The organism is Psychrobacter sp. Ps2, assembly GCF_022129405.1.
GTDB lineage: Bacteria > Pseudomonadota > Gammaproteobacteria > Pseudomonadales > Moraxellaceae > Psychrobacter.
In genome coordinates this window covers 1-57,671 of sequence record NZ_JADQAM010000040.1, presented here as the reverse complement: position 1 = coordinate 57,671, position 57,671 = coordinate 1, and the positions used below count along the sequence as shown (strand labels likewise).

Genomic DNA, 57,671 nt, shown 5'->3' with positions numbered 1-57,671 from the left:
ATTGGCCATGCTCAATGAAATCTATACGCAAGGCTATGCAAAGCTCGATACTAGAGTGGCTGCCTTGGCACCAGAGATCGATCGACTTGCTTTGTTTGCTGAACAATATACGCCTGAGTCAGTGGCAGATATCACGGGTATTACCGCAGCCGAAATCAAACGTATCGTCAAAGAGTTTTGTGAAGCGGAAAGCTCTGTTTGTTATGGCCGTATGGGCATCTCAGTGCAAGAGTTTGGCTTGCTGAGCCAATATCTATCTATGGTCATTAATATCGTCACGGGTCGTTTAGATGAGGTGGGCGGACTCATGTTCCCGAATCCTGCCGTCGATGTTGTGAATAGCTCTGGCCCAGGCTATCTAGGTAAACGCCATAGCCGCGTCAGCAACTTGCCAGATTTTAATGGTGAGTATCCAGTGGTTGCGATGGCAGATGAGATGTTAGTCGAAGGGGAAGGCCAGTTAAAGGGATTCGTCACTGTCGCTGGCAACCCTGTTTTGAGTACCCCGAATGGTGAAAAGTTAGACGAAGCATTATCACAATTAGAGTTTATGGTTTCGCTTGATTACTTTGTGACTGAGACCAGTCGCCATGCCAATATTATTCTGCCGCCTGTATCGCCATTAGAGCGCGACCATTATGACATTACTTTTAATGGTTTTGCCGTGCACAATGTCGCCAAATATTCGCCTGCTTTGTTTGAGAAAACTGACGATACCAAGCATGACTGGGAGATTTATTTAGGACTGGCAGATCGCTTAGACAAAGATGCGCCAGAAGCAACGCAAAAAGAACGTGCCGCGACAAAAGCATTTGGTCCTAAGTTCTTGTTAGAGCAAGGTCTTAAGTATGGACCTCATAAAGACGTGACATTCGAAGCCTTAGTCGAAAATCCACATGGTATTGATTTGGGTCCGTTGCATCGTATGTTGCCAGAGGCCATCAAACATGCCGACAAACAAATTCATCTTCATGTCGATTTTTATCAGTCAGATTTGGCCCGTGTTAAAGAAATGGTGCAAGAGTATGACAGTAGCCAGACGCTGCTAATCGGTCGTCGTCATGTACGTAGCAACAATTCATGGTTGCACAATAGCCATCGATTGGTAAAGGGTAAATCTCGCTGTACATTGATGTTGCATCCGCAAACGGCAGCGCAACATGGCATTGCAGACGGCCAAGATGTCAGAGTAACTTCTCGAGTAGGTAGCGTGGTCATTGCAGCAGAAGTGACGGATGAGCTGATGCCAGGAGTGGTCAGCATCCCGCATGGCTTTGGTCACGGCCGCAAAGGGGTTAAGCAAAAGATCGCGCAAGCGCACGCAGGTGTCAGTGTTAATGATTTGACTGACGAAACCTTAATCGATCAGTTGAGTGGTAATGCCGCAGTCAATGGTGTGCCTGTACAATTAGAAGCATTGGATATGGATGCAGATAGTTTATCTACTGCTACAGAGACTGTAGCAGAAGGCGCATTAGCATAAAGTTAGTCGCAAGTTCATAGACATACAAAAAAGGCGTGCACGTAAAGTGAGCGCCTTTTTTGTTTGTAAATTGAATATATCGCTTATCTTATTAAGCATTTATACCAATAAAGTCAAAATCAACGCTAGGGGTTTCGCCTTGGATTAGCAAACTAAGGGCTTTTGCAGAGCCGCAAGAGTGTGTCCACCCTAATGTACCATGTCCTGTATTGAGCCATAAATTGTCAAAAGTCGCTGAAGCATTATGACTACCATGTTTGACTTGACCACAGTGTGCGCGACCAATAAGGGGCACGTTCGATGGGGTCATCGGGCGCAGTCCTGTCCAATATTGTACCGAGTTTGCGATGATACCTTTCGGGAATAACTGCTGCACACGCCGAGTGATGGCTTCACAGCGCGTGGCATTTAAATCTAGGTTATAGCCATTAAATTCAGCGGTACCAGCGACTCGCAATTTGTCACCCAGTCGTGAGGTGACCAGCTTAAATTCATCATCAATCAAACTGACAAAAGGTGCTAAGTGGGGTGCGCGCGGATTCACCGTATACGTAGCCGAATATCCCTTTGCTGGAAAAATAGGCACATGAATATCTAGTGGTTTTAAGAGAGGAACGCTATAGCTGCCAAGCGCGACCACATGACTATCAGCCGTAAAAGTCTGCGCATTTTCGCCTTTTGGACGGATAGTAATACTGTGTACATGCGGACGGGCAGAGTCGGTATCGGTATTGAGCGCTAAAATTTCGGTATCATATAAAAACTGTACGCCAGCATCGATACAACGCTGCGCCAAGCGCTGGGTAAACAGGTGAGCATTGCCAGACTCATCACGACTGGTATAAGTCGCTCCAGTGAGCTTATGCGCAATTGGGTAAAGCGCTGGCTCTAAATTGACAGCATTGTTAATATCAATCACATGGCGCTCACAACCAAGCGCCTGCATGCGTTCAGTTGGTTCGATAGCCGCATCAAACTCTGCCTGATTGGTATAAAAATGCATGATACCGCGTGTTTGCTGCTCATAGTCGATACCAATATCCGCGCGCAGCTGTTGTAAGGTATCTCTTGAATATAGACCTAAGCGCACCATTTGCACAAGATTAGCATCGGCTCTATCGGCGCGGCACTCTTGCAAAAACTGCATGGCCCATTTGAGCTGCGCTTTATCCGCACGCAAACGATAGAGTAGTGGAGCATCCTCTTTAAACAGCCACTTGAGCGCTTTCATCGGGGTCGCAGGATTGGCCCAAGGCGTGGCATGTGAGACCGATATTTGACCGCCGTTGGCAAATGACGTCTGCATGCCTGCTGCTGATTCGCGCTCAATCACAGTCACATCATAGCCTGCCTGACGTAGATACCATGCGGTGGTCACGCCCACCACACCTGCTCCGAGTACCGCAATATGTGTCATAGGATTCTCTATGCTCATGTTAGTCATGACGGTCGTGCTGTATTAAACGACCATCACCTTAGCTGCGTCGTTTGCCTGATTCGATGTGCTTTTATTTTGGGCGTGCGACATCTACTTGTAGTGCAGCTGGCAAGTCCAATATGCTCAAATCGCTTTCTGCCAATTGTTCAGGACGCGCTACGACCAAAGCGGTAAAGCCATCGTCATTTTTCATCGCATTGACCACTTGGATTTTATCGATTTTGTCACCTGCGTTTGGTGTCTCACCGGTGCCTTGTACATAGTGTAAAAATGCTTTGGGTGCAGATTTAAAGTAGATGCGAGCGATGACTTCTTGGCCTAAGTAGCAGCCTTTATCATAGTCCATGCCGCCGCGTTGATGTAGACGCAGCTCTTGTGGTTGGAACTCACCTTGAGTCGCGGCCACAATCCAATAATTACCAGTAGCTAGGCTGCATGCCATCCAAGCCTGCGTATCGTCAGTAGTATTATGGTCATCTTTGTGGCTAAAAGTTGGCTCATCTGCTAGCACGCAAGGATAGATCGCTGCTGGTGCACTGGTTTTAAATTTAGAAAACGCCCCGTACTTATTAAGATGCGCCTGCAAAGACTCAGCACAGTCGCTACTTATGACCAAATCATAATGTTTCTCTGCTTGTTTTTTGATCCAGATACCGAACTCAATACGACCTTTTAGGTTACCGATGGCGGCTGCCTGATAGCTAAGCCCGAGCTTGGTAACATCACAAGTTAATTGCCCTTGCAAGAATTTTTCGGAGTCCTCGCCTTGGATAGTTAACTGCGAAAACTGCGGTACAGCTGCTAGATTGGAAGACTGAGTCATTGTTATTATCCTTCTGGTGAGAGCTTTTATTAATAATATAGAGGGTAAATCGAAGTGATAAAAATTATATGGGCGCTTTTATCATTGACAGTATTTGTGCACATAAATCTAAATGAGGCTAAGAAGAGTACCACAAAAAACCCTGTCATAAAAAACGTCATCAATAAGCGATGAGTTAAGTGTTAAATTGGGCATAGAGTTTGATTTTCAAGCGTACAAATTGGTTAAAGATGGTGAGTTACGGTACAATATCAGCTCTACAATTAACCTAATGTACGATGGCTGCCGAGGAAATAATGAGCTTACCAAATTGCCCTAAATGTGATGCTGAATATACGTATGAAGATGGTGCGTTACTGGTATGTCCTATGTGTGCTCATGAATGGACGGCGGCTGAGACTGATGCAGCGCAAGCTGAAGACCAAGACGCGGTTATACGTGATGCTGTTGGCAATGAGCTACAGGACGGCGATGCGGTGACGGTTATTAAAGACCTAAAAGTCAAAGGCTCTTCAATTGTGATTAAAGTAGGGACGAAAGCGAAAAGCATACGTCTGTTGCCAGATGCTACTGACGGTCATGATATCGACTGCAAACTTGATGGCTACGGACCAATGAAGCTTAAGTCTTCTGTGGTCAAAAAAGCTTAAATTGTAAAAACTTCTTGAAAGATTCAATAATAAACAAATATAAAATAGACGCTCAATCACAAAACATTGTCGTTATAAATGTCGCTATAAGTAGAGAATAATTATGAGTACTAAAAACGAACAGCTCTTTGCACAAGCACGTAAACATATCCCAGGTGGTGTTAACTCGCCAGTTCGCGCCTTTGCAGGAGTTGGTGGTACGCCAATCTTTATGCATCGTGCCAATGGCAGCAAAATTTATGATACCGAAGACAATGCTTATATTGATTATGTTGGCTCGTGGGGTCCAATGATTTTGGGTCATGCGCACCCAAAAGTCATCGATGCGGTGAAAAAAGCGGCTGATGACGGTTTGAGCTTTGGTACACCAACGCCGTTTGAAACCACCGTTGCTGACAAAATTTGTGACATCGTACCGAGTGTTGAAATGATTCGTATGACCAGCTCTGGTACCGAAGCAACCATGAGTGCGATTCGTCTAGCACGTGGTTATACCCAGCGTGACAAAATCGTGAAGTTTGAAGGCTGCTATCATGGTCATTCAGACAGTCTGTTAGTAAAAGCAGGTTCAGGCATGCTTGATATCGGTGAACCAACCTCAAAAGGCGTACCAGCAGATTTTGCCAAGCATACGATTACGATTCCTTATAATGATCCGCAAGCGATTAAAGATTGTTTTGAGAAATGGGGCAAAGAAGTTGCTTGCGTTATCTTGGAGCCAATCGCTGGCAACATGAACATGGTTATTCCAACACAAGAGTTCCATGATACGTTGCGCGCAGAATGTACGGCTAATGGCGCAGTATTAATCTTTGACGAAGTCATGACGGGCTTTCGCGTTGGCCTTGGTGGTGCACAGGCACACTTCGGCATCGATCCTGATTTAACCTGCTTTGGCAAAATCATCGGTGCAGGTCTACCTGTTGGCGCTTTCGGCGGTAAAAAAGAAGTCATGTCTTGCATCGCGCCACTTGGCGGTGTCTATCAAGCTGGCACGTTATCAGGCAATCCACTAGCGATGCGCGCTGGTATCGCTATGTTTGAGGACTTAACCGCAGAGGGTTTCTATGACGAGTTAGCAGCGAAAGTTGCTCGCCTAGTAGACGGTTTCCAAGCAGCAGCTGACAAACATGGTATTCATTTACGTACCAATAAGCTTGGCGGTATGTTTGGCATGTTCTTTGTTAAAGACAGCGCAACCGAAACACCAAAGAACTTCGATGACGTGACAGAGTGCGATATGGACGTATTCAATACTTTCTTCCACGGTATGCTAGATCGCGGTATTTACTTGGCACCCTCAGCTTATGAAGCAGGCTTTATGTCTATCAAACATAGTGATGAAGATATTGATGCATCAATCAAAGCGGCTGATGAGATATTTGCAGAAATGGCAAAGGCATAGTTTAGCCATGTAAGCTATTAGCTCGTTAAAAAGTTGCAGTTTAAAAAACCAGCAAGATCGTCCTGTGATCTCTGCTGGTTTTTTTGTTTATCGATATCTTATTTATAATCGTATTGGGAAGAATATAAAGTTTGTCATTTAATTTATACGACGACTAAACGTTATCGTACTTTATCAAACTTGCGATCTCTCAAGCTTAGATTGCCTCGTAGCACATCGCTATACATACGAAAATCGCTGACAAAGCTTTTCAATGGAAACTTAAAAGAAGCGGGTTTGTTCTTTTCAAAGAAAAAGTGTCCAACCCATGCACAGGCATATCCGGCGGCAATGCCCTTTACCAAAGGTTTGGCTGAGCCAGTTTTGACAGACTTTGCCAGTCCTAATAAGCCAAAGCTACTACCCGCAAAATGTAGGCGGCGACAAGCTATGTTTTGATGCTCATCTAAGTAAAAATCATAAAATGCCTGTTTGGGCGAACTTTCAGTTTTTACCATGTCTTTTTTAGAGCTACTGATAGGGGTCTCAGTATTTTGGGTCGCGTCTTTTGTGATGGTCTGATTCATGTGACTAGCTTCCTTGCTGGTGAGGTTGATAATTACTAATTGCGGATGATTTTTAACCGACTAACTGGTGACTTTTGAAGTAAGTTGTACGGCTAAAAGAGCTGTAAATAACGGTTTTTTATCATGATATTGATAGCTTTCAATGTAGCAAACCGATATGAGTAACACAAGCGCTAGATACTGAGCCGATACCTGTCAGCTTATAGAGTGGTCTTCGATGTTACCGCTACAGTTTTGCATCGCTTGCGAGTGTTTGGCATAAATGCTTTAATGATAAAATTGCCCTGATTTTTGTGGTTACTACTTTTTTCTATACATGTGATTTTATAACTATATAGCACGTGATTTTGGTAAACTATCCACTCTCTCTAACACGGTGACGACTTGTCCTATGCCTATTGACTACCTTACGAATCCGCCAATTGGCGATGATGAAATGATGGCAGCCATCGATATTGGTTCCAACAGTTTCCATTTAGCTATTGCTCGTCTTGACCATGGGGAAGTGCGAAAAGTAGTCTCGATGTCTGAAAAGGTACAGCTCGCCGCCGGTCTGGACGAAAATAATATTCTAAGCGCAGCTGCTGAGCAGCGCGGTCTTGATTGTTTAAGCCGCTTTGTGGCGCGCTTGGATTCAGTACCGCCAGAGCGTATTCGTGTGGTCGCGACCAATGCGTTGCGTCAAGCCAAAAACGCCAACGACTTTATCTCCCGTGCCAATAAAATCCTGCCAAAACCGATTGAGATTATCGCGGGCCGCGAAGAGGCGCGATTGATTTATTTGGGCGTCTCGCATACTAACGAGAGTAGTGATAAACGCTTGGTTATGGATATTGGCGGCGGTTCGACAGAGTTCATTATTGGTCAAAATTTCGATCCATTATTGACTGAAAGCTTACAAATGGGCTGTGTTTCTTTTACCCAAAAATTCTTCGCTGACGGCCTGATTACCAAAGAAGCTTTTAATAGTGCAATTTCAGGTGCACGTAAAGAAGTCTTAGCGATTAACGGTCGTTATCAAAAGACAGGCTGGAGTAGCGTAGTCGGCTCAAGCGGTACAATCAAAGCGGTGCGTAATGTTTTAGTATCAAAAGGTTGGGCCGATGAGCAAGAACGAATTACCTATAAAGGTGTCAAAAAATTAGAGAAATTGCTGATTAAGATTGGCAATATTGATGATATCGAGTTAGAAGGCGTCAAAGAACATCGTAAAGCCGTATTTCCTGCTGGCGTGGCAGTATTGCGCGCGGTGATGAAAGTGCTGGGCGTTGAGACCATTACCTACTCAGACGGTGCGTTACGCGAAGGCGTTATGTACGATATGCTTGGTCGTTTTGCTAGTGAAGATGTGCGTGACCGCAGTGTATTGGCATTAATTAAGCGTTATTCAGGGGACAAAAAGCAAGCCAAGCAAGTGGTAAAAACCAGCCGTCATTTATTTGAGCAAGTAAAAGACAAGCTTGCGCTGTCCAATGATGATTGCGACTTGCTCAGACGTGCTGCTTTCTTGCATGAGATAGGACTGGCAATCAGTCACAGTAGCTATCACAAGCATAGCGCATATTTGCTTGAATACTCTGATATTCCAGGGTTTTCGCAAGTCGATCAGAAGCGCATGGCGCAGCTGATGCTCAATCATCGCCGCAAGCTCAAAGCCGATATGCTAGAGCAGACTTGTCAGATCGGTGGTGATCAGCTGGTTTATCTCTGCTTACTGTTGCGCCTTGCCGTACTGGCGCATCATAGCCGCAGTGATTATGCGCTACCAGAGTTAGAATTAAAGGTAGTCGCTGAAAACAGCTGGCAAATCACCTTGGCGGATAGCAGTGAGCATTATGCGTTCTTGCTGGCAGATTTGCGTACTGAAATTGACCAGTTTGCTAAGTGGGGCGTACAGCTTAGTGTGATTGAAGCCCAAGAAGTCGAGACTCCAGAGGTTGAGCAGTTACCATTGTAAGTATTGAGTTAAAGATTAACGTAACAAAAGCGGCGTTGTCGATAATGTCATGCTATTTAAGATGTGCTACTATAGCTCCTATTGAGTTTACAACTGTACTTTCATTATCTGAACACGGATAACGATATTATTCTTAAACATAAATACATTAAGTATAATTATTAAAGGGAAGCGTCTATGAGCACTGTCTGGGATAGTGTGCAGCTTGCACGACACGCCAAGCGTCCATTATTTATGGACTATGTTAATCAGCTTTTTACCGAATTTGACGAGTTGCATGGCGACCGTGCTTTTGCCGATGACAAAGCCATTTTGGGTGGTCTTGCACGTTTTAATGGTCAGCCTGTAATGGTGATCGGTCAGCATCGTGGCCGCAGCACCCGTGAGCGTATTGCTCATAACTTTGGTATGGCCAATCCTGAAGGCTATCGCAAAGTGATTCGTTTGGTCAAAATGGCTGAGCGCTTTAACATTCCTGTGATGACCTTTGTGGATACCCAAGGTGCTTACCCTGGTATTGGTGCAGAAGAGCGCGGACAAGCGCAAGCGATTGCAGAAAGCATTGCTGTGTTCTCTAGTCTGAAAGTGCCTGTGATTGTGACTATCATTGGTGAAGGCGGCTCAGGTGGGGCATTGGCGATCGGTGTTGGTGATAAGGTAAATATGCTACAAAACAGCATCTATTCGGTCATCTCTCCAGAGGGCTGTGCTTCTATCCTCTGGAAAACCGCTGAAAAAGCACAAGATGCTAGTGAAGCGCTAAAACTAAACGCCATTAATCTTTATCAAATGGGTTTGATTGACGCTGTCATAGAAGAGGGCGAGGGCGCACATGTACAGCCACAACCTGTGATGAATGCCTTAAAAGCATTGATTACTGAGCAGCTTGATGAGATTAAAGATTTAGATCCTCAAGAGCGTTGTGAGCTACGTTATGAAAAGTTAAAGTCTTTTAACTCAGAAGTGATGTTGCCTGCTTAATTAGTTGTTATGGCGCCTTTATTGTTAAGTCGCTATTATTCAATAATGGACTTTTCATATTAGAGTCTGAGTCTTAATGCTAAAATAAAAACGTGTCATTTAATGGCGCGTTTTTTTATGGCTGTTATCATATGAAGCATCTAAAATAACGAAAAATAAGGCTGACTATGACCAGCAGCGCAATCATCTCACATCCCATTAAATCGATTGCCGATTTGCCAGTTGATAAGACACTAGCAACCGCATTATTGAGCAGTATGTCTGAGTATAATGATCAGCTGCATGGTCGTCGCCTTTGGCTGGCATGTAGTGGTGGGCGTGATTCATTAGCTCTTGCGGCGCTGTGTGTGCAGCTCTATCGACAAGGTAAGTTGCCATGTTTGCCGCAGCTTTTACATGTCGATCATGGCTTACAATCGGATAGTCGGCATTGGGCTAAGCATGTTGCCAATTGGGCAGCGGCTCAAAAAATACCTTGTCGCATTTTACAGGCACAAGTGAATAGACATGATGAGCAGGCCGCTCGGCAAGCACGCTATAATGTTATGCGCGCTCATATCAACCAAGACGATGTATTACTATTAGCACATCATGCGGATGACCAAGCTGAAACGGTATTAATGCGATTGATTCAAGGAGCAGGAGTCAATGGTCTGTCTGGTATGCAGCCATGGCGAGTGCAAACACAGGGCGTACAGTACAATATCCTGTGGCGACCTTGGCTCACGATACGACGAGCCAATATTAGCGCCTACGCCAAGCGCCTAGAGTTGCCTTATATAGATGATCCTACGAATGACAGCGGCGACAACGTACGTAGTGGGCTACGCCGCGACATCATGCCAATACTGGCTACATACAATCCTAATGTTATTGATAATATTGCTCGCAGCGCTCAGCTGTTAAGTGATGCACAGGAAACAGTCAATGCTCAAGCTATGCAGGATATGCAGCAGACAGAACATACAGACCTGCAACTTTTACCTGCACAGCGCGTGTTAAATGTCGATGCGTTGCAACAGCTACCCATGTATCGTCAGCGGCAACTACTGCACTATTGGCTGGGTCAAGATGAGCCACTACCGCCTGCTAAGCAACTCGTCGATGATGTGCTAACGCTAAGCCAACGTGATGACCAAGATCATCAAACAGAACTATTTTGGCAAGGTCGTAAGGCATCTTATACCATTCGGCGCTATCGTCAGCAGCTCTATCGTATGAGCAGCGGGTGGCTGACTTGGCTGAAGCTACCATTGATCGAGCATGACGTAACACTACCTAGAATAACTTTATCTAGTAACTCATCTAATCGTTCAGTTAATAATTTAACATCACTCAACATACGTAGCAGTGATCGTTATATTTGGCAGTTGCAAGTGAAAGTAGATGCCCTGTTACGATTGTTAGAAAATAGTGCGGACGGCATAGCAAAACAGGCAGTGTTAAAAGTAGCACCGTTAGAACGTAAGCAACGGCTAAAGACCGAGATGGCTGCGCGGCCACAAGCAGGCAAAAAACTGTATCAGACGCTTGGGATTCCACTATGGCTACGAGACAGCTTAATGGTAGTCAGCATTACCCTTACAAAAAAATCTGAAGATGGAAGCGACATACAAACTGATATTCCTCTGTTAATAGCATCACCATTTGAGAGTTGGCTTTTGAGTTCTGAGCAGACGGATAGCGATGCTAAAAGCAATCAATTGGCTGAGTACATCAGAAGTGAGCTTAGTCTAAAATAAAAAGTGTCAAAAGTTTAATATCTGTTGGCTGACTCGTTGATTTTTATCAGGTTGATGTCAGGCGCGACATTTTGAATTTATCAAACGGCGATAGTGGCAGTATGATAAACTGAGTGTCGTTTTACATATCAGTATGTTAAGTTGAATACCTTTTGAATTTTGTGACTAGGAGACAAGTATGTCGGTATTAGATAATAAAAAAATCAGTTTTATTGGTGGCGGAAACATGGCACAAGCGCTCATTAGCGGGCTTGTGGGTTGCGGCATCAAACCAAATCTCATCACGGTCGCCGATCCTAGCAGCGATGCACGTGAGCAATTAGCCGCCAAAGGTCTAAATACTGTTGATCCAATGGCTGATCCTAAATCTGCTGTGATCGGTGCGGATATCGTAGTGCTAGCAGTCAAACCACAAATGATGAAAGTAGTGGTAAGTGCTTTTGCTGACGTATTAGACACTCAACTGGTCATTTCAGTGGCGGCAGGCTTGTCGACTGATCTTTTATCAAACATGTTGGGCGGCTATAGCAATATCGTCCGTGCAATGCCAAACACGCCTTCTATGATTCAGATGGGCGCGACTGGCCTCTACGGTACAGACAATATCTCAGCGGAACAGAAGCAGCTAGCAACAGCCGTTATGGAAGCATCAGGTTTGGTCATGTGGGTCGATGACGAAGAGCATATGCATGCCGTTACAGCCGTATCAGGTTCAGCGCCAGCGTATATGTTTTACTTCATCGAATCGATGGTCGATGGGGCAGTTGCATTAGGACTGGATAAAGAACAAGCCTCAGCGCTTGCTATGCAGACCATGTTAGGTGCTGCAAAAATGGCGATGAATAGTGATGATGCACCAGCTGAGTTACGCCGTAAAGTCACTTCACCGAACGGTACTACTCAAGCAGCAGTTGAGTCAATGCAAGCCAATGAGATTGGTCGTCAAATCGGCGAGGCCATGCAAGCTTGCTATGATCGTAGCCAAGCGTTAAGTGAAGAAATGAGCAAGTAAACACTGACAAGGTGTGTTGTGAGTCACCACTGACGACACACCTTATGTAATCATCAGCATCTGATAATGACATTTGTCATCCTAGAATCTGTTAATAATGTCACATTGAGTAGCACTTCATGAACAACATGTTATTTCAAATTTTTGATTTGGTCACCACATTCGCTATGATGCTGGTGTTTATTCGTTTTATGTTGCAGTTTGCAGGAATGGATGCGAGCAATCCGATGATTGCACCTGCTTATAAAGCAACGCATATCGTCGATGTATTTGGGCGCATTTTCCCGACTGTCGCACAGGGTCGTATTAGCATTGCCGCTATCGTGTTGATGTTTTTGATTCGTCTAATCGATATCTCTGGAAAGGCCGCACTGACGCATAAAGGTATTGCCCCTGTACCGCTATTCTTCACGGGTACGACTAGCTTATTGTTAGACTTTTTACGCATGTGTCGCTACTTGGTGATTGGTTCTATCATCGTTAGCTGGATTGTGGTGTTTACCAGATCTGAGCATCCGATTATTGGCATTATCATTAATTTGGCTGAGCCTATTTTGGCTCCGTTTCGTCGTATCACGCCGAATTTAGGTATGCTCGATTTATCGCCAATGGTTGCTTTCTTAGCATTTTATTTGCTGGAGATATTCATCGGTGGTTTGGCCGCGAGTGTGTTGCCAACGTTGGGTTAATCCTAATAGAATTAAATCTGAAAACTGTCATAAAAAAGGCGTTCTATAAAAGTATAGAGCGCCTTTTTTGCGTCTGCTACTTGGGTAAGCTATGGCTTGTTAGATATGCTAAAAACGAACAAAGCGATTTGGTATGAGCTGAGCTTGAATATCATCAGGATGCGGTGCATCAGCTGCCCGCAATGTCTGGGTAATCCAACTATCTGCCGCTTGCACAGCATCAATGAGAGCATCGCCCATTGCCAAGCGTCCAGCGATAAAGCTGGCAAGTGAACATCCTGAGCCATGGAACTCACCGTCTAAGCGCGGCAAGGTGCTTTTATGGACCATTTCCCCCTGTATATATAAGTACTGCTCGATATCACCACTATCAAAATCATGTGAAGTTTTTACGAGTACAGCATGAGCGCCTTGAGCACATAGCTTTTTCGCACCAATATGCAAGTCTTGCTCACCGCTAAGCGCACGTAGCTCATGAGTATTTGGGGTAATTAAAGTAGCATAGGGCAGTAATTGTCTAAAGGCGCTAACCAGTGTTTTCTCATCGCCCAAGCTACCACCGCTATTTGCGACTAGTACAGGGTCTAAGACAAATGGCGTATCATTATCGATAACTTGATCAGCAAATAGTTCGGTCAACATTGCAATGTTATCAGTGGTGCCGAGCATACCTGATTTGATAGCACTAACAGGTAAGTCATCAAGCACCGCAGTAGCTTGAGCTTTTACCAATGATGCCGCACAAGCCTCAAAGCCAAATACCTGCTGCGAGCTTTGGATAGTGACTGCCGTACAAGCGATGGCTGCATGTGCCCCTGACTGTCCGATGGCCTCGATATCCGCTTGTAATCCAGCACCGCCTGAGGGATCTAATCCTGAAAAACACAGTACGACAGGTCGCATAACAGCTCCTTTTGAGATATTTTGAAATAAATGACAAATACTATAGCCACCTACTACTAAAAAATCTATCATAGTCTTATGCTTGTGGGTGAGGTATAAGACGGTAGAGTGAGTAGACCTAATATTAATAAGCAATTCAATAGTCATATCTAGCGGTAATATGCCATAATTTTCCGTATAAAAATGCAAGATAAGTACTTATATCTATAATTTTGATAAAAGCCGCATTAAATCTGTAGACAACGCTTGCAATTCGTTTTGGCTTTGTTATAATACTCGCCCACGACATGAGACGTATTGTTAGCATCAATACTATGTTTATAGATTTTTTATAAATGTCTTGAATCGTTAGGTGAAGTGGGTGAGTGGCTGAAACCAGTTCCCTGCTAAGGAACCATACGTGTAAGCGTATCGAGGGTTCGAATCCCTCCTTCACCGCCATTTATTCAGTTGTTATTAGAGTAATAACGCAATATACTGCGTTAAACATTTTAATAATTAATTCAAAAAATAATTTGTTTTAATTAAAAAATATGTTGACACAAGCGATATTATCTATATAATGACCAACCTAATTTACTGCAAAAGATATCATCTGCGCAGTGGATAAAGTGCAAAATACGCGCCTGTAGCTCAGTTGGATAGAGCACTTGGCTACGAACTAAGGGGTCGGGAGTTCGAATCTCTCCAGGCGCACCATTTGCATAATAGCTTGATTTAAGCTGATAAAATATTAAAATAATCGCCTGTCTTATGACAATTGGCGGTTTTTTTATGTCTGCGATTTATATATTTTATAACAATATGGTCGTCTAGGTTAATGTCCGCTAAATGGTTAATTTACGGTACAATAAAGGATTACTATCCACCTACTATGGGCTTATGAAATGCGGAAAAGTAAGTTGAAAGTCAATGTCAAAATAAAAGTTGATGTTGAGTCAAGTTCTGACAACAAAAGCTCTTTTGTTAGTGGGAAAAAATCCACAAGTATTACTACTACGTCAACAGCTCAAAGTGCAAGTAATGTTGGTTCAGAAAAAAGCTTAATTGAAGAGCCGACGATTGCCAAAGCTGGTATCCGTATGGCAGCGATTCTTTATGATGGTATGTTGATTTTGGCACTGTTATTTTTGGTAGGAACTATTCTGACCGTGATTGGCACACTGCTGACCATGAATACAGGTACAGACTCTTCTCAAGCCCAGTCGTTACCAACTTGGTATCAAAACGTCATTATGACGCCGTCTTTTATATTGACGTTGGTGGGATTTTACGGGATATTTTGGCGCCGTGGCGGGCAGACATTGGGTATGCAGACTTGGCGCTTAAAGACAGTCAATAATAATGGTCATTTGCTGACGTGGGGACAGTCATTTAAACGTATTCTGGCTGCTAGTATCATGCCAGTTGTATTTGCTGTGATTGGTAGTGTCATCGATGGCTCGCGTGCTGTTTTGCTAACCAGTGCTTTTTTAGGCTTCATTTTTAATTATGCGTTTTGCCTCTTTAACCCTCGTGGTCTCGCAGTACAGGATATGCTATCGAATACCATCACATTAAAGATGCCAAAAACAGAGAATGAAGGACTATGGCGGGTGATTAGAAACCGCAAGCAAGGAAAATAAACCGCATTATCATCGCCATACCCTTTAGACACATTTTCTTTTGATACTCTTTTATCGTTACATACTAACGCTTTGAATCAGCCATGCAGTATAGCCCACAAAGAACAGTACCAATGTGGCACCTGACGTACGACCGAATTGGCGCTTTGTTTTAAAGGCAAACACGCATAGTGTCACTAGCAATATCGTCAATAGTCCCATTGCCATTACATCACGCGATAGAATCACTGGGTCGGCGGCAATAGGAGCGATGACCGTTGCCAAGCCGACAACTGCCAAAGTATTGAAAATATTAGAGCCGATGATATTGCCAAGTGCCATATCATGCTCGCCTTTACGGGCAGCTGACAAGCTCGATACCAGCTCAGGCAATGAGGTCCCAACGGCGACAATCGTTAGACCAATGATGAGCTCACTAAGACCCCATAGCGTTGCTAACTCGACAGCACCCCAAACGATAGCGCGTGAGCTGGCTACGAGCATCAGCATACCGATAATTAAACTGACAAGACCACGCGTTACACTTGGTTCTAGCTTTTCTAAGCTCTCTGAGTTATTTAAGTGCTCTAAGTTATTTGAGTGCGCTGAGTCAGCACTAGCCACGACTACATCGTCTTCGTGCTCATCATAGCCCTCGCGTATACTCATTATGATCTGTAGTCCTAAGACGGCGACCAACAAAATTAACAATACGATACCATCAACTTGGCTCAGTGTTCCATCACGTAGCTGCCAAGCGGCGATGACAGTAATTAGCAGCAGTAAGGGCAAGTCGCGCTTTACGATGCCTCTACGGATGATAATAGGGCTAATCAATACGGTTGCACCGAGTACCAATGCGATGTTGATGATATTTGAGCCATAAGCGTTACCTAGAGCCAGCTCAGGGCTGCCTTCTATCGCTGCTAGTACTGATACCACCATCTCAGGCGCTGACGTGCCTATACCCAATATTAAGACACCAATTAAGAAGCTAGGTACACTAAACTTCTTTGCCAGTGCTGTCGCCCCATCAATAAAGACATCGGCACTCCAAACCAAAATTGCTAACCCAATCAGTATTGCAAGCGCGGCCAACCACATCAGTATGTTTCCTTGTATATGATAAAAAATGTGAATTTGATAAATAAAAGTGGTATAAAAAAAGCCGAATCTTGATTTAGATTCAGCTTTCCTTTTAGCATCGAGATTTTTAGTAATAATAGCAGCTAATTCAAAGATGTAACTTTGTGTTTATCTTAAATTTACCAAAACCTCACCATCCTGTCATATTAAGCAACTTGTACAGGAATGATATTTGCAGTGTCTTTTACAGTGTTGTCTTCGTTGCAATAGACCAGTTTTGGCTGATACGTTGACGCTTCAACTTCATCAAAATGCGCGTAAGCACAAATGATAACGATATCGCCCAAATCTGCCATATGAGCCGCAGCACCATTTAATGAGATAATACCAGAGCCCGCCTCAGCACGGATAGCATAGGTGCGAAAGCGCTTACCGTTGGTCACGTTATAGATATCAATAGATTCGTTTTCGCGTAGACCAGCAAGATCTAATAGATCGCCGTCGATACCGCAAGAGCCTTCATAATGAAGTTCAGCGTGGGTAACACGGGCACGGTGTAATTTGCATTTAAGCATATTAAGTAGCATAGGTTGGTTCCTTGGCGTAACTGATATTAATTAACTAAATCAAAAGGTTAATGGGGATAAAACTGCCAAAATAAAAGGTCATTATCATTGAATGACTATATTATTCTGGTAATTTAAAGCCATTAATTTGTGAACGTGCTTTTTCGACATCACCATCTAACAATAATGGGAGCGCCTCAAAAGCAGCTGTCAGCGCGCTATCAATCGCAATCTGCTCATCGGGAGATGCTTTAGAGAGAACGTGTCCACTAACTTTAGACTTGTGTCCAGGATGGCCGATACCCACACGCAGGCGATGAAAATCATTGCCAATATGCGGCGTGATATCACGTAGGCCGTTGTGACCACCATGTCCACCGTCTGTTTTGAGTTTGATACTACCAGCTGGAATATCGAGCTCATCATGAGCAATCAACAATTCATCATTTTTGATGCCATAGAAATTTACCATAGGCACCACTGACTGACCAGATTTATTCATAAACGTCAGCGGCATAAGTAAACGCACATCAGATCCATGAATCTGCCCACGCCCTGTCACTCCATGAAATTTCTTATCAGGGGAGAGCGTGATATTAAACTGCTGAGCCAAATGATGGACAAACCAAAATCCTGCATTATGACGCGTAAACATATACTGCTGACCAGGATTACCAAGACCGACAATAAGCTTTATGGCCATAAAAACACCCTGCTTGAATTTGATAAATAGGGGTAAGGATTGAAGTACTGATAGACAGTTTATTTTCAAACCTTACTTACAAAAACAGCAGGAGATTTTAATCACCTGCTGTCTTATTGACTAAACGAATGTATCACTAACCAGCACAAAATAATGCACTAGTTAGAAATAGTATATTACTCGCTGTCTTTGTTTTCGTCAGTACCGTCGTTTTGCTCAGTTGCTGGTACTTCATCAGCATCAACGTCAGCATCAGCATCAACTTCTTCTACTGTTGGTGGCTGCATGTTAACGATAGTACGGTCATGACCGTCTTCTAGCTCAAGCTCATGGATAACAACGCCTTCAGGAAGTTTGATGTCTGATAGACGGAACAAATCACCGATTTCCATGCCAGACACATCTACTTCTAGGTATTCAGGAAGTTGTGATGGTAAGCAGATAACTTCGATATCAGATACTAGAGTAGATAGTACACCAGCAGCAGCAGTACCAGGCGCATCTTCACGACCAGTGAAATGAACAGGAACGTTCATGTGAATTTTCTGACCTTTTACAATGCGCTGGAAATCAGCATGCATTGGGAAGCCTTTAGCTGGATGGCGCTGCAAGTCTTTGATAACAGCTTGATGCTCTTCACCGTCAACGTTGATAGTCAAGATGTGTGAGAAAAACGCTTCGAATTCTAGTGATTTTACTAGTTCGTTAAGCTTGATAGAGATAGCTGTTGGCTCTTCGTTACCACCATAGATGATAGCAGGAACTAGGTTCTGCTTACGTAGGCGGCGGCTCGCACCTTTACCTTGTAGTTCAGCAGCACGATCAACGGCGTTTAGTTCAAAATGATTAATGCTCATGGATATAATCCTATAAAAAAAATGATGAAGTGTCTGGTCATAAAAAAGTGGATTTGCGACCAATCCACTAATACGTGATGATAGCTAATATTATCGTTACGAAGAAAACTCGCAATGTCTAAGCTTAGCCATTTGCTTATAGCAGCGCTCGCTACGATAATTACCATAACGATGGTTGCTGTTAAGCATGATCAGCACTTTTGATAGTGCTAGCCTAATAAAAACAACGAAAAGGTCAGCACAGGCGCGCATTATACGTGATTCTGTAGCAATAATAAAGACCTACGCAAAACGCCTACACAAAACAGAGCGCCAAGTAATGATACTTGACGCTCTGTTTTTTAACTATTCAAGATGTCTTATGACAGTCATTGCTACTAAAAATTACTGCAATAGCTGTTTTAAAAATAACTGTATCAGTTTAAGCGTCAAACATCGCGCTAATAGATTCTTCGTTATTGATACGGCGTAAGCTTTCAGCCAGCATCGGTGCAATACTTACCTGACGGATTTTGCTACAGGCTTTGGCTTCAGCAGATAGTGGAATTGTATCGGTCACAACCACTTCATCTAATGCAGATTCGCTGATGTTTTTCAGTGCGTTACCTGATAGGACAGGGTGCGTGATGTAAGCCAAGACGCGACGTGCACCATTTTCTTTCAATGCTTCAGCTGCTTTACACAATGTACCTGCAGTATCGACCATATCATCAACGATAACGCAATCACGGTCACGAACATCACCAATGATATGCATTACTTGTGACTCATTGGCACGAGCACGGCGCTTATCAATAATTGCCATGTCGGTATCGCCTAACTGCTTGGCCATCGCACGTGCACGAACCACGCCGCCTACGTCAGGTGAAACAACCATGATATTGTCATAGTCTTGCTTTTGTAGGTCGTTTAGCAATACAGGTGTGCCGTAGATGTTGTCTACAGGGATATCAAAGAAACCCTGAATCTGATCTGAGTGCAAATCAACAGTCATTACGCGATCGATACTGACGATGTTTAACATGTCAGCGACTACTTTAGCCGAGATAGGTACACGAGCTGAGCGTGGACGACGATCCTGACGAGCATAACCAAAATACGGCATTACAGCTGTAATACGGCCAGCACTAGAGCGACGCAAAGCGTCAGCCATCATCATGATTTCCATCAAGTTGTCGTTGGTCGGTGCACAAGTAGGCTGCATGATAAACACATCTTTACCACGTACGTGTTCTTTGATTTCCACGGCAATTTCGCCATCAGAAAAACGCGTGATGTCAGCTTTACCAAGAGGTATGTGAAGATGATCGGCTACGGTTTTTGCTAATTCTGGGTGGGCATTACCCGTAAAAATCGCCAAATAAGGCATGACAGAAGTCCTATTGATTGACTCAAGCAGCGACCGCTAAGCAGTGTCAAACTGCTCAAATTAAGAAAAGAGTGGTGAAGGTGTTGAAGTATACTATTACAGTAAAAAATGGCAGGGGTAGCTGGACTCGAACCAACGGATGTCAGGATCAAAACCTGATGCCTTACCAACTTGGCTATACCCCTGTAATGTCTAGGCTATGAACAACCGATATTTAATAGCGACTAAGTAGTCGTTCTTAATATAGTGTCATGACCTGTCAGTTATCTAAAAAACGGATAAACCGTTTAAAACATAACTTTTCCCTAGCGGTGTCCATTGCGAACTATACCGAAACTGGGATAACGTTGTCAATGACAATAAGATAAGTGGCTGTCTATAAACCGCTTATACTCGATGTATCTCTAACGCTTCGTACTAAAAAATGGCAGGGGTAGCTGGACTCGAACCAACGGATGTCAGGATCAAAACCTGATGCCTTACCAACTTGGCTATACCCCTATTGTGGCGACCTATTATAAGTAAATTTTCAGATTTTGCAAGTCATTTTGCGCTTTTTTATAGGATTTATTGATGATGTACTGATGTTGATAAAAAATATCGACTCGCAATCAAAGTCATGATTGAGGTCAGTTGTTATTATCGTTCTATTAAATTAGAAAGTTTTTTATCTGACATATCAACTAAAGTAATGAGTTCATTGCTCTTAAGGTAGAGATCACAAGATTGTGAAACTTTGTGATAATTTAAGCGCCTAATGCTATATTTCATTAAAAATATGCTCTATGCTTTATTAATTCTAGATGAGCTTTCTAACAAACTATTTATGGAAAAGTAATATGACAACAGAGTATGACAAAGGACAACAACTACTAAGGTTTCATTTATACCTAGCTTATCCACATACTCCTGAGGATTATGAAGAATTTGATGCACAATACATTGCTAATGATTCGCATATGGATGAACACGCTATATTTTTTGATGAAGATACTATATTTGAAAGAATAGTTAGGCATGAAGGCTTAGAAGAGTTAGCTAATCTGATTCACCATGTGCGAGAGAATTATAGTGATAATCCTTACATATTTAATGACCAAAAAAGTGCTCGAAATTTTGTTGATACTCTCAAAATGATAGACTTGCAAAGTTTTTGCGTTCATAAATATGAATTGGAGAGCTTTGTTAGTTTAATAAGTTTATATAGCGATATTGCAAACGAGTCGTGTGCTGGAATGTCAATAATAGGATATGCACCTTAACAAAGTTTGAGTAGAGTGCGCCTAGAACACATAGATAATGTGAACTTTTCAAAAAGGGAGCGTTAAACACACCTTAATTCTTAAATAGTATCCTACAAACTCCCAACCATAAACGCTTCACAAGGCGCACCTTCAACCCACTTTGCCAATAGCTTTTTATCACTGGCAATACTCGCATCTAACGGCAAGAATACCGCGCTACCAGAGCCAGTCATTCGTGCTGTGCTCAGTGTTTGCGCTTCTAACCCCTGTAGATAACTTAAGGCATCTGCAACAGCAGGAGCGAGGCTCGTGACCACTGGGGTAAAGACATTATGATAAGGCGTAGTGAGCGTTTGTACATAGTCAGCGTATTGGTTTTGGATAGTTGTAACTGATAAGGGCGCGATATCTCGCTGTAGTTTAGGGTGTGCAAATAGGGTAGCGGTATTGACATGAGCGTTAGGCGTCAGTACTAAATAGTGCTGGTCAGGTAAGTCAATGGCAGTTAACTCTTCACCAATACCCATGGCAATAGCGTCTTGACCAAATATAAATATTGGTACATCCGCACCCACAGTTGCGCCAATCTTTATAAGCTCATCACAAGTAAAATTAAGCTGCCAAACCTCATTGAGCACTAGCATAGTCGTTGCTGCATTAGATGAGCCACCGCCTAGACCCGCGCCCATTGGCAAATGCTTATCTAAAGTGATATGCACTTTTGCTAACTGCTCAGGTAAAGTGTTTGACTGTATGGCAGATGCTAGCAATGCGCGTGCCGCTTTGAAAATTAAATTGTCTTCTATACTAATAGTGATAGCCTCTGCACCATCTAATATCAGTAGCTGATGACAGAGTTGATTAGCGCTTAATTCACTAGCTATAGTAGAAATTACGACATCGTTGCTAACCGAAAAATGCAAATAATCGCCCCAGTCAAGTAGGCGAAATACCGTTTGCAAATTATGATAGCCATCGGCTCGTTTACCAGTGATGTGCAAAAATAGATTGAGTTTTGCAGGTGATAAACGAGTAATCATAGAAACAGATAGTTCGGCTATATTTTCAGTCATATTTTTTTATCATACGGTGCAGTTATAAACAGCTATCTTAATTAGCAATGATGGTTTTTAGCGTAGTTCATATCATTAATCAATGATGGATTAATGGTTAATCGTCATTACAACTTTGTTGCCTTGTGGTTGTACTGCGCTAATTTTACTAGGTAGCTTATCTGTACCTTTATAAGTAAAGCTGGCTGTCCACTCACCATTGACTGAGCTAACTAAACGATTCTGCTCATCCATTTGTGGCGCACTATCTGAAGGTGCTGGGCGACCAGAAATCCAATAAGGCATTTGTGAAATTGGTGCTTGCCAACCAGTGGCTTTCTTTAGCAAGGTTTCAGGATCGTCAGCGGTCAAGGTACCTGTCTTTTCGCTAACTAGAGTAGCGGTCTGACCATTGTATTCAATGTTGGTTTTACCAATACCAAGTGCGCCAATCAGCTCAATGGCAAATCGGTCGTTTTGCTGACCCCATGCATAAAATGCACTACCACCTTGAGTACCTGTCGAATCATTCGCAGGCGTCGTCACCCCAATTTTACCGGTGATATTAAAGCTCTCTAGCTTTTTTGGTTGATCAGCGTTTTGACCTTGTACCGTCGTTGTCGGTTGGTTGGTCGCGTTGGCTGTTTTTAATGACTGACAACCAGAGGTAATGACCATTGCTGCAGTTATAGCAGTAAACAGAGCCAATTTATTTGGTTTATAAGAAGTGATTAATGCTGACATAATAGTTTCTCAAAATGGAAAGATGAACAAGGATATTAGCTTAAGCGTTATTTGTTGCTCGGTTATGCATGGCTGTTAGCTTCTTATAACGACCTTGTAATTTATAAATGCTTCGTTATTTATAAAAACCTTATCAGCTATCATATCTCTGTGACTACAAAACTCGAATAACATATCCAAAATCAGCGCTATTAATACAGCTGTATGCGGTCATTGATATTATGCTGTCCAAATGAGAAGCGCTGCTGCAAGTCGGCGAGTAATGCCTCAACTTTGTCATTGTTACCTAAGCCTTGGTAGGCGCGCAATAACAGCGTGCCTGAACGCAAGGTCGGTAGCACATCATAAGGTGTCTGTAGGTAGTCGATGACCTGCTGATAGTTCTCTTTGGCTAATGCATTGCCTGCCAAGACATTTAAGGCTTGCAGATGTAGGTCGTTATCATAACGTGGATCATCATAGCGAATCTGAATAATCGCTGTCGCTAGTGCCAGTCCTTGCTCTGAGCTGCGCTCATTTGCCAGTAGTAACTGTGCATAGCTCAACTGATAGGATAAGTTGCTAGGATCTAATGCTTGCAAATGGTTAAGCAGGGTACGCTTAACGACATAGTCTTCTTTATCATCTAGCAGCTGAGCCCGTGCAAAGAGTAGCATCTCATTGTCAGGATATTTACGAGCGGCACGAGTTAGTAGACGCAGTGCTTCATCAGATTCGTTTTGTTGCCACAAGATATCGGCTTGCATGACAAAAGTGTCAGGCGCGAATACTGTGAAGTCTTTGCGCAGCTTCTCTAACGTCGCGATTGCCCCATCGACGTCGTTATCGAGTAATTCAAACGCCACTACTTTTCTACGAGCTTCTAATACCAAATCCTCTTGCATGACACCATTGAGATAGTATTTGGCTTGATCGAACAACTGCTGACGCTCAGCACTGATACCTAGATAATAGTAGGCTTGATCAAGATAAGCTGGACTCTTAGCAAGCATATTGAGTAGCTCATCGGCGCTAGTATACTCTTCAATATCTAGGCTTACTAAAGCTGCGAGCAGCGTAATCTCAGAATCATCATTGAAACGGCTATGCGCTTCAAGTAGTAACTTCCAAGCTTGTTCGCTTTGCTTTAAATCTAATAGATAGCGAATCTCATATAAATATAAGCTTTTGCTATCAGGGTTGCGTAGACGAGCTTGACTGACATAATTGATGACAGTCTCTGCGGTGACAATTTTACGCAATATATCCGCTTTTAACGTGATAAAAGGCACGTAGTCTGGCTGACGCTCTAGCGCTCGATTAATATGAACAATAGCGACTTCAGGTTCGTTAAACTGATAGAGTAAACCTGCTTTTAACACTGACAATGAGGCATTTTGCTCGCTATCTAGTGGCTGCAACGCGGCAAGAAGCTCACGTTTGTCATCATCATTATTTGGGTAAATGCCTATAAGGATTTCGCTTAAGTCTGCGCGTGGGTCATAGCGCAAGATGCGGTTTAAAGTCTCGCCTGCTAATATATAGTCATGGGCACGTAAGGCCAAATGCGCGACATAAAACCACGCAGGCACATGGTCAGGGTTTTGGTCCTGCCATGTCTTGGCAAACTGTAATGAGTCTTCAACCCTTTCGTTACGCAACGACAGGCTAAGCGCTCTCTCAAACACGGCTGTGGCATCTTCTTTAAAAGACTGTTGCTTATAAACGGCAACTGCACGTCGTTTGTCGTCGCGATCAGCAGCAAACTCGGCATCCAGTAGAGCGTACAAGCTTGGTTCACTAAGCTCAGGCTGCCATAAGCTGGCTGGCGCTAGGCCATTAATGTTTTTTACGTTTTCTATGGTGAGCGTATCTTCATTATAAGGTGTATCAATCGCAGCACTACTATCATTTACTTTATTGCCATTTGGCTTATTGGCAGTTACCTTATTGTTAGCTGCCTTATTATCGGTAGCAACGGATACTTTAGGAATTTTTGTTTCTAGCAATACATCGGGATGGCTAGCATGAACAGGGGCTGCCAAACACAGGCACACAGCTAGAGACAACGCTAGCTTATACCGTTGACACAGGCGCTCAATAGCGACATGCAATAAAGCACGGAAGCTAGAGTATTCGCTATAGGGATGTGGTGACCGAAGTAATGACCCAAAAAAAATCATAGATAGCCGTATTCGCCCATGGTTTACCTACACAAATGAGGCAAGTTTGTTTTAATCATTTTAAGTTAAATATTGGCAATATGTACCCATGACGAACATTATAAGAGTAGACCGATGAGATAAACAATAGCATCCGTGTTACTCAGATATTGGCATGTCTGACTATATGAATGTGCTACTAGTAGCGAGTACGTTACCAAAGAATGATGCTGAAGATGATTAAATATAGATATGTTTGTCGAACTGAATATTATAGAAATATAACAAGTTAAGATAGAGTAAGCGAATGATTTAACATTATATTATTGACCATAAGTCAAAACCCAGCTATTGATTTTATAAATCGTATAAGTAGTTGATTTGTTACATTTGCGACCAGATACAGAGATATGGTTATCATAGATGGGTGAGTGTTAATTAAAGCCCGCAATAATGATATAATAGGCGGTTTTTAGGGTCTTCCTTTTTAGCGCTGTCGTCAAAAACTGTCTTTTAAAAATAATAAGATAGCGTAAGGGGCAACTGAGCGTCATGTTTATGGTCTATCGATAATGAGATTAGTGGTCATTGGGGTCAATCACAAAACTGCACCAGTCGCTCTGCGAGAGCGCTTGGCGCTTGTGGGTGACGATGTAAATGTCGCACTCAAACAAATAGAAGCCTTTACTGATGGTAGCGTGATCGTCTCTACTTGTAACCGCACCGAAATCTATGCGCTAGTGCCGCACACTTCAACGTCGCATCATGCTAATAGCCAATTGTCTGACTCACAATCATCCGATATACAGGATGTCAAAGCTGCTGGCCAGTCATCATCTAATAATGCTTTTAGTAGTAGCATGAATATCTCGTCTGCTGCGATTAGTGCGCATATTACCAAAATCAAAACGTGGTTGGCTGACTTCAAGCAACTACCACTCGTTGATATTGATCCTTATCTCTATGTACATCGTGATACTCATGCATTGACTCATTGGTTGAGAGTAGCGGCTGGTCTCGACTCTATGATATTGGGTGAGCCGCAGATTCTCGGTCAAATCAAAAACTCTGTGCATCTGGCTCAAGACCAAAAAGTACTCAGTAATCAGCTCGGCTGGATTATCGATCAAGTGTTCGCTGCCGCCAAACGAGTGCGTAATGAGACGCAGGTTGGCGCACAGGCCGTATCGCTTAGCTTTGCTGCTGCCAAATTGGTCACACAGATATTTGATGATTTACCCAGTCGTACTCTACTGGTCGTTGCAGCAGGCGAGATGAATCGCTTGGTGGCCACCCATATCGCAGGGCTAGGGGTCGGACGAGTCATTATCTGTAACCGTAATCCCGAACGTGCCGAAGCATTAGCGGCTGAGCTACGTGGCCCTAATCGCCGCGTAGACGTTAGACCCTTACAAGAGTTACCGCAAGTATTGGCGGAAGCCGATATCGTTAGTAGTTGTAGTGGCAGTATGGATTTGTTGATTGATAAGACAATGACCATACAAGCGCTCAAGCGTCGCCGTTATCAGCCAATGCTTATGATAGATCTGGCCGTACCGCGCGATATCGATTCGACCATTAGCCGCATTGATGATGTTTATCTGTACTCTGTCGATGATTTGCAGCATGTGATTGCAGGTAATATCGAGCAGCGTCGCCAAGCCGCAGTGGATGCTGAGCTGCTAGTGAGTCAATTGGTGGTTGAAATAGATCGCCGCTTTCAGGTTCGCCAAGTTGGTAAAGATATTCAGCAGTACCGCGCGTGTACTCAAGGTCAGGTGGATAAGCTGCTGCATGAGTCTATTGCTAAGCTGCAACAGGACGATGTTAGTCCAGAAGATATCATCACTGAGCTGTCACGACGTCTGACTCAAACATTGACCCATGCACCATCGAAACTGATGCGTAAAGCTGCCCGCGAAGGCGATAGTGAGTTGCTAGACTTCGTGGTGTCAGGACTACAAGATGCTCATCGAGGGCATTGATGTTTTTATCGTGGCTTTATAAATCAAAACTTATCAACCAATACCTACCAATAAATGATCGATAGCGCAAGTCATATCGTTGCCTGAGCGTATCGTTGTCAACCTTCAGTATCAGTGCTAATATCAAGCTCTCATGGATGGCTTAGGTCAAGATATGTGCTGGTGTTTGCTCGTAATATGACTATAAATATATTAGCTTCACGTTAGTAGACCTCATCAGTGTTCGTTGTTTTTTATTTGTTTAGAAACAATGCATCTCTAGACAGCGCAAGACCTCACCATCAAATAATAGTACTTGATTATAGTGCTATCTGATCCATGTCGCATATTATCTAACCATACACTAGGAGTGTTCAATGCCTGCATTACGTCAAGATATCGATCCAAACGGCTTATTAGAGTATTCAGTGGTTTACACCGATCGTGCGCTGAACCATATGTCAAAAGCCTTTCAGCAAGTGATGAATGACCTATCTAGTGACCTAAAATCTGTGTATAACGCTGACGCCGTGGTGATCGTTCCTGGTTCTGGTACTTATGGTATGGAAGCAGTCGCTCGCCAGTTGGCAAATGATGAAGACTGTCTAATCATTCGTAATGGCTGGTTCAGCTATCGTTGGACGCAAATCCTAGAAAAAGGCAAAATCGCCAAATCATCTACAGTCCTTACGGCCAATCGTGCCGATGATAGTGAGTCGCCAAAACCGTTTGCTCCAGTCGATATCGACGTTGCCGCAGCCAAAATCAAAGAAGAAAAGCCAGCAGTGGTATTTGCGCCGCATGTCGAAACCTCATCGGGTATCATCTTGTCAGATGACTATATCAAAGCGTTGAGCGAGGCTGTGCATAGCGTTGGCGGATTGTTAGTCATTGATTGCATCGCCTCAGGCTGCGTATGGTTAGATATGAAAGCATTGGGTATCGATGTACTGATTAGCGCACCGCAAAAAGGTTGGAGCAGTACGCCGGGCGCTGGTTTGGTCATGCTAAGCGATACTGCTGTCAAAAAAGTAGACAGTACTGAATCTGATAGCTTTAGTATCGACTTAAAGCAATGGTTGAACATCATGCGTGCTTACGAAAATGGCGGTCATGCGTACCATGCGACTATGCCGACAGACAGCTTACGTCAGTTCCGTGATGCTGTGAATGAAGCCAAAGCAATCGGTTTTGATAAATTGTGTGACGCACAGTGGATACTTGGCAGACGTATCCGTGAAGTATTAGAAGCCAAAGGTGTTGAGAGCGTCGCTGCTGAAGGTTTTAAAGCACCTGGCGTTGTCGTCTCTTATACTGATCGTGATGACATGCATAAGGGTAGCGCCTTCGCTGAAATCGGGGTACAAATCGCGGCTGGCGTACCATTGAAAGTGGGCGAGCCTGATAACTTCAAAACTTTCCGATTGGGCCTGTTTGGCTTGGATAAATTGACTGATATCGATAGCACAGTAGCGCGTTTTGAAACGGCACTTGATAAAGTGCTGAGCCAGTAAAGATAACAATTAAGAGGGCTGATAAAGATAGTAATATGATAGCTTATTAAGTTTTTTCACCGCCTTTTTTAAAGCCTTTACAGTACAGTCTTTACAGTTATAAAAAATACTGAACCATTAGTGTCATGCTAGGTTCAGTATTTTTTTACCTTTTTATTATATTTTATAATATAATGTATTTTTATAAATTAATACTCAAGTACGTATTTAATAAACTTAATCAGGTAGTCCGTTATGAGCATACAAATAGACTGGCAAGCATTTACGCCGATCTCCTTAGTTGGGGGTCTAATGCTAGGTGTAGCGACGGTTATCTTACTGCTAGGTATCGGTCGTATAGCAGGTATCAGTGGTATTTTTTCAAGCCTACTAAAGCCCAAGCGTGTAGAGATGTGGCAGGTGCTGTTTATACTGGGTCTGGTCATCTCACCACTGCTATATCAGTTGGCAAGACCGCTACCTGAGGTAGCTATCAGTACTTCCGTGCCATTATTGATTGGTGCAGGGTTATTGGTCGGCTTCGGCACGCGTTTAGGTTCAGGATGCACGAGTGGGCATGGTATCTGTGGTAACGCACGGCTGTCTCCACGGTCATTGGCAGCGACTGTCACCTTTATGCTGTTTGGGATTGTGACCGTTTATATCGGTCGTCACGTACTAGGCCTACTATAGTCAGTTCAATATAAAAGAGGTACGTTTAAAATAGTGTTCTGCTAGTATAAACTTTCCTCGCTTGCTGTGTGCTTCGCACTCCAGAGGCTTCGAAAAATTTATCCTAGAAGCACTGTATTCTTTTTAAATTGAATCGACTATATAGCGAACTCATGGCAGATTGCCAGATGAAGACTGATGGTCGGACTCATACGCGAACGACATATGATGGTTAATAAAAGATAATAATAGCGAGATACGACGATGCTAAAAAATATAATCGGATTGCTAGCAGGACTGCTGTTTGGACTGGGACTACTGGTGTCAGGTATGACTGATCCTATAAAGGTACAAGGGTTTTTGGACGTATTTGGTGCATGGGATATCTCCCTTGCTCTTGTGATGGGCGGTGGTCTGATTGTCGCTTTCTTCGGTGTACGATTAGCAAAGCGTCAACAAAGCAGCTGGATTGGTACACCGATTGATATGCCAAGCAAAACTGTCATTAATAAAAAATTACTTATCGGTGCGATGTTGTTCGGTATCGGCTGGGGGCTAGTTGGTATCTGCCCGGGACCTGGAATTGTATTGCTCGGTACTGGTCAATGGCAAGCCTATGTGTTTATTCCTGCCATGATTATAGGAATGCTGGTTTATAAATGGCTTGAGCCTAAGCTTGGTTAACATAACTAGTTCTCTATAAATAGACGAGCGCTCAAAAAAAGGTCAGCTATATGTAGCTGACCTTTTTGATGAATGTTAATTGACGATATGATTTAATAAATAACAGTTTTATTTAGCACTGGCGGTTACTTTTGGCGTTTCGTGTGCCAATGATTTAGCCGCTTGGCGTAGCTCAAACTTTTGAACTTTACCGGTACTGGTCTTAGGTATTTCTGCAAAGACAATATATTTCGGCACTTTAAAACCTGCTAGGTGCTGACTACAATGCTCCATCACCGTATCACGTTGCAGCGTGCTACCGGCGTGAATCTCGATAAAGGCGACGGGCACTTCGCCCCATTTATCATTTGGTGCGGCGACGACGGCACAGCTCTCAATCGTAGGTAGTTTATACAAGATGTTTTCTACCTCGATACTAGAGATATTCTCACCGCCTGAAATGATGATATCTTTTAGTCTGTCCATAATTTTGATATAGCCATCAGGATATTTAACACCCAGATCACCCGTGCGGAACCAGCCATCAGCGAATGCCTCTTCGGTAGCTTTGCGGCTTTTTAGATAGCCTTTCATCACCATATTGCCACGTAACGCCAGCTCACCCATCTCTTCTCCGTCAGCGGCGACTGGCTCGGTAGTACCTTGTTTAAATACCTCAAACCCTGCCATCAGATGTGATGTCATGCCTTGGCGTGATTTCTTTTGGGCGCGTGTGGCTACATCTAGCTCATTCCATTCTTCTTGCTCAGCGCAGACCGTCACTGGCCCATATACTTCAGTGAGACCATAAACGTGAGAGATATGAAAGCCCATCGCTTCCATTGCAGCCAGCATGGTTTCGGATGGCGGTGCACCCGCGACCCAACCTTTGACCGTATGGGTGATAGCTTCTTTATACTCTGGTTTGCCACCCGCAATCATATTGTGCACGACCGGTGCAGAGCAATAATGGCTAACTTGATACTTGGCAATCAGCTGCAATATCAAGTCAGCATCAATTTTTCTCAAGCATACATTGACCCCAGCACGCTCGGCGATGGTCCATGGAAAGCACCAACCGTTACAGTGAAACAGCGGTAGCGTCCATAGATACATGGGGTGTTTGGGCATGTCCCAATCTAAAATATTAGAGACAGCATTGAGAGTTGCGCCGCGATGGTGATAGACCACACCTTTGGGCTTGCCTGTCGTCCCAGAGGTATAATTCAGCGCAATAGCGTCCCACTCATCCGTCGGCATCTCCCAATTATCCAAGCTGTCTGAACTGGCTACCAATGCTTCATAACTCATGAGCCCAAAACGCTCGACATCGACAGCTTTGTCCGTTGAATGAATGACGATTAAGTCTGGAAAAGTCTCATCAATAATCTCAGCATGCTCAGCAAACTCGCTGTCTAAGATTAAGACCTTGGCTTCGGAATGCTGCAAACAAAAGGTAAGTGCATTAATATCAAGGCGGGTGTTTAAGGTGCAGAGTACGCCGCCTGACATAGGCACACCAAAGGCGCATTCGACCATCGCTGGCGTGTTCGGTAGCATCACGGCGACCGTATCATTTTTATCGATACCCAATTTGCGCAGGCCATCAGCCAGTTGGCGGCAGCGGGTATAGGTCTGTTGCCATGTCTGAGTGAGGTTATTGTGTTCTAGGTCGTCATAAATGATGGCAGTCTTATTAGGATAAACTTGCGCGCTGCGAATGATGAAATCAATAGGGGTAAGTGGTTGATGGTTGGCGGCATTTTTGCCAAGACCTGTATGGAAATCTGTCATGATGATAGTCCTTTATCGTATTTCTATAATGCGTCAGTACATTAACGTCAGTACATTAACGTCAGTATATTATTTAGTACAGTAATCTAGCATAGAAATTATAGGTATAAGTCGATATTTATCGATTTATACCTTAATCTAATCTCTAAGTGATATTAAGTTAACGGTATATAATGTACCTCAAAAGTTGGCTGGGTTTTGTGGTGTTTGCTTAACCATATGCCACAGTACAGCCTGATACACCGTCCCGCTCGTTATATCAATTAATATAGTGCTCACTCATCAGTCGCTTGTCTGCATAGCTGACAATAATCGCGGTGTGTTACGATATCGATGATGCTAAACCTCTTAGCTCCACTAATTCTAAAAAGCCGTTTTTAAGAAGTAGCCTCATAAACTATTCATAAGGAAAATGATATGTCTGCCAGCCATAGTGCCAATACGATCCAAACCGCTAGCACCAATGAACACTATCCGCATTTATTTGAGCCGCTAGATTTGGGCTTTACTACGCTAAAAAACCGTATGGTTATGGGCTCAATGCATACTGGGCTTGAAGACCGTTTTTATAATTATGGCAAGCTGGCGGCGTATTTTGCAGAACGTGCCAAGGGCGGCGTGGCAATGATGATCACTGGCGGTATCTCGCCTAACCGCGAAGGTTGGTTGTTGCCTGCTGGCGGAACGATGAATACCAAAGCTGATGTTATCAATCACCAGCGTGTCACCCGTGCTGTGCACAAGCACGACAGCAAAATCATCATGCAGATATTGCACAGTGGTCGCTATGGCTATCATCCTTTTGCCGTATCCTCTAGCCCGATTAAATCTCCAATCTCACCGTTTAAGCCACGCAAGATGAGCATCAAAAACATCGAGCAGACGGTAAAAGATTACGCTCGCTCAGCCAAACTTGCCAAGCAAGCAGGCTATGATGGCGTCGAAATCATGGGTTCTGAGGGCTATTTGCTCAACCAGTTTTTATCAAGCCATGTGAATAAGCGTAAAGACATCTATGGTGGTGATATTCATGGACGTATGAAGTTTGCTGTTGACGTGGTCAAAGCGGTACGTGAGGCGACTGGCGAAGATTTTATTATTCTATTCCGCTTATCAGTGATTGATTTGGTCAAAGACGGTAACGTCATGGATGAAGTCATCACCGTGGCCAAAGCGCTAGAAGAAGCGGGCGTGACCATCATGAACACTGGTATCGGCTGGCATGAAGCGCGTGTGCCGACTATCGTGACTAGCGTACCACGAGCCGCTTTTGTTGATTTCACTGCTGAAATCAAAAAACATATCAGCATCCCGATGATGGCGGCCAACCGTATCAACATGCCAGAGACAGCAGAAGAAATCGTTGCGACTGGTCAAGCTGACATGATTCAGATGGCGCGTCCATTCTTGGCTGATGCGCACTGGGTCAATAAAGCCAAAAATGGTCAGACAGATCGTATTAACACCTGTATCGCTTGTAACCAAGCCTGCCTCGACCATACGTTTGAAAACAAACGCTCGACTTGTTTGGTCAATCCGCAAGCTTGTTATGAGACTGAATTGGTCTATAAGAAAACCAAAAAACCGAAAAAAGTCGCCGTCATCGGCGGCGGTGTTGCTGGTATGTCAGCGGCTCATGTGGCGGCCTTACGTGGTCATGACGTGACTCTGTTTGAAGCTAAAGACGTGCTTGGCGGACAGTTTAACTACGCTAAAGTCATCCCTGGTAAAGAAGAGTTCTTTGAAACTATTCGCTACTACATCAATGAGCTTGAGCATCTGGGTGTTGAGATTAAACTGAATACCAAAGTCGATAAGGACATGCTTGAAAAAGCTAAGTTCCATCATGTCATCGTGGCAACGGGTGTCGTACCGAGAAGTCTAGAAGGTAAGCTCGAAGGGGCTGAGCTGCCACAAGTAATGAGCTATGCTGAGCTACTGTCTGGCGAAAAAGCAGTGGGTAACACAGTCGCGGTCATCGGTGCTGGTGGTATCGGCTTTGATGTAAGTGAATATCTAACGGCTAATCATGGTAAGTCACTGGATGAGATCGGCCCTGAGGGACTAAAAGATCCAAGCTATCGTCCTGAACCACAGTCTATCAGCGAGTGGCGCGAAGAGTGGGGCGTGACCAACGATACCGACTATCAAATTGATGGTGGTCTGGTCAGACCGCACGCGATTAAGCCAATCCGCCAAGTTTATCTCATGCAGCGTAGCAAAGGCCGTCTGGGTAGTGGTCTGAACAAAACCTCAGGCTGGGTACATCGTGCGCATATCAAATCTCACGGCGTGATCCAAGTCGCTGGCGTGCAATATGACAAAATCACCAACGAAGGTATCTGGGTGACTAACCCACAAGGTCAAAGCCAGTTATTACGTGTCGATAGTGTCGTTGTCTGTGCCGGTCAAGAGTCAGTCGTTGAGTTGATGCCAAATGTTGGTGATGCACCAGACGCGCAATATCACCTAATTGGCGGTGCTAAGCTAGCGGCTGAACTAGATGCCAAACGTGCGATTCGTGATGGTGCTGAAGTTGCCGCTCAGATCTAAACTCTTTAGCATGAATGTTAAATAATGGACGGCGAGGGGGATATCTCTTGCCGTCCTTTTTTATTTAGAATGAAAAATTGACTTATTAAATTGGATATTCAGTTCAGCTTATGTTTATTCTGAGAGAATAGAGAGGTGTTGTTTACTTACTCATGCTCTAATACAATACCGTCAAAATATCCTCGCGCACCACAATGCAGTCTTCTATATTGATCATCCATATCTCTTAATAATAATTGAGTTTTACCCTTATGAAATGCTGGATATAAGCGTAGCTCAACGTTTTTATCTGATTGATCATCGTTGATGACCCAATGATTCTGTGACCATACGGCCTTACTCTCTCCTAAATCACAAGTATGAGCATTGGTAAAAATCAAAACGCCCTCGATAATAGAAAGATAAGGTTTATTAGCGATACTATGAATCGATACCGTGTTTTTCGCCTCTCCTGTATCCTCCCAGCGTTGAGTACCTGAATTATATATTGAGATTTGAGAGATTTGAGAAAACTTACCAAAGGCATTTTTACTCGGTAAATCAGAAGGACTTAACTCATCTGAAAAATTCCAAGCCACACCGTAACTGCTTTGCTCTTCGATATACTCTTTATACTCGCGTATCAGACATTCTTCACTTTTACAGGTATTACGCTGAAACGTAAGCCATGTGCGTTGGTTAGCAATGAACCTATCTTTAAAAGCTTTGCTGTCTTCATAGTCAGGAGCAGCGCCAAGATTGATTTTATATTTCTTCGCCATTGTGTCATCAAGCTTAGAAAGCTCAGGACTGTCACAAACGGTTTTTTCTACCCAGCTAGCAGCTTTGTTGCAATCAAAACTTGCTGAATTTGCATAAGTGGAAAGTAGGCAAGTGCCTAAAATACCGATTGTAGTGATGCATAACCTTTTCATATTACCCTCATTTTTTAGAGCTTGATTGTATTTTAAGAAAGCTACCACTGTGATATATGTGTCATCATCACTATTTTCAAAAAATGAATCAGTCCACCCATCCTAGCCCAACTAACCAGCCTCACTCACTTACCAACTGCCAATATTCTCCATCGAAATCCAAGGCTCAATAGGTTCTAAGTCTTCGCCATTTTGTAGCAGCTCAATTGAGATATTATTAGGGTCTTTAACAAAAGCCATATGGCCATCTCTTGGCGGTCTTAATATCTCGACCCCTGCCTGTATAAAGGTGTCGCACTGTGCATATATGTTGTCGACTCTAAAGGCAAAGTGCCCAAAATTATCGCCATTGGTATACTCTTTTTCATCCCAGTTGTGTGTCACCTCAATTTCTGGTGCACCCTCATGCGTTGCTAAAAAATATAAGCTGAATCTGCCTGATTCAGAATCTTTCTTTCTTAGCAGTTGTAAGCCCATAAGGTCACAATAGAAAAATAACGTTTCTTCTAGTTTGTTGGTTCTAATCATTGCATGTAAGTACTTCATGAAAATACCTTAATATTGATTATTCATAAAAAATGGAGTAATGGTAGGGTGCTTGTTATGCATCATTAATATACAAAATCTCAGATGGCGTATGTATGGTATCAATACCGTTAATTACATAAAGCGCATTTGTGTCAGTAGCTTTTTATCAAGCAGTGTAAGCAGCACACTCTGCAATACTTGTTATATTAAATCTGACGTCGCAAAATCTAACCTTCCATCTCACCAACCAACCATTTTTCAAAATCACCCACCTGAGCCGCCAATTCAGGTTGCGCTTTTGCTAACTCATCGAGTTTGTTTTTAATCTCAGGCTTATTATATTTAACGCCAGTCAATGTATTCTTAAGTAGGTCAATAAGCTCAACATTTAGCGCATCAGAAAAGATGACAACCTCGGTAATCACGGCTTGCTTCACATCCATATGCACATCTATCATGCCCCAATCAAAGCGCGTCTCGATATGATGGCTAAACTCAGGTGTCTTGCCAAAGCGCCAATCCCAGTCTGCCATCTGTTGATAGTAAGCGTTTAGCGTCGGCTGCTTGGCGAGGCTGGCTTCATCTAATGGCTCGACCTGTGCAATCTCTCCATGATATTTACAAAACGCTTCGATAATCGCATCAGACAAGGTCTCGTGATTGATAGCCTCATTAAAATCTACCAAGTTTGCCACGCGCGCACGTACAGACTTGATGCCTTTTGCTTTGAGCTTTAGCGGATGCGGGTTCAGATAGTCGCCAAGCTTTTGCATATTGGCATTGACCAGCAATGTGCCATGATGAAAGCTACGATCGGCGGCATGTCTAAATGCGCTGCCCGATATTTTGCGGTCGCCTACCTGCATGTCGTTGCGACCAGACAGCGTAGCGTCTATGCCGAGTTTCTTAAGCGCATTGATGATGATAGTGAAGTTTGCTTCTTGGTCGTAAGCATCACTGGGCGATAAAAAAGTAAAGTTGGTATTGCCCAAGTCATGGAATACTGCGCCGCCGCCGCTCTGACGCCGTGCTAAAAACACATCGTCTGCTTCCATCTTATCGGTTTTGCACTCTACCCATGGGTTTTGCGAGCGTCCAATAACCACGGTCTCAGAGTTACGCCATAAAAATAGAGTATGCGAGTCGGGGTTGAGCGTATTAAATATCCAATCTTCGGTGGCAAGATTAAACCAAGGATTGGTCACAGCAGACTTTAGGATGCGCAGTTTCATGTATTTGACTCTTTAATAAACTGGGTTGGTGAGTAGATTTTATAAATAGGTAGCATCATTCTTACCGATGCAGGGTTGTAATTCAATGGCTGTCTAACAGGGAGGTTGATTTTATCAGTGGTTTTGTCAGTGGTGAAGGCGTTGAGTATATAGAGAAAACGGTGAGAAAGTTTCATAGAGGATGGGGCTAAGGTTGATGCTTCAGTTTTTAGCAGGCGGCAATAAAAGCCAAGCAAAACACTCAGCTTTATTGCACTATAAATTGCTAGAGTACTCTGCTCTATTTAGCACAGATTTCCCACTGCGATTTTGTACTAAGATAACATTGCATAACCGCTTTACCAGACTGCGCATAGGCATCACTGACGATACGCTGATTGGTTGGCAGACGATATCTGATGATCGCGGGCTCGTCATTGACGGTGGTGGTCCATCCAGTCACTTCATTACGGTCATTATAATTTGCACTGGTAGAGGTTGCCATTTTGCCAAATCCTGGCAGATTATAGGAGACCTGTCTAAAACTATAACTCATCGCTGCACCCTCAGCGCCCTCATACTGACAGTTTAGCTTTTTTTGTAGTTTATCTTGCTTATAAACATAGCAAGTGGTCTCATCTGAGAACTGACCAACCCCGCAAAAACCTGCCGTTGCAACTGATATCATACCGACAAATAACGCTATCCTTTTCATAATCATTCCTCAATAATTTATAAATCCTACTAATGATGTTTGCCATCTATTTTGTGTATTGCCAAATACTAACCAATACTTTTTAGATAGTAGAAAATTAGTGAACAAATATCAACTAATATATTTTGAGAAAATCTTGAATTGATTTATCAGAGCTACTTTTAACAACAGTATTATTAAGAGTAGCTGTTATAGGGTAGTGCTATAAGCAGGATTTACTATGACCGTGGATCTGTTTTTATAGGTATTGAACGGATGACTTACTTAAGGGTGACTTTGGAGTTCTTTAGTATGTGAATAGAAAGGTGCTGGAATAGGCTAAAGTATAAGAAATATAGGATAGGCGCTGCTTACTGTATGGTGCTCAATAAAAGGGATTTGTCCAAATTTACAGATTATCAAAAAGGTGAAAACCTTAAAACTGTGCTAAAAAAATCAATAAGTGGATAAAAACTCACTATAAATTTTATAAAAAATTACCCATCAAACAATTAAAAAGTTATCATCATGAGTTTTTAATCACATGATAATTTTTACAACGCATCAGACGCTTATGACCGACACGAGTTGGTAAACGCAGTCTAAGCGCTTAATAGGATTACCCAATGACCAACCGTGACCTCATCATCTTTGTGACGCTCTCTTTTATGTGGTCACTCTCTTTCGTTTTTTATCGTATTGGCGTGCCTGAGTTTGGCTCATTGGCATTCGCCAGCTTGCGTGTGATATTCGCCGGATTGGTCATGTTGGTCTTTGTATTGCTCAATAAGAAAAACAGAGTAGGCATCAAGGAGCATTGGAAAATGCTAGCGCTCGTTGGCTTGTTTTCAGCAGCGCTGCCTTTTGTGTTGTTCTCGTTTTCCGCGCAATCAGTGAACGCAGGCGTGCTAGCCGTGCTAAATGCTTCTGTACCGATGATGAGTGGTTTTATCGCTAGAGTCTTCTTTAAAGATAGGCTATCGAAAAAACAAGCACTCGGTTTGGTCATTGGGGTGATTGGGGTAATCATACTGATGAGCGAAAGCTTGTTTGGTGGCGGCGAGCCAGGCAAAGGATTGATCGAAGGACTCCTACCGATGGGCTACGCGCTACTAGCCTGTGTAGGTTATGCGCTTGGGGCCAACATCACCAAGAACTATCTGTACGAAGTATCGCCAGTCGCTATCACTGCAGGCTCGCTCATTATCGGTAGTATTATTATGCTGCCGGTGGCTTTTACAGAGTTTCCTTATGGCAAAGCGATCAGCATAAAGGCATGGGTTTCGGTGATCTGTATTGGTGTGTTTTCAACCGCCATTGCCCTTATTTTTATGAATCAGTTGATCAAAAATATTGGGCCAACGCGTGCCACGAGTATCACGTTAGTCATCCCAATTTTTGCTATTATTTTAGGGTATCTATTGCTTGGCGAGGCGCTAAATATACAAGCCATCATTGGTTCGATTGTGATATTGATCGGCACATATCTGTCATTAGAGCTATCAATTAAGAAAATGCTAAAGCCAAAAGACAAGACCCAGACGAACAGTATTTAAGGCTTAGTAAACAGTCTTCGTAGTAAACAGATACGAAGATTTGTATAGGTGAATATTACTGTATCTGTTTGTAAATATTGCTTGGAATAATGAAATCTGTTCCCTATAAAGGTAGGCGCTAAACGTAGAGTTACTAATGATATTATAAGTTTTTCTAAACAGCATTCGATAATAATCAGTATGAATGATGGTTGCTATAACTAAAGATCATAAATAGCGACAATAACCAATAGGACAGATTATGGCACACGATATTTTATTTGAGCCTGTAAAAATGGGCACACAAACGCTAAAAAACCGCATTATGATGGCCCCACTGACACGTCTGCGTGCCGTTGAGCCAGGCGATGTCCCTATCACATGGGCAGCAGAGTACTACTCGCAGCGTGCAGGGGCGGGCCTTGTCATCACTGAGGCAACGCAAGTATCGTTTCAAGCAAAAGGCTATGCAGGCGCACCAGGGCTACATACTCAAGATCAAGTCACTGCATGGAAAGCCATCGTTGACAATGTCCATGCCAAAGGTGGCAAGATCGTCGTCCAGCTATGGCACACAGGACTTGTCTCACATGAAAGCGTACAACCTGAACGCCGTGCGCCAATTTCAGCCTCAGATGTCGATGTAGGTATCCGTACCTCATTGCGTGATAGTGACAACCAAGCCATTCGCGCGGATGCCACGCCGCCGCGCCCAGCCAGTCTTGATGAGATTCAGCAAGTGGTTACTGACTTTGCGCATGCAGCCAAGTGCGCGCAGGAAGCGGGGTTTGATGGTATTGAGATTCATGGCGCGCATGGTTATTTGCTGCATCAGTTTTGGGCCGAGCATACCAATCAGCGTGACGATGAATACGGTGGCAGCCGCGAAAACCGCGCGCGTCTGACCTTAGATGTTATCGATGCATGTGTGGATGCTTGGGATGCAGATCATATTGGTATTCGTATCTCGCCACTGGGCACATTCAACAATGTTGAGGGAGGCTACGAAGAAGACGATAACATTTGGCTGATTGAACAAATCAATAAGCGTGGTCTAATGTATTTGCATCTGTCAGAGCCAGATTGGGCAGGTGGTACGCCGTATAGCGATGAGTTCCGTCAGCGTGTCCGTGATGCGTTCGATCAGACCATCATCGCGGCGGGTGGCTATGATGCGGACAAAGCTGAGAAGAACATCAAAGCAGGCTATATCGATGCGGTAGCATTCGGTCGTGATTATATTGCCAACCCTGATCTCGCTGAACGTATTCAAGAGGGCGCACCGCTCAACGAGCAGCATCCAGAGAGCTTCTATGGTGGCAGCACGGTTGGCTACACTGATTATCCGTTTATGGATCAGGCGCAATAGTTTATTTGTCGGTTCTGCTGACTAAATAGCTAAATTATGCTTCATAAAAGCCCTCTGACTATTGATAGTTAGAGGGCTTTTTTTTACGCATTTATTTTGATTAATATCCAAAATTGCCTGTTTGATAATCACGGAACGTTTGTCGTAGCTCATCTTGGGTATTCATGACAAAAGGACCGTGACCTGCGACCGGTTCACCGATTGGCTCGCCGCTTAGCAGCAGCAATTTGATAGGTGCGTCTTCATCGGTAGTTGCAGGGTAGGTGAGTTCGATAGTATCGGTCTTAGGTAAGGATGAACATTCAGTTTGAGTGCCTACATTAGCTTGGATAGGCGCTGAAAACTCTATCAGGCTGCCTGCACTGACGGCTGTACCGTTGACCAATACTTGACCTTCTTGTACCAGCAGTAGGGTATTGTGCGTTTTCGGTATTTGTAGCGAGGTTGTACCTGCTGTATGTAGCTCGATATCCCACATATTGACTGGCGTAAAGGTCGTTGCTGCTCCCGTTATCCCATGCCAGTCACCGGCAATAATGGCAGCTTGACCGATGACAGTTTGCTCGTCGCTATTGTCTATCAGATCAACGATAGGCATATCAGCACGTTTGATAGACTGATATTTGGGGTCGGTCAGCTTGTGGGTGCTTGGCAAGTTGACCCATAACTGCACCATACTAAATATGCCACCACGCTGACCGAATGCTTCAGAGTGGAACTCTTCGTGCAGAATACCGCGACCAGCAGTCATCCACTGTACATCACCTTCTAAAATATCACCGCGCCCACCTGTCGAATCTACATGACTAATCTCACCTGCATAAGCAATGGTGACAGTTTCAAAACCTTTATGTGGGTGTTGACCAACGCCATGTGGCTGCATTTTATAAGCGGGGTTGGGTGAAAACGTTGTTGGCTTGGCATAGTCTAATAATAAGAAAGGATCAGTATGGCTATAATTAAGGTCTGGATTATCATCTAGATGACTGATCAGAGTTTTTACAAAAAAGCCGTCACCTACCCAGTGCGACTCTTTTTCACCGTGAATGTGTTTAATTGAACGCATGGGTCACCTCATTAGTCTAATTAGAATTACTATCAATAGAAAAGCTATTATTAAGTAATACTACTATGAATATAAGAGTAGATTGTATGAGTTTTTATTACTATTTCATTCCTAGTGCTGTCGGCAGCGATTAAGCAAACGTTAAAAACTTATAAGTGTCCATGATTAGACGATCTCACCACTCACAAAACCACTTGCCCATGCCCACTGAAAATTATAACCACCAAGCCAGCCGGTCACATCAAGCACTTCACCGATAAAGTATAAGCCGTCTTGTAAATTGCTTTGCATCGTTTTTGAAGAAACCTCATCAGTTTTGACGCCGCCGCGTGTGACCTCAGCGGTTCGGTAGCCTTCCGTGCCAGAAGGTTTGAGCTGCCAACCATTAAGGGTAATACCAAGCTCTGTGAGACGTTCGTCTTTAATATTAGCAAGCTCCGTATCTTTGATGTCTTCCCACAGATGCGTCTGTAGTGCTTCTAATAGCTTCTTGGGTAATGCATTATCTGTGTTTTCTGCCAATACGGTACGAATAAGCTGGCGTGGATGTGACTTTTTGCGAGCAAGTAAAAGCTCAGTGACGTCTATTTCAGGCAACAGATTGATACTGATGGTTTCGCCAGTCTGCCAATAGTTGGAGAGCTGTAGCATGGCAGGGCCAGAGAGGCCACGATGGGTAAATAGCACGGGTAATTTAAAAGAAATACGCTCGTTACTGGCAATAACTGGCAGACTGATACCAGCCAAGGCACGGATAAGCTCGCCTGTTTTATCAGTGAAGGTAAACGGCACAAGACTGGCATTAGTAGGTACGAGCGTATGCCCAAACTGCTGCGCCAACTCATAGCCAATACCACTTGCTCCCATGGTCGGGATAGATAGCCCACCAGTAGCGACCACCAAAGATTCACAGCTATAGCGCGTTTGCGCGGACTGAGTGCCGCTCGCGATGTCTTTTTTACCAAGCTTTTTACTCGTCGTTAGATAAAAGCGCTCACCGTTATCATGAGCAGCAGTTTTAACGTGATCAATCTGAGCATTAAGCTTTACTTGTACGCCTACAGCCGTGCATTCATCTAGGAGCATAGACAAGATATCTTGTGCCGAGTCGTCACAGAACAGCTGACCGTGTTCGCGTTCATGGTAGGCAATCTTATGCGACTCTACCATGCCGATAAACTCCCAACTTGGGTAACGACTTAGCGCTGATTTGCAGAAGTGGGGATTGGCACCAATAAAGTGCTCAGGCTCTACAAAGTAATTGGTGAAGTTGCAGCGACCACCACCTGACATCAAAATCTTTTTGCCAGCTTTATTGGCATGATCCAAAACCAATACGCGGCGACCGCGCCGTCCGGCAGTCAGTGCACAGTACAACCCTGAAGCTCCAGCACCGATGATAATGACGTCATAGTGAGTATGGTTTTGTGCATTGCGTTGATTAGTCATTGCGGTCTCGTAAAACGATGGGGTGAAAAAAGTATAACCAGGCCAAGCATTGTTTTTATTAAAAACGCGGCTGACATTTTGTTAAATGAAGCAGTATGTTTAGTGTAGCTATTGTCCATATTTCACTAAAGGTTACAAGGATTAAATGCCCTAAGCCATACGCTGTTACCGTGTGATCACAACCAGCTGTCATTTTAGTACTATCGTTATGATAGCTGCCCCTATAAATAGCATTATACGTACCAGTATAATTACTAATATAATTATCTAAACATACAGATGTACAGTGAAATTGTTATGTTTGGCTTTTGATGTCTTGCAACCGTCACGCTTATTTGTCAAACTAACGATAAGTGTCACACATTATGGAAGATGACTCTTATCGCTTACATGGGGCGCGTCATAGACGAACACCCATGTAGGTCATAATAATTAAAAGGGACCCAACACTATGACTCAGAAATCATTTCCTATCTCAGCCGAGTTTATGGCTGCTGCCAATACCACACCTGATAAGTACCTTACAGACTACCAGAAATCTATCGAATCAGCCGAAGCAATTGATGCTTTTTGGGCGAAGCGTGCTGAGCTAATCGACTGGATAAAAAAGCCGACCAAAGTCAGTAACGTCAATTATGACTTAGATGATTTTCGCATCAAGTGGTTTGAAGATGGTGAGCTGAACATTTCAGTCAACTGTCTTGATCGTCACCTCGAAGAAAACCCATACAAGCCTGCTATCATCTGGGAAGGTGATCACCCTTCACTGCACAAAATCATCTCTTTTAAAGAGCTGCATGAAGCTGTCTGCCGCTTAGGTAATTCATTACGCAAACTTGGCGTTGTAAAAGGTGATCGTGTCACCTTGTATATGCCGATGATACCGGAAGCCATGGTAGCGATGCTGGCATGCGCGCGTATTGGTGCGGTGCATTCAGTGGTGTTTGGTGGTTTTTCTGCCGAGAGTCTGGGCAATCGCTTGATAGACAGTCGCTCAAAAGTTGTTATTACCGCTGATGAAGGTTTACGCGGCGGCAAGCACACACCGCTTAAAGCCAATGTCGATCACGCACTCGACATGGATGGTACTGAGAGCGTCGAAAAAGTCATCGTCGTTCATCGTACGGGTAACTCTATACCGATGAGTGGCCGCCGTGATGTGTGGTATCACAATTTGGTCGATGGTCAATCAGAGATCTGCGAGCCTGAAGTCATGAACGCCGAAGACCCGCTATTCTTATTATATACTTCTGGTTCGACAGGTAAGCCAAAAGGTGTAGTGCATACTACAGGCGGCTATATCACCTATGCTATCTCAACGTTCCGTGATGTTTTTGATATCAAAGAAGATGACGTCTACTGGTGTACGGCAGATGTGGGCTGGATTACTGGCCACACGTACTCAACCTATGCACCACTGGCCAATGGCACGACAACGGTAATGTTCGAAGGTGTGCCAGAGCACCCAACATGGGCGCGTATTGGTCATATTATCGATAAGCATGACGTGACTATTTTATATACCGCCCCAACAGCCATTCGCGCGATGATGAAAGAGGGCGACGCCTTTGTTCGAGAGTCGGATCGTTCTAGTTTGCGTTTGCTAGGTTCGGTCGGTGAGCCAATCAACCCAGAAGCGTGGGACTGGTACTACAATGTCGTCGGTGATGGCAAATGTCCTATCGTCGATACATGGTGGCAGACCGAGACAGGCGGCATCTTGATGGCGCCAATACCAGGCACGGTCGATCTCAAGCCAGGCGCGGCCATGACACCACTATATGGCGTCAAACCAGAAGTCGTCGATAGCGATGGCGCAATCTTGGAAGGCCCAGCAGAAGGTAACTTGGTGATCAGTAGTGGTTGGCCGGGGCAGATGCGTACCATCTACAATGACCATCCACGTTTCTTAAAGACTTACTTTAGCGATTATCCAGGTCATTATTTCACGGGTGATGGCGCTCAACGTGACGAAGATGGGCATTACTGGATTACTGGTCGTGTCGACGATGTACTCAACGTTGCAGGCCATCGCTTGGGCACAGCAGAGATTGAAAGCGCTGTGGTTGCGCATCCTGCAACTGCCGAAGCTGCGATTGTCGGTATGCCGCATGAGATACGCGGTACAGGTATCTGTGCATTTATCATTCTAAAGTCAGGTGAAGAAAAGACCGACGATCTAAAAGCAGAACTAAAACGTCATGTGCGTGCCGAGATTGGACCAATTGCGACGTTAGATGCTATCTATATGGTTGATGCACTACCAAAAACGCGCTCGGGAAAAATCATGCGCCGTATCTTGCGTAACCTTGCAGCAGGGCAATATGTGGGACTGGGCGACCTATCTACGCTTGCTGATAGCTCAGTGATTAATGACTTGGTCGAAGAAGTCAAAGCGGGTCGTGGAGAGTAATTCAGCCTGATAACAAACCTGCAGTATTAAGGATAGTTATTCAGTACTAGCCATTAATATTTGCATATCAAAGCTGAATAGAAGCCATGTTATCGAGAATAGCATGGCTTTTTTACGTAGACGATATTGATATTGGCGCATTTTGAAGGTTCAATAATGCTAACAGGATAATATCGCTACCATTTTAATTGAGGATTAATTGACGAGCCACTCGGTACTTACTAGGCTAACTAATTAATATAGTAGCGACTCATAAATACTTTATAAGGTCTACTGTCATCATGACTGATCATGCTTTGTGCTCAACTGTTCTATCTGCCCCAAAAATCGCCATCATCGGTGGTGGCCTAACGGGATTGCTCACAGCAACACTATTAGAGCGTGCTTCAAACCAATCAAGCTCGCCATCTAACATCCCGCAAATCACTATCTTTGAAAAATCACGCAGTGTAGGCCGTTTAGCGACCCGCTATCGCAGCGATAGTAAAACTGATAAAAACTGGCAATGGTCGTTCGGTGCACAGTTTTTTACTGCGAAAACTGCTGACTTTCAACAGTTTATCGCGCCTTGGTTAGATACAGGGTTGCTACAGCCGTGGTGTGCCGAAGTGGTTGAATTAACGCCAGCAAGTGACAATGGGCAACCGCCTAATATCCAAAGCAAAGAACAATGGGACGCGGTGCATGCACGCTATATCAGCACACCGAAAATGACCAGTTGGGGCCGTGAATTGGCCGCCGCGCTCAAGCACACGACCATAGTATTTAAGACCCGTGTCGCACCGCTTGCTCAATATTTACAGTCTCACAACCAACAGCAGTCTCAGCATCAGATCCAGAACCAAACTCATAATCAAACTTTTAATCAAAACAGCAAGCAAACTGAGCTATTTGACGAAACTGGCGCCAGTCTTGGTTGGTTTGATTGGGTGATCTGCACAGCGCCAAATGGTCAGGCGGTAGAGCTGATGGCAGATAGCGGCTTTAGTCAACAAGACAAAATTACTAAACCGCAAATGCAAGCCTGCTATACGTTGATGCTTGGTTGGGATGATGTACAAAAGCTACCTGAGACATTAAGGGTTAAGTTAGCACCGCAATGGGATGTCGCTTATTTAAATAGCACTATTCTTGATAGGATATTTATTGAGCATCAAAAGCCTGCTCATGGTGAACTACTACCAAGTGTCACCATTCATGCACGTAATGACTGGTCAGAATCCCACGTCGATGATGATATTGAGTTGGTAAAAGAACAATTATTACAGGCGGCAAAACAAGCATTGAACTGGAATGAGGACAGCGCACCTAGCCAAATAGACTGCCATCGTTGGCGCTATGCAGCTACTATCGTAAATAAGGATACTGAAGAGCTAGGCATCTTAATCGATGCAACCAAGCAATGGATCGTCAGTGGTGACTGGTGTGCAAAAGGTAATATTGAGAGCTGCTATCGAATGGCGCAGCAAACTGTTAAAGCAATCATGCAAACGCAGTAAGCGTAATATCCATGCTCATTATTTTGCATTGTTTAGAACTGAGGCTTATTTTAAAGCTAGTGTTTAAGCGATATTTGGAAAGTATAAAAACTCGACATTTAGCAAAACGTAAGCAAAAAAAGGCCCACAGAGGAGGTACTGTGGGCTGAGGAAAACGGGTCATGTATTAGCTACACAGGCCGTGGTCAAGAGTTGTTGTAATTATTGGTGCTCTCTACTGTTATTTATAAGGGTAATAATTATCAATACAATAGGTGGAGATATTTACTTAGCTATTAATATTTACTGATTTAAGTGTACAAGTGTTCTGGTACAGTCGCTATGATAGCGCAATTGAGTGCTGTCTGGCGGTTTTGGTTACAGTATATTACGTTGTAAAAATCCAAAAGACGCCAAGACTGGTATGAAGCACTGCTATTTAGAGTAAGTAGCGCAGCTCTATGATGAAATCATTCATAAAGGCTTCCAATAATTTCAATACGTTATGTCGATAGGAGGTCATCTAGTCGATCTTGATACCTTTCTTTATATATTTGATAACTCAATCGCTGCAGAGATGGCATGACGCCTTGTCCGAAAAATGCTAAGCTATCTGCCATTATTATGTTCATATTAAACTGGGTTTGCCATGACTGACAGCACGCATTTGCATACGCAGGAAGAACCGCCAAGTTCGCAAAATACCAAGAGTATTTTTAACTTGCCTAACAACCTTACGATTGCGCGTATCTTGATGATTCCGCTATTTGTCGCGATTGCCTATTGGCCGCCAGCTATGGGTATTGGTATGCCTGCGATTTCAGACAATGTCATTGCGCGCGTTGGGATGAGCGAGTTTAGCGATAGTTTGTTGCGCCATTTATTATTGACTGGCGTCTTTATTATTGCCGCAATTACCGATTGGCTTGATGGATATTTTGCTCGTAAACTTAATGTCATGTCAGCCTTTGGTCGCTTTTTGGACCCTGTTGCTGATAAATTGATGGTAGCTGTAGCGCTCATTGTCCTTGTACAGTGGCATCCCAATATCATTATGGCGATAGCGGCTATCGTCATTATCTCGCGTGAAATCGCAGTATCAGCGTTACGTGAGTGGATGGCAGAGTTGGGTAAAAGCACTAGCGTCGCGGTATCTTATGTGGGCAAACTAAAGACCACGTTTCAGATGGTAGCGATTACCGTACTACTGCTTAATTGGCAGTCGCTTGAAATGATCGGTTATGTGCTGATGGTTGCCGCTGTAATTTTGACATTATGGTCGATGATGATTTATCTCAGAGCGGCTTGGCCATATTTAAAGCAAAGCGGATAACGCTATAGCATAACCTACCTTAACAGGCATAAAAAATACCAGTCGCATGAGCCACTGGTATTTTTTATGGCTGACTGTAAACACTGATTTTTGGCCGATTTACTTTAGCCATTGATTGTTTGCATCGTTTCTATATACTCAGAAATAGTAGATAAAATACAAAAGAGCAAACACAGGGAAGTTGATTGAAGTGTGGCCATATGTCATTTAAATAGGGAGATCGGTATGACGTTACATCAGAAACAGTCAGGTGCTGCCATTTTATTACTGGCATTGCTAACGGGCTGCTCATCAGGGCCAAGCATGCAGGAGTCGTCCACCCCAACGATTCAGCAAGACAAGTCTATCCAAGCAGAGTCGTCTAAAATGTCGGCGACCCAAGACGCGACAGAGTCAGAACGTTTGGGTACCAAATGGGGCGATGACGTTGATTCTCAAGTGACAACGGTTGATTTGCGTCGCATGAGTAGTCAGCCTATCGAGCAAATGCAAGTCCGTTATGCCGACAAATCTTACAAAGGACGTGCGGTTAATAGCATGTCTCTGCTGGCAGGTAAGGTTGATTTTTCGATAGAGACGGATACGGGTGAGCTGTCACTATATCGAGACTCAGGCAATTATTATGTGCAAGGTCAAGCAGGGCAGGCCTATCGTTTGGTGTACAACAATAACAGCCCCAACACGTATGAGATCGTCGCTAGTGTGGATGGTATAAACGTCATCGATGGTAGTGCTGCTAGTCGTCAGGACAGCGGATATGTGCTACGTCCCAATGATGATTTGGTGATTGAGGGTTTTCGCAAGAGCCAAAGCGCGGTGGCATCCTTTATATTTAGCAAACCAGAAAGTGCTTATGCTGCCAATACCAGATCGGGTTCTATCAACAATACAGGTGTGATTGGTACGGCTATCTATAAACTATATGATCCTGCTAAGCCAAAGCAACCGCAAGCGTATCCAGCAGATAATGGCTACGCCAAACCACCACAGTAATGCCTATCAATAGATAATAGATAACGCATAAAAAAACGCCAGTCGCATTAGCCACTGGCGTTTTTGTTTTTATTCTAGTAGGTGATGCATCTACTTTGCTTATTTGCTTAAGTTTTATCACTCAAGCTATTAAAATTAGGGTGATTTATGTATGTAATTGATAGTATTAGTTTTGGAGAAAATAATAAAAAAATGTTTAATTTTTTATACCTTATTAAATTTTTTTATTCTAGAATGATTGATTTCTACGTCTAGAATATTAAAAGGAATTCTAATGGTATACAAAACATTACTGGCTATATTTGTTCTTAGCGGTCTGACGGCTTGCTCGGCTTTTACTAGCCCAACTACCCAAAGAGGAAGAGATGCAAGCTTACCTCAATTGAATGTAGAAGGTATTTCTTATGATCAGAGATTGTCTAAGTACGCCAATCAATTTGTAGTAAGCGATGAGCAAGAGTTTGCTATAGTGCGAGGCTATCCTTATGCTGAATTCACAGGTAGTGGTATTTTTGCTACCGACCCTCTTCGTGTTATGAAGGTAGATGATCAATGGGTCAAAAATATACCAATTAGTTTGAATGTTAATCAAACTCTCAATGCTTATAGAATGAGTATTAGGCCTATCAAAATTCCTACAGGTAACCATCAGCTATTAGTAAGTGGTGCAGGATGGGAAAATAAAGCGTTGTATACGCAACTGCCTACAGTCAACTATCAGAGTGGCAAGAGCTATGTGTTCAAACCAAGCTTTGCTAAAGGGGAAGTTAGTACTCTCACAGTATATGAATACGAAGCCGACTCAAGATTTGAGCCAGCTGATAAGGAAGGTATTGTTCTAAAATCAGCGGTTAGTAGTCCTGTTGAAATCGGTAATTATGACAATCAAAAAGTGGCTGATATTTTTGAAAAATAGTCCTTAATTAAGAAGAGTTTTAGTCATGATATTACAAAAAAAACTATCTGCTATTTTTAGTATTCTTTTATTAAGTACCTATTTAACAGGCTGTGTGAGAGCAATTTTACCAACTTCTGAAACAGAGCTTACTACTAATGCAAGAGTAGTTTCGACCGAGGTCGAACTCGATATTGTCTCTTCTTATGCTAATTTAAAAAAGTATATGAGTAAATGTTTCGAATACCGGAACCAAAATGGGTATCAGGTTATTGACGCCAATTTAGACAGAGAGCAAAACAAGGCTTATTTCATCGGTAAATCTAATTTTGATACTTATACTTTTAAAGTCTTACTAGAGTCTGTAGGTAATGAACAAACTAAAATAACTTATTTCTCACCAAAGAAAAAAATTGGTTTTAGTGAATCTAATCCACAGAAGACCTTAGATAAATTAACAGCTTTTAGTCTTTACGACGGCAAGGCAGTTTGTAAACTTTGACTAAGACTACACGAATAATTTATCAGTAAAAACGCCAGTCGCATTAGCCACTGGCGTTTTTGTTTTCGCTATTTATAGTTTAGGGAGCTTATAACGTCACTGAATTATTTTCACCTAAGTTGGTCGCTTTCTTACCGTCCATTACTGCAGCAGTGGTCATTTTAAACATATTAACTACTGAGCTACCGCTTAGCCAGTACTCTGCACCATGTGGGACGACTTTAATTAACTGGACGTTTGGATCTTCTTTACCTTGCTCATAAAACGCATTGTAAATTGGCGACCATAGCTCATCTAGTTTTTCTTGGTCTTCGACCAATTCTGCTTTACCGTTAATTGAGACATAATCTTTTGAATCTTGACTGACATAGGCCAAGTTCACTTGTGGGTCTTTTTCAATATCCTTGATGGTCTCAGTGGTTTTATCACCAATAAACCAGATCTCTTTTGCGCCAATGCTCGTCTCGCTAGTGGTCATTGGGCAGGCATGTAAATGGCCTTCGTGAGTACGAGTGGTCATCATGGCAAATTTCACTTCTTTTACCAGTGCTTGTACTTTATCGATATGGTCTTGTCTACTCATAATAAATTTCCTTTTTTATAGTGTTTTAATTGGGCTTATATAGCGTTGTTTTAATTAGCCGAATTCAACAGTTGATTATTTATAGTAATTTTTCTTTAGGCTAGAATGTCTAACCATTAAATAAATTTAAAAGTTAAACATCATCGTCGCCTTAACAACTGAGACTAGAATACCGAGTTGTCACCCTACATTTATATAGGTTCCCAGTAATGCGATGTGAGTGTTTGTAAGGAATATGAAGGTTAGGTAAAAATTGTGACAGCGTAGATTTGAGCGTTCTATTTTTCGATGGATTAATTAAAAACGATTTAAAAAGATACTTTTTTGAATTGTCGATTCGCAAATAGTAAGTCGCGATAGAACGCAACTTATCGGCAATTTATCTTGGTTTAGACCTGCTTATTACAGGTCTTCTTGTTATAATACCCAGACCATTTACTTAGCATGGCAGAGATGCCTTGATCTTACGGATTATGCCTTTATGATGACCATCGCCGGACAACCGTTTCTTACCGATTTTCAGACGCAGCAACTCATCAGTCAGTTTCAGCAAAAAACCGAGCTAAATGTCAGTCAAATAAGTACACAGCAAGTGTATGTGCTATCACGAGAGCTATCTGGTGATGAACATAAAAAAGCGCTAGATCTACTGGCGGTTGACCAGTCAGCAACGCTAAATGCGCCGCAAGACAACCAATTACAAGTCATCGTTGGGCCACGTTTTGGTACGATATCGCCATGGGCAAGTAAAGCGACAGATATCTTTAATAACTGTGAAATCGAGATCAATCGTGTTGAGCGTGTTGTCGTTTATACGTTAACCCTCGATGAAAAAATAGACGGTGATGCAGGCGAAAAATTATCAGTAGACGCCGAGCAATTATTGTTTGACCGTATGACTCAGAGCTTGGTTTATGACTTGAGTGATGTCAGCAAATTGTTTGATGATCAAGCGCCAGCATCACTGAATCATATCGACGTGATCGGACAAGGTCAGGCAGCGCTAGAATCAGCTAATACAGAATTCGGCTTTGCGTTATCAAGTGAAGATATCGACTATCTGATGAATGCCTATGTCAATGAGTTGAAACGCAACCCAACTGACGTTGAGCTGATGATGTTTGCACAGGCCAACTCAGAGCATTGCCGTCATAAGATCTTTAATGCCCAGTGGACAGTTGATGGTGAAGTGCAGCCAAAATCACTGTTTCAAATGATTAAAAACACGTACCAGTCGAATCCGCAAGGCATCTTGTCAGCGTATAAAGACAACGCTGCGGTCATGGCAGGGTCTGATGGCATGCGTTTTTACCCGATTCCAACCGACGCGATGGATGCCAATTCAATCCATCCTTACGACTTTCATCAAGAAAACATCGATATCTTAATGAAAGTTGAAACGCACAATCACCCGACAGCGATTGCCCCTTATTCGGGTGCGGCAACAGGTGCTGGCGGTGAGATTCGTGACGAAGGCGCGACTGGTCGTGGCGGTAAGCCAAAAGCGGGTCTAACAGGATTTCACGTGTCACATCTGCATATCCCAGAGCTAGCTGAAAAGTGGGAGCAGTCAGGTCAATTGAGCACGCAGGATTATGGTACGCCAGATCGTATGGCAACCAGCCTGGAGATCATGACCGAAGCGCCATTAGGTTCAGCCAACTTCTCAAACGAGTTTGGTCGTCCAAATCTATGCGGTTACTTCCGTAGTTTTCAGCTAGATACCTCTGCGGCAAAAGACGGTAGCGAAATGCGCGGCTATCACAAGCCAATCATGCTGGCAGGTGGTTACGGCAATATCAAACGCAACCTGATTGAAAAAAATGCAATCACAAAAGGCGATTTGCTAATTGTTCTTGGTGGCCCTGCGATGCAAATCGGTCTGGGCGGCGGTGCCGCATCGTCAGTCGATAGTGGTGACCTTGATGAAGGTTTGGACTTTGCCTCAGTTCAGCGCGATAACGCTGAGATGGAGCGTCGTTGCCAAGAAGTCCTTGATCGCTGCTGGGCACTCGCTGGTGATGATGTCGATGTAAGTAATAACAGTAAAGACGGCAACCCAATTGTCTCACTACATGATGTAGGGGCAGGTGGTCTGTCTAATGCAATGCCAGAGCTGGTCAATGATCATGAAATGGGCGCGCATCTGAACTTGCGTAAGATTCCATCATTAGAAGCTGGCATGTCGCCAATGGCCATCTGGTCAAACGAAGCGCAAGAACGTTATGTGCTGGCGATTCGCCCAGAGAGTAAAGATCAGTTCGATGCTATCTGTGCCCGTGAGCGCTGCCCATATGCCATCTTGGGCGAGGCGACGGATATCCGTCAGCTAATCGTTGATGATGAGCTGTTGGACGAGCAACCAGTCGATATGCCGATGCAAGTACTGCTCGGCGGTACACCAAAAATGCAACGCAGCTTTGAGCGTACCGAGAGCACGTTACCAGCATTAGAGCTTGATGACGTTAATCTAGCCGAGTCAATTACCGATGTATTGCGTCACCCAACTGTCGCTAGCAAATCATTCTTGATTAGCATTGGTGACCGTTCTATCACGGGTATGGTCGTGCGTGATCAGTATGTCGGTCGCTATCAAGTGCCTGTATCAGATTGTGCGGTGACTGCTTCTGGCTTAGTGGCGCTAGATGGTCAGCCAATGACTGGCGAAGCCATGAGTGTCGGTGAGCGTACGCCTGTTGCGCTTATCAGTCCAAAAGCCTCTGCGCGCCTAGCAGTCGGTGAAGCGATTACTAACATCGCTGGTGCGCGTATCGCTCAGTTGTCTGATATTACGATGTCAGCGAACTGGATGGCCGCGTGTGGTGATGATGTAGAAGATGCTGCATTGTTCGATGCTGTACATGCCGTTGGTGAAGAGCTATGCCCAGCACTCGGTATCGCTATCCCTGTTGGTAAAGACTCCTTATCTATGCGTGCCAACTGGACTGATAACGAGAATGGTAAAAATCAAGACAAATCAGTCGTGTCGCCAATGAGCTTGGTCGTGACTGCGTTTGCCCCTGTCGTTGACGTCGCAAAAACGCTAACCCCTGAGCTAATCAATGGCGACAGCGCGTTCTATCGTATTGACTTGTCAAAAGGCAAGTTGCGTCTAGGCGGTTCGATCCTTGCGCAAACGCTTAGCCAACTAGGCAACGACTGCCCAGATTTAGCGCAGCCAAGTGATTTGGTCGACTTCTTTAACTTTATCCAAGCGGGTAATGAGCAAGGTGTCATCAGCGCTTATCACGATATCGGTGATGGCGGTCTATTAGCGACCATCGCAGAGATGCAGTTCACCAGCCGTCAGGGTATCAAGCTGTCATTAAATGATGATAACTTACTTGGTCAGCTGTTCAGTGAAGAGCTGGGTGCGGTCATCCAAGTATTGCCAGAAAACGTCGCAGCTTTAATGCAATTGGCAGAAGAGTTCAACGTCGCTGATATGCTCAGCCTCGTCGGTCAAAGCTCTGAAGAAGACAGCCTGCTTATCCAAACGCCAACGCTCATGGGTGACGACACATTACGCTTTAGCCGTAGCGAGTTACAGCAAGCATGGACGCAGGTCAGCTATCAAATCGCGCGTCGCCGTGATAACCCAGCCTGCGTACAGCAGGAGTATGACTTGATTGCTGATGCGAGCCATAAAGGCCTCATCGCTGCGCCAAACTTTGATCTGAATCAAAAAGTTGAAGAACCATACTTAGCTAGTCGCGAAGATAAACCAAGAGTCGCTATCTTGCGTGAGCAAGGCGTCAATGGTCAGACAGAGATGGCAGCAGGCTTTACCCAAGCTGGCTTTGAAGCAGTCGATGTACATATGAGTGATCTACTCAGTGGCCGTATCAATCTACGTGATTTCGACGGTCTGGTCGCTTGTGGTGGCTTTAGTTATGGTGACGTATTGGGTGCTGGCTCTGGTTGGGCAAACTCTATCTTGTTCCATGACGAGCTACGCATGCAGTTTGTCCGCTTCTTTGCCCGTCCTGATACCTTTTCACTAGGTGTCTGTAACGGTTGTCAGATGATGGCTCAGTTAAAAGACCTCATCCCAGGTGCAGAAAACTTCCCACGTTTCGTCGCTAACAAATCAGCTCGTTTTGAAGCACGTACGGTCAACGTAAAAGTCGAGCGTACCAAGTCTATCCTGTTCAAAGGCATGCAAGACAGTATCTTGCCAATCGCTGTGGCGCATGGTGAAGGCTATGCCACACTGGATAACAACGAAATCGACGGTATGGCAAAACACGGTCAGCTCGCGATGCGTTATGTCGACAGCCAAGGCCATCCAACCGAGACGTATCCGCTCAATCCAAACGGTTCGCTCGGCGGTGTCACGGGTCTGTGTAGCACTGATGGTCGCGTCACCATCATGATGCCGCATCCTGAGCGTAACCTAAAAGCCTATAACCACAGCTGGAAACCAGAAGAGTGGGACGAAGACGGCGCGTGGATGCGTATGTTCCGTAACGCTCGCGCTTGGTTGCGCTAGAATGGTTTGAGTTATTTTATATAATAAAAAAGGTGAGCGTAATGCTCACCTTTTTTGTGTTTATGATATTTAGCTCAATTAGATTCAGAAAAAATATGTAGATAAGTACTTCATTGACGTATATAATGAGATATAAAGATAAAGGATATTGAATGTTACATTTCATCGAAACGCCAATATTTACTAAGCAAGTACTGAAACTATTAGATGATGAAGCTTATAAGGAGCTACAGGAAAATCTAATCAATAATCCAGAACAAGGTGATTTGATTCAAGGTACAGGAGGCGTTCGAAAAACCAGATGGGCACTTAGTCAAGGTAAGAGTGGCGGTATTCGGATTATCTATTACTTTGTGAATAGTCAGGGCATATTTTTTATGCTGCTAGCTTATCCGAAGAATAAACAAGCCTCTCTATCAAGCGAAGAGAAGTCTAGTTTACACAAGCTGACTCAACAAATTAAAGAGGTGTACAACCATGAACAATGAATTTTATAATGATTTATCTACATCACTCAATCAAGCATTGGCGATTGCTAAAGGGCAAGCGCAGCCTAGTCGCCAGTTTACCCATGACACGCCCAGTATTAAGGAAATAAGAACTAAGACAGGACTATCGCAACAGCAGTTTGCCGATAAACTTAATATTAGTTCGCGTACCTTACAAAACTGGGAGCAAGGTACTAGAAACCCAACAGGGGCTGCGGTTACATTAATGCGCTTATTGAATAAAAAGCCTGAGTTAATTGCCGAGGCTTAATTGATAAAAAATAGCCAATCTTATCTTGGTCATGCACTCGATTGTATTACGGATGTGCGTGGTAATAGCGGCGCGTGGATGCGTATGTTCCGCAATGCCCGAGCTTGGTTGCGCCAGTCGTTACTCAGACCTCTAGTAATTGCTTATAGTTTGAGATAGCTGTTGTTTAAAATAAAAAGGTGGGCTTCGGCTCACCTTTTTTGTGTTTAAGAGTTGAGCGTTTGGAAATAAAGGCTAGCGTTTGGCTCGTTTTTTCACAAGTATAAGTAATGACACCCATGCTAAAATCACGGTTAACAAAGACTAAAAATAAGCAAAATAAGGAATAAGAACATGTCAGGAATTACAGATATCAATGAGCTATTGAGTTCGATGCAGCCAGCACTGGTTGATGAATTATTCGTGTTTTGTACTATGAAAGGGCAACTAGCGGAATATGTAAACCTAGCGCCAATAGCGACGTTTATGGAGTCAGAAGGGCTGACTCTGGTTTTGACAAAAGACAAGGCTGATGAGGCAGGTTTGCAGTATGAAGGTGTGTTTCGGCAAATCACTCTAACGGTTCATTCAAGTTTAGAAGCGGTAGGTCTAACCGCAGCCGTGTCAAACAAACTGACCTCAAAAGGTATCAGTGCCAATGTGATCGCTGCCTACTATCATGATCATATATTTGTATCGGATAATAAGGCGGAGCAGGCGCTATCTGCGTTAAAAGAGCTGAGTAACGTATAAGGTGTTTTATAAGTAAGTGAGCTATTTCCCGCCTTCTACTTGTATCTCCCAGTCTGGGCGCGGCGCTAGCTACGGTTTGGGTCGTCGCTTGCTTCGCGTCGCCACCCCAAAACCTAGCCATCGCAAGTCGCCCAATCTAGCAGGATACCGCTACAGTCGGGGCTAAAATGCGCTTTTGGATGACCATTTCATGATAAATTAGTCTGAACTTTAATTTTAGTATTATTGGTGCGCTGGGCGCACACTACTTCGTCTCAACTTTTTTGTTTGGATATGAATATCCAGTTCTAATTTTCGAATATACCTAGTTTAGATAAATACGCTTTGAGTTTAGGGCTACTATCAGTATAAGTGTTAAAGTATCAGAGTTAAAATACTGTATAGAAAGCTAATGGAGTTTCATATGAGTAGTTTGAACTTTTACGAACTCGATTTAGAAAAACAAAAAACACTTTTAGAAATAAGATTTCCTAAAAGAGGGAAGTGTATATAGTCAATCCAAAATAAAAGAAGTACAACCCATATTATGAAATAGTTTAGGTAGATTATTCTCCATCCAACCTTGTCGTAG

At 43.6% G+C, this 57,671-nt stretch carries 48 protein-coding genes and 4 tRNA genes (1 of these 52 running past the window's edge); 30 read left to right on the top strand and 22 right to left on the bottom strand.

The window, feature by feature from the left end:
* On the top strand, positions 1–1,483 hold the 3' portion of the coding sequence (locus I3254_RS04100) for a molybdopterin oxidoreductase family protein (RefSeq protein ID WP_238051410.1). Its footprint begins 716 nt before the window's first position; only the last 1,483 of its 2,199 coding nucleotides appear in the window; its start codon lies beyond the left edge, outside the window; it ends in the stop codon at positions 1,481–1,483.
* Between the two features lie 91 nt (positions 1,484–1,574).
* Here I3254_RS04100 and I3254_RS04095 read toward each other — a convergent pair whose 3' ends face one another.
* Together I3254_RS04095 and I3254_RS04090 are read right to left on the bottom strand one after the other, a co-directional pair.
* The gene (locus I3254_RS04095; RefSeq protein ID WP_238051408.1) at positions 1,575–2,900 is read right to left on the bottom strand and encodes a D-amino acid dehydrogenase; all 1,326 of its coding nucleotides are present in this window, start codon (positions 2,898–2,900) and stop codon (positions 1,575–1,577) included.
* Positions 2,901–2,991: 91 nt separating this feature from the next.
* Entirely contained in the window at positions 2,992–3,744 is a 753-nt protein-coding gene (locus tag I3254_RS04090) for a folate-binding Fe/S cluster repair protein (RefSeq protein WP_238051406.1), read from the bottom strand.
* A 296-nt stretch (positions 3,745–4,040) separates the two neighbouring features.
* Between I3254_RS04090 and I3254_RS04085 the strand changes: the two genes are divergently transcribed.
* Together I3254_RS04085 and hemL are read left to right on the top strand one after the other, a co-directional pair.
* Positions 4,041–4,394 (top strand): zinc ribbon domain-containing protein YjdM, encoded by a 354-nt coding sequence (locus I3254_RS04085; protein ID WP_057758016.1) that lies wholly within the window; start codon positions 4,041–4,043, stop codon positions 4,392–4,394.
* A gap of 103 nt (positions 4,395–4,497) precedes the next feature.
* Entirely contained in the window at positions 4,498–5,799 is a 1,302-nt protein-coding gene (hemL, locus tag I3254_RS04080; RefSeq protein WP_238051404.1) for a glutamate-1-semialdehyde 2,1-aminomutase, read from the top strand.
* 161 nt (positions 5,800–5,960) lie between these two features.
* Here the strand turns inward: hemL and I3254_RS04075 are convergent, their stop codons facing one another.
* The gene (locus I3254_RS04075) at positions 5,961–6,296 is read right to left on the bottom strand and encodes a DUF962 domain-containing protein (protein WP_238051420.1); all 336 of its coding nucleotides are present in this window, start codon (positions 6,294–6,296) and stop codon (positions 5,961–5,963) included.
* 460 nt (positions 6,297–6,756) lie between these two features.
* On the opposite strand from I3254_RS04075, the gene ppx reads away from it, so the two are divergent.
* The 5 genes from ppx to I3254_RS04050 all read left to right on the top strand — a co-directional run bounded on the left by ppx (position 6,757) and on the right by I3254_RS04050 (position 12,746).
* Positions 6,757–8,322, top strand: a complete 1,566-nt coding sequence (gene ppx / locus I3254_RS04070; RefSeq protein ID WP_238051402.1) for an exopolyphosphatase — start codon at positions 6,757–6,759, stop codon at positions 8,320–8,322.
* A gap of 177 nt (positions 8,323–8,499) precedes the next feature.
* Positions 8,500–9,303, top strand: a complete 804-nt coding sequence (locus I3254_RS04065) for an acetyl-CoA carboxylase carboxyltransferase subunit alpha (RefSeq protein WP_238051400.1) — start codon at positions 8,500–8,502, stop codon at positions 9,301–9,303.
* Between the two features lie 167 nt (positions 9,304–9,470).
* Positions 9,471–11,045 (top strand): tRNA lysidine(34) synthetase TilS, encoded by a 1,575-nt coding sequence (gene tilS, locus I3254_RS04060; RefSeq protein ID WP_238051398.1) that lies wholly within the window; start codon positions 9,471–9,473, stop codon positions 11,043–11,045.
* A gap of 178 nt (positions 11,046–11,223) precedes the next feature.
* Positions 11,224–12,057, top strand: a complete 834-nt coding sequence (gene proC / locus I3254_RS04055) for a pyrroline-5-carboxylate reductase (RefSeq protein WP_102093237.1) — start codon at positions 11,224–11,226, stop codon at positions 12,055–12,057.
* Positions 12,058–12,176: 119 nt separating this feature from the next.
* Entirely contained in the window at positions 12,177–12,746 is a 570-nt protein-coding gene (locus tag I3254_RS04050; RefSeq protein WP_101205146.1) for a YggT family protein, read from the top strand.
* 108 nt (positions 12,747–12,854) lie between these two features.
* On the opposite strand, the gene I3254_RS04045 is transcribed toward I3254_RS04050, so the two are convergent.
* Positions 12,855–13,649 carry a hydroxymethylpyrimidine/phosphomethylpyrimidine kinase gene (locus I3254_RS04045; protein ID WP_238051396.1) on the bottom strand — a complete coding sequence of 265 codons (795 nt, stop codon included), beginning with the start codon at positions 13,647–13,649 and terminating at the stop codon, positions 12,855–12,857.
* A gap of 351 nt (positions 13,650–14,000) precedes the next feature.
* Here I3254_RS04045 and I3254_RS04040 point away from each other — a divergent pair.
* The 3 genes from I3254_RS04040 to I3254_RS04030 all read left to right on the top strand — a co-directional run bounded on the left by I3254_RS04040 (position 14,001) and on the right by I3254_RS04030 (position 15,274).
* A tRNA-Ser gene (locus I3254_RS04040) sits at positions 14,001–14,090 on the top strand.
* A 181-nt stretch (positions 14,091–14,271) separates the two neighbouring features.
* A tRNA-Arg gene (locus tag I3254_RS04035) sits at positions 14,272–14,348 on the top strand.
* Between the two features lie 188 nt (positions 14,349–14,536).
* Positions 14,537–15,274, top strand: a complete 738-nt coding sequence (locus I3254_RS04030; protein ID WP_238051394.1) for an RDD family protein — start codon at positions 14,537–14,539, stop codon at positions 15,272–15,274.
* Positions 15,275–15,331: 57 nt separating this feature from the next.
* Here the strand turns inward: I3254_RS04030 and I3254_RS04025 are convergent, their stop codons facing one another.
* The 7 genes from I3254_RS04025 to I3254_RS03995 all read right to left on the bottom strand — a co-directional run bounded on the left by I3254_RS04025 (position 15,332) and on the right by I3254_RS03995 (position 20,335).
* A complete protein-coding gene (locus I3254_RS04025) occupies positions 15,332–16,357 on the bottom strand; it encodes a calcium/sodium antiporter (RefSeq protein ID WP_238051392.1) in 1,026 nt (341 codons plus the stop codon).
* Between the two features lie 188 nt (positions 16,358–16,545).
* On the bottom strand, positions 16,546–16,926 hold the full coding sequence (gene panD, locus I3254_RS04020; protein WP_010196068.1) for an aspartate 1-decarboxylase: 381 nt from the start codon (positions 16,924–16,926) through the stop codon (positions 16,546–16,548).
* 100 nt (positions 16,927–17,026) lie between these two features.
* Positions 17,027–17,608, bottom strand: coding sequence for an aminoacyl-tRNA hydrolase (gene pth, locus I3254_RS04015; protein WP_101205142.1), 582 nt, complete (start codon positions 17,606–17,608; stop codon positions 17,027–17,029).
* 176 nt (positions 17,609–17,784) lie between these two features.
* On the bottom strand, positions 17,785–18,465 hold the full coding sequence (locus tag I3254_RS04010; RefSeq protein WP_101205141.1) for a 50S ribosomal protein L25/general stress protein Ctc: 681 nt from the start codon (positions 18,463–18,465) through the stop codon (positions 17,785–17,787).
* Between the two features lie 421 nt (positions 18,466–18,886).
* On the bottom strand, positions 18,887–19,834 hold the full coding sequence (locus I3254_RS04005) for a ribose-phosphate pyrophosphokinase (RefSeq protein WP_057758042.1): 948 nt from the start codon (positions 19,832–19,834) through the stop codon (positions 18,887–18,889).
* Between the two features lie 109 nt (positions 19,835–19,943).
* Positions 19,944–20,019 (bottom strand) — tRNA-Gln (locus I3254_RS04000).
* Positions 20,020–20,259: 240 nt separating this feature from the next.
* Positions 20,260–20,335: transfer RNA gene (locus tag I3254_RS03995), tRNA-Gln, on the bottom strand.
* Positions 20,336–20,673: 338 nt separating this feature from the next.
* Between I3254_RS03995 and I3254_RS03990 the strand changes: the two genes are divergently transcribed.
* Positions 20,674–21,096, top strand: a complete 423-nt coding sequence (locus tag I3254_RS03990) for a hypothetical protein (protein WP_238051389.1) — start codon at positions 20,674–20,676, stop codon at positions 21,094–21,096.
* Positions 21,097–21,188: 92 nt separating this feature from the next.
* Here the strand turns inward: I3254_RS03990 and ispE are convergent, their stop codons facing one another.
* The 3 genes from ispE to I3254_RS03975 all read right to left on the bottom strand — a co-directional run bounded on the left by ispE (position 21,189) and on the right by I3254_RS03975 (position 25,036).
* Complete coding sequence (gene ispE / locus I3254_RS03985; protein ID WP_238051386.1) at positions 21,189–22,151, bottom strand: 4-(cytidine 5'-diphospho)-2-C-methyl-D-erythritol kinase; 963 nt, start codon at positions 22,149–22,151, stop codon at positions 21,189–21,191.
* A 90-nt stretch (positions 22,152–22,241) separates the two neighbouring features.
* A complete protein-coding gene (gene lolB, locus I3254_RS03980; RefSeq protein WP_238051383.1) occupies positions 22,242–22,874 on the bottom strand; it encodes a lipoprotein insertase outer membrane protein LolB in 633 nt (210 codons plus the stop codon).
* A gap of 191 nt (positions 22,875–23,065) precedes the next feature.
* Positions 23,066–25,036 carry a tetratricopeptide repeat protein gene (locus tag I3254_RS03975; protein WP_238051381.1) on the bottom strand — a complete coding sequence of 657 codons (1,971 nt, stop codon included), beginning with the start codon at positions 25,034–25,036 and terminating at the stop codon, positions 23,066–23,068.
* A gap of 551 nt (positions 25,037–25,587) precedes the next feature.
* On the opposite strand from I3254_RS03975, the gene hemA reads away from it, so the two are divergent.
* The 4 genes from hemA (at position 25,588) to I3254_RS03955 (ending at position 29,828) form a co-directional block, all read left to right on the top strand.
* The gene (gene hemA, locus I3254_RS03970; protein WP_238051379.1) at positions 25,588–27,000 is read left to right on the top strand and encodes a glutamyl-tRNA reductase; all 1,413 of its coding nucleotides are present in this window, start codon (positions 25,588–25,590) and stop codon (positions 26,998–27,000) included.
* Positions 27,001–27,356: 356 nt separating this feature from the next.
* Positions 27,357–28,493: an aminotransferase class V-fold PLP-dependent enzyme gene (locus tag I3254_RS03965; protein WP_238051369.1), complete on the top strand. Its 1,137-nt coding sequence runs from the start codon at positions 27,357–27,359 to the stop codon at positions 28,491–28,493.
* Positions 28,494–28,727: 234 nt separating this feature from the next.
* A complete protein-coding gene (locus I3254_RS03960) occupies positions 28,728–29,165 on the top strand; it encodes a YeeE/YedE family protein (protein WP_165597767.1) in 438 nt (145 codons plus the stop codon).
* Positions 29,166–29,408: 243 nt separating this feature from the next.
* Entirely contained in the window at positions 29,409–29,828 is a 420-nt protein-coding gene (locus I3254_RS03955; RefSeq protein WP_238051367.1) for a DUF6691 family protein, read from the top strand.
* Between the two features lie 108 nt (positions 29,829–29,936).
* On the opposite strand, the gene I3254_RS03950 is transcribed toward I3254_RS03955, so the two are convergent.
* Positions 29,937–31,601: an AMP-binding protein gene (locus I3254_RS03950; protein WP_238051364.1), complete on the bottom strand. Its 1,665-nt coding sequence runs from the start codon at positions 31,599–31,601 to the stop codon at positions 29,937–29,939.
* Positions 31,602–32,018: 417 nt separating this feature from the next.
* Here I3254_RS03950 and I3254_RS03945 point away from each other — a divergent pair, with 417 nt between their 5' ends.
* Complete coding sequence (locus I3254_RS03945) at positions 32,019–34,154, top strand: NADPH-dependent 2,4-dienoyl-CoA reductase (RefSeq protein ID WP_238051362.1); 2,136 nt, start codon at positions 32,019–32,021, stop codon at positions 34,152–34,154.
* A gap of 146 nt (positions 34,155–34,300) precedes the next feature.
* Here I3254_RS03945 and I3254_RS03940 read toward each other — a convergent pair whose 3' ends face one another.
* The 4 genes from I3254_RS03940 to I3254_RS03925 form a co-directional block, all read right to left on the bottom strand.
* On the bottom strand, positions 34,301–35,068 hold the full coding sequence (locus I3254_RS03940) for a lysozyme inhibitor LprI family protein (RefSeq protein WP_238051359.1): 768 nt from the start codon (positions 35,066–35,068) through the stop codon (positions 34,301–34,303).
* Positions 35,069–35,197: 129 nt separating this feature from the next.
* Complete coding sequence (locus I3254_RS03935) at positions 35,198–35,614, bottom strand: VOC family protein (RefSeq protein ID WP_238051357.1); 417 nt, start codon at positions 35,612–35,614, stop codon at positions 35,198–35,200.
* Positions 35,615–35,823: 209 nt separating this feature from the next.
* Positions 35,824–36,828, bottom strand: a complete 1,005-nt coding sequence (locus I3254_RS03930; protein WP_238051355.1) for a lipoate--protein ligase — start codon at positions 36,826–36,828, stop codon at positions 35,824–35,826.
* A 280-nt stretch (positions 36,829–37,108) separates the two neighbouring features.
* Positions 37,109–37,522: a hypothetical protein gene (locus tag I3254_RS03925; RefSeq protein WP_238051353.1), complete on the bottom strand. Its 414-nt coding sequence runs from the start codon at positions 37,520–37,522 to the stop codon at positions 37,109–37,111.
* A gap of 605 nt (positions 37,523–38,127) precedes the next feature.
* Here I3254_RS03925 and I3254_RS03920 point away from each other — a divergent pair.
* Positions 38,128–39,057 (top strand): DMT family transporter, encoded by a 930-nt coding sequence (locus tag I3254_RS03920; RefSeq protein ID WP_238051351.1) that lies wholly within the window; start codon positions 38,128–38,130, stop codon positions 39,055–39,057.
* 241 nt (positions 39,058–39,298) lie between these two features.
* Positions 39,299–40,405: an alkene reductase gene (locus tag I3254_RS03915; RefSeq protein WP_238051349.1), complete on the top strand. Its 1,107-nt coding sequence runs from the start codon at positions 39,299–39,301 to the stop codon at positions 40,403–40,405.
* Between the two features lie 100 nt (positions 40,406–40,505).
* On the opposite strand, the gene I3254_RS03910 is transcribed toward I3254_RS03915, so the two are convergent.
* On the bottom strand, positions 40,506–41,471 hold the full coding sequence (locus I3254_RS03910; RefSeq protein WP_238051345.1) for a pirin family protein: 966 nt from the start codon (positions 41,469–41,471) through the stop codon (positions 40,506–40,508).
* A 165-nt stretch (positions 41,472–41,636) separates the two neighbouring features.
* On the bottom strand, positions 41,637–42,920 hold the full coding sequence (locus I3254_RS03905) for an NAD(P)/FAD-dependent oxidoreductase (RefSeq protein WP_238051343.1): 1,284 nt from the start codon (positions 42,918–42,920) through the stop codon (positions 41,637–41,639).
* A 451-nt stretch (positions 42,921–43,371) separates the two neighbouring features.
* Between I3254_RS03905 and acs the strand changes: the two genes are divergently transcribed.
* From acs to I3254_RS03875, 6 genes are all read left to right on the top strand, one after another.
* Positions 43,372–45,333: an acetate--CoA ligase gene (gene acs, locus I3254_RS03900; protein WP_238051340.1), complete on the top strand. Its 1,962-nt coding sequence runs from the start codon at positions 43,372–43,374 to the stop codon at positions 45,331–45,333.
* Between the two features lie 281 nt (positions 45,334–45,614).
* A complete protein-coding gene (locus tag I3254_RS03895) occupies positions 45,615–46,832 on the top strand; it encodes an NAD(P)-binding protein (RefSeq protein WP_238051338.1) in 1,218 nt (405 codons plus the stop codon).
* Positions 46,833–47,460: 628 nt separating this feature from the next.
* On the top strand, positions 47,461–48,144 hold the full coding sequence (gene pgsA, locus I3254_RS03890; RefSeq protein ID WP_238051335.1) for a CDP-diacylglycerol--glycerol-3-phosphate 3-phosphatidyltransferase: 684 nt from the start codon (positions 47,461–47,463) through the stop codon (positions 48,142–48,144).
* A gap of 225 nt (positions 48,145–48,369) precedes the next feature.
* Positions 48,370–49,137 (top strand): hypothetical protein, encoded by a 768-nt coding sequence (locus I3254_RS03885; protein WP_179798025.1) that lies wholly within the window; start codon positions 48,370–48,372, stop codon positions 49,135–49,137.
* Positions 49,138–49,411: 274 nt separating this feature from the next.
* A complete protein-coding gene (locus I3254_RS03880) occupies positions 49,412–50,053 on the top strand; it encodes a hypothetical protein (RefSeq protein ID WP_179798027.1) in 642 nt (213 codons plus the stop codon).
* Positions 50,054–50,078: 25 nt separating this feature from the next.
* Positions 50,079–50,534, top strand: coding sequence for a hypothetical protein (locus tag I3254_RS03875; protein ID WP_238051332.1), 456 nt, complete (start codon positions 50,079–50,081; stop codon positions 50,532–50,534).
* A gap of 88 nt (positions 50,535–50,622) precedes the next feature.
* Here the strand turns inward: I3254_RS03875 and I3254_RS03870 are convergent, their stop codons facing one another.
* The gene (locus I3254_RS03870; RefSeq protein WP_201606952.1) at positions 50,623–51,117 is read right to left on the bottom strand and encodes a pyridoxamine 5'-phosphate oxidase family protein; all 495 of its coding nucleotides are present in this window, start codon (positions 51,115–51,117) and stop codon (positions 50,623–50,625) included.
* Between the two features lie 481 nt (positions 51,118–51,598).
* Between I3254_RS03870 and purL the strand changes: the two genes are divergently transcribed.
* From purL to I3254_RS03845, 5 genes are all read left to right on the top strand, one after another.
* Positions 51,599–55,609, top strand: coding sequence for a phosphoribosylformylglycinamidine synthase (gene purL, locus I3254_RS03865; RefSeq protein WP_238051328.1), 4,011 nt, complete (start codon positions 51,599–51,601; stop codon positions 55,607–55,609).
* Positions 55,610–55,761: 152 nt separating this feature from the next.
* Complete coding sequence (locus I3254_RS03860; protein WP_238051325.1) at positions 55,762–56,097, top strand: type II toxin-antitoxin system RelE/ParE family toxin; 336 nt, start codon at positions 55,762–55,764, stop codon at positions 56,095–56,097.
* Positions 56,087–56,368: a NadS family protein gene (nadS, locus tag I3254_RS03855; RefSeq protein WP_238051322.1), complete on the top strand. Its 282-nt coding sequence runs from the start codon at positions 56,087–56,089 to the stop codon at positions 56,366–56,368. Before I3254_RS03860 ends, nadS begins: the two co-directional genes overlap by 11 nt.
* A gap of 333 nt (positions 56,369–56,701) precedes the next feature.
* The gene (locus tag I3254_RS03850; protein ID WP_238051320.1) at positions 56,702–57,100 is read left to right on the top strand and encodes an ACT domain-containing protein; all 399 of its coding nucleotides are present in this window, start codon (positions 56,702–56,704) and stop codon (positions 57,098–57,100) included.
* A 16-nt stretch (positions 57,101–57,116) separates the two neighbouring features.
* Positions 57,117–57,266 carry a hypothetical protein gene (locus I3254_RS03845; RefSeq protein ID WP_238051306.1) on the top strand — a complete coding sequence of 50 codons (150 nt, stop codon included), beginning with the start codon at positions 57,117–57,119 and terminating at the stop codon, positions 57,264–57,266.
* Positions 57,267–57,671 lie beyond the last annotated feature (405 nt).

Excerpts from the sequence above, each read along its gene's own strand:
- I3254_RS03935 (WP_238051357.1), bottom strand. The coding sequence starts at position 35,614 with ATGAAGTACTTACATGCAATGATTAGAACCAACAAACTAGAAGAAACG.
- I3254_RS03860 (WP_238051325.1), top strand. The coding sequence starts at position 55,762 with ATGTTACATTTCATCGAAACGCCAATATTTACTAAGCAAGTACTGAAA.
- I3254_RS04005 (WP_057758042.1), bottom strand. The coding sequence starts at position 19,834 with ATGCCTTATTTGGCGATTTTTACGGGTAATGCCCACCCAGAATTAGCA.
- I3254_RS03955 (WP_238051367.1), top strand. The coding sequence starts at position 29,409 with ATGCTAAAAAATATAATCGGATTGCTAGCAGGACTGCTGTTTGGACTG.
- ispE (WP_238051386.1), bottom strand. The coding sequence starts at position 22,151 with ATGACTGAAAATATAGCCGAACTATCTGTTTCTATGATTACTCGTTTA.
- I3254_RS03975 (WP_238051381.1), bottom strand. The coding sequence starts at position 25,036 with ATGATTTTTTTTGGGTCATTACTTCGGTCACCACATCCCTATAGCGAA.
- I3254_RS04025 (WP_238051392.1), bottom strand. The coding sequence starts at position 16,357 with ATGTGGTTGGCCGCGCTTGCAATACTGATTGGGTTAGCAATTTTGGTT.
- ppx (WP_238051402.1), top strand. The coding sequence starts at position 6,757 with ATGCCTATTGACTACCTTACGAATCCGCCAATTGGCGATGATGAAATG.
- hemL (WP_238051404.1), top strand. The coding sequence starts at position 4,498 with ATGAGTACTAAAAACGAACAGCTCTTTGCACAAGCACGTAAACATATC.
- I3254_RS03940 (WP_238051359.1), bottom strand. The coding sequence starts at position 35,068 with ATGAAAAGGTTATGCATCACTACAATCGGTATTTTAGGCACTTGCCTA.
- I3254_RS03850 (WP_238051320.1), top strand. The coding sequence starts at position 56,702 with ATGTCAGGAATTACAGATATCAATGAGCTATTGAGTTCGATGCAGCCA.
- I3254_RS03885 (WP_179798025.1), top strand. The coding sequence starts at position 48,370 with ATGACGTTACATCAGAAACAGTCAGGTGCTGCCATTTTATTACTGGCA.
- I3254_RS03925 (WP_238051353.1), bottom strand. The coding sequence starts at position 37,522 with ATGAAAAGGATAGCGTTATTTGTCGGTATGATATCAGTTGCAACGGCA.
- purL (WP_238051328.1), top strand. The coding sequence starts at position 51,599 with ATGATGACCATCGCCGGACAACCGTTTCTTACCGATTTTCAGACGCAG.
- acs (WP_238051340.1), top strand. The coding sequence starts at position 43,372 with ATGACTCAGAAATCATTTCCTATCTCAGCCGAGTTTATGGCTGCTGCC.
- I3254_RS03990 (WP_238051389.1), top strand. The coding sequence starts at position 20,674 with ATGACAACAGAGTATGACAAAGGACAACAACTACTAAGGTTTCATTTA.
- I3254_RS03930 (WP_238051355.1), bottom strand. The coding sequence starts at position 36,828 with ATGAAACTGCGCATCCTAAAGTCTGCTGTGACCAATCCTTGGTTTAAT.
- I3254_RS04045 (WP_238051396.1), bottom strand. The coding sequence starts at position 13,649 with ATGCGACCTGTCGTACTGTGTTTTTCAGGATTAGATCCCTCAGGCGGT.
- I3254_RS03870 (WP_201606952.1), bottom strand. The coding sequence starts at position 51,117 with ATGAGTAGACAAGACCATATCGATAAAGTACAAGCACTGGTAAAAGAA.
- I3254_RS03880 (WP_179798027.1), top strand. The coding sequence starts at position 49,412 with ATGGTATACAAAACATTACTGGCTATATTTGTTCTTAGCGGTCTGACG.
- lolB (WP_238051383.1), bottom strand. The coding sequence starts at position 22,874 with ATGTCAGCATTAATCACTTCTTATAAACCAAATAAATTGGCTCTGTTT.
- I3254_RS03965 (WP_238051369.1), top strand. The coding sequence starts at position 27,357 with ATGCCTGCATTACGTCAAGATATCGATCCAAACGGCTTATTAGAGTAT.
- pgsA (WP_238051335.1), top strand. The coding sequence starts at position 47,461 with ATGACTGACAGCACGCATTTGCATACGCAGGAAGAACCGCCAAGTTCG.
- I3254_RS03905 (WP_238051343.1), bottom strand. The coding sequence starts at position 42,920 with ATGACTAATCAACGCAATGCACAAAACCATACTCACTATGACGTCATT.
- I3254_RS04075 (WP_238051420.1), bottom strand. The coding sequence starts at position 6,296 with ATGGTAAAAACTGAAAGTTCGCCCAAACAGGCATTTTATGATTTTTAC.
- I3254_RS04030 (WP_238051394.1), top strand. The coding sequence starts at position 14,537 with ATGCGGAAAAGTAAGTTGAAAGTCAATGTCAAAATAAAAGTTGATGTT.
- I3254_RS03910 (WP_238051345.1), bottom strand. The coding sequence starts at position 41,471 with ATGCGTTCAATTAAACACATTCACGGTGAAAAAGAGTCGCACTGGGTA.
- I3254_RS04085 (WP_057758016.1), top strand. The coding sequence starts at position 4,041 with ATGAGCTTACCAAATTGCCCTAAATGTGATGCTGAATATACGTATGAA.
- I3254_RS03920 (WP_238051351.1), top strand. The coding sequence starts at position 38,128 with ATGACCAACCGTGACCTCATCATCTTTGTGACGCTCTCTTTTATGTGG.
- I3254_RS04090 (WP_238051406.1), bottom strand. The coding sequence starts at position 3,744 with ATGACTCAGTCTTCCAATCTAGCAGCTGTACCGCAGTTTTCGCAGTTA.
- tilS (WP_238051398.1), top strand. The coding sequence starts at position 9,471 with ATGACCAGCAGCGCAATCATCTCACATCCCATTAAATCGATTGCCGAT.
- I3254_RS03915 (WP_238051349.1), top strand. The coding sequence starts at position 39,299 with ATGGCACACGATATTTTATTTGAGCCTGTAAAAATGGGCACACAAACG.
- panD (WP_010196068.1), bottom strand. The coding sequence starts at position 16,926 with ATGCTACTTAATATGCTTAAATGCAAATTACACCGTGCCCGTGTTACC.
- nadS (WP_238051322.1), top strand. The coding sequence starts at position 56,087 with ATGAACAATGAATTTTATAATGATTTATCTACATCACTCAATCAAGCA.
- I3254_RS03945 (WP_238051362.1), top strand. The coding sequence starts at position 32,019 with ATGTCTGCCAGCCATAGTGCCAATACGATCCAAACCGCTAGCACCAAT.
- I3254_RS04050 (WP_101205146.1), top strand. The coding sequence starts at position 12,177 with ATGAACAACATGTTATTTCAAATTTTTGATTTGGTCACCACATTCGCT.
- I3254_RS03950 (WP_238051364.1), bottom strand. The coding sequence starts at position 31,601 with ATGACAGATTTCCATACAGGTCTTGGCAAAAATGCCGCCAACCATCAA.
- I3254_RS03960 (WP_165597767.1), top strand. The coding sequence starts at position 28,728 with ATGAGCATACAAATAGACTGGCAAGCATTTACGCCGATCTCCTTAGTT.
- hemA (WP_238051379.1), top strand. The coding sequence starts at position 25,588 with ATGAGATTAGTGGTCATTGGGGTCAATCACAAAACTGCACCAGTCGCT.
- proC (WP_102093237.1), top strand. The coding sequence starts at position 11,224 with ATGTCGGTATTAGATAATAAAAAAATCAGTTTTATTGGTGGCGGAAAC.
- I3254_RS04010 (WP_101205141.1), bottom strand. The coding sequence starts at position 18,465 with ATGAGCATTAATCATTTTGAACTAAACGCCGTTGATCGTGCTGCTGAA.
- pth (WP_101205142.1), bottom strand. The coding sequence starts at position 17,608 with ATGGCCATAAAGCTTATTGTCGGTCTTGGTAATCCTGGTCAGCAGTAT.
- I3254_RS03875 (WP_238051332.1), top strand. The coding sequence starts at position 50,079 with ATGATATTACAAAAAAAACTATCTGCTATTTTTAGTATTCTTTTATTA.
- I3254_RS03895 (WP_238051338.1), top strand. The coding sequence starts at position 45,615 with ATGACTGATCATGCTTTGTGCTCAACTGTTCTATCTGCCCCAAAAATC.
- I3254_RS04095 (WP_238051408.1), bottom strand. The coding sequence starts at position 2,900 with ATGACACATATTGCGGTACTCGGAGCAGGTGTGGTGGGCGTGACCACC.
- I3254_RS04065 (WP_238051400.1), top strand. The coding sequence starts at position 8,500 with ATGAGCACTGTCTGGGATAGTGTGCAGCTTGCACGACACGCCAAGCGT.